This window comes from Plantactinospora sonchi (assembly GCF_036422035.1).
GTDB lineage: Bacteria > Actinomycetota > Actinomycetes > Mycobacteriales > Micromonosporaceae > Plantactinospora > Plantactinospora sonchi.
This window is the reverse complement of sequence record NZ_JAZGQK010000047.1, coordinates 1-55,662: the sequence shown is the minus strand read 5'-3', so window position 1 is coordinate 55,662 and position 55,662 is coordinate 1. Positions and strand designations below refer to the sequence as shown.

Sequence of the window (55,662 nt, the reverse complement as noted above, 5' to 3'; positions counted from 1 at the left end):
GGGACTGCGTAGATTTCCGTGTTTGACCTGGGTGTGGTCCGTTGGACAGGACGTTGATCCTGTCCAGAAAGGACCACGTCATGGCAGACAAGAAGAACGCTGCTCCACTTCCCCGGCCGACGGCGGCGGAGGTGGAGTTCGCCCAGCAGTTGGTGGAGCGGGGTCTCGTTGGTCGGGCCGGGTGGGCTCCTCGCGGGGATCACCCGGACCGTTCTTGAGTCAGCGCTCGGTGCGGAGTTGGATGCGCACCTCGACGAGGCCGGTGTCGACGAGGCCACCGGCCGGCGGGCCAACATCCGTAACGGGCACGGTGCGAAGACGGTGCAGACCGAGGTCGGCCCGGTGCGGATCCAGGTCCCGCGGGACCGGGCCGGCTCGTTCACCCCGCGGACCGTCCCGAAGCACGCCCGGCGGTTGGACGGGTTCAACGAGGCGATCCTGTCGCTGTACGCGAAAGGGTTGACGACCGGGGAGATCGCCGCGCATCTGGCGGACGTGTACGACGCCGACGTGTCCCGAGAGTTGATCAGCCGGGTCACCGACAGCGTGGTGGACGAGATGGAAGCGTGGCGGCAGCGGCCTCTGGACCGGATCTATCCGGTCGTGTTCATCGACGCACTGGTGATGAAGATTCGGCAGGGGCAGGTCGCGAACCGGCCCGTCTACGTCGTGGTCGGTATCAGTCTCGACAGGGAACGCGACGTCCTCGGCATGTGGGCCGGCACCGGCGGTGAGGGCGCCAAACAATGGGCCGGCTACCTCACCGAGCTGCGTAACCGCGGTGTCGAGGACGTGTTCATGGTCTGCTCCGACGGATTGAAGGGCATGACCGACGCGATCGAGCAGGTGTGGCCGCAGGCGGTGCACCAGCAGTGCGTCGTCCACCTCGTGCGGGCCTCCCTGCGCTATACGAATCGCAAGGACTGGCAGAAGATCACCCCCGTGTTGCGGGACATCTACACCGCCCCCACCGTCGCCGCGGCGGAGGCCCGCTTCGAGGCCTTCGCCGCGCAGTTCGGTGACCAGTACCCCGCCGTGATCCGGCTCTGGCGCACCTCCTGGCCGCAGTTCGTGCCGTTCCTCGACTACGACCACGAGGTCCGCAAAGTCCTCTACACCACCAACATCATCGAGAGCCTCAACGCCCGGTTCCGGCAGGCCGCCCGACGGCGCGGGCACTTCCCGACCGAGCAGGCCGCGATGAAGGTCCTCTACCTCGTCGTCCAGCAGAAACGCCGGGGCGGCGGGAGCATCACCGGCCGGGTCTACGGTTGGGCCAAGGCCCTCAACGCCCTGATCCTCGCCTACGGCGACCGGATCACCATCTAACAACCCCGATCACACCACAGGCCCAAACACGGAAATCGACACACTCCCCCTCAAAAGACCGCGACCTCGGCCGCGTCCCCGCGGCCACCCACCCCTAACTAGCTCCAGTTCTGCAAGGCTGGCGACTCGGTACTGCCGGCGGACACGCAACGGCAGGGGCTGGAGTCATACGTCTCGTTCAGGACCTCGGCCAGCAGCGAGGCAGCAGCGGAAACCCGCGTTGCCACACCTGAGAGAGGAACTTCTTGACCTGACGTCGTCACGCTGACCCCTTCGCTCCTCGTCATGATTGCTGGTCCGGCATTGGAATCGCGCCGTCGTACCAGGCGGCACCGTGGTGCAGTCCTAGCCGTCGGCGAGACCTGATGCTTGGTACCGACAGTGTCCCGACGCGTTGCACGGTACCGCCGACCACCGTCCACGCGAACTCGTCACCGAACTGCATCCCGTTGAGCAGCGGCCGAATCACTCCGCGCAGCGGCGCATCGACCGCCCTCCGCAGCAGTCGCACCTCTCGGCTATCGGGACTCACATCGAGTAGGAAACCCAGCGACGTGGTCCGAGGCCCGCAGAGATTTTGCCGAGTGTGACGGCATGCCCGTCTCGTCACGTGCGCGCTCATGTCACAGACGCCGAGGGCCCGTCAGTCCCCGTACGTTGTTGTGCGCCATGTCGGCAACGCCCGTACCGATGGGACTACGCCAGCCCGTACCCTTGCCACACCGACAGCTAGGCTGCTGTCCGGGAGATCAGCGACCGGAGCTATTACGCCGTGCGTTTCGAGGCGCGGATGGCGGCCTCCAACCGTAGGCCGGTGCCGACGAGAACGAGGAGCCAGGCGCCAGCGTGAATGGACGGTCGGTGCCCGTCTCAAGGGTGATCAGGGCGATGAGCAGTCCAATCACGATTGCCGCGGTGCCGACGTTTCGGAGGGTGATGGTGGTCAACCCGCGGCTGAGTGTGCCAGGGCACCTGACCATGCGTCATCCGAACGCAGTGATCTGCCCCAGTGTGCGGCGTGCTTCGTCTGCCCCCGGCTGCCTTCATCCGAGTTGGGCGTTACCGTGAGTATTCAGCGTGCAGTTCGGCGTACGGCCGGCGTTGGTCAGGGTGCCGGCGCGTTCTGCCCATGCCGATCTCGGCGCAGCAGTGCGTGTCCGGTGTGCGGGCACGATGAGCCGGACACTCCTCGGCCAGGACGCGGACCTGGTCGGCTTCCAACTCGAACGCCTCCCGGCTGCCGGTGAGCACCAACGTGTCGGCGGCTATATCCCACCGAAGATGATCACGGAACTCCCGATGCCACACTCGTCGATGGTCGGCGATCGACCGCGACGGCCACGCGTCACCAGGTAGGACGATCGTGTGCGGCCGGCCGGAGCCCAACCGGGAACGGACCTGCTTCCACCGTGACGGCGGAAACGCGAGACGGTGGTGCAACAGCACCAGGTCGAGCGGACGCCCCCAACCGTGATCGTCGACGAGTTCCGCGCGACGCAGTGGGAGATAGACGATCGTATGCGGCGACCGGGCCGCCAGACCCCATGCCTGGGCGAACATCACCGCCGTTTCCTTGTCGAGGCAGAACTGGGCTCCAAGACGGCCCTCGTAGAGACCGGCGAACCTCGGCGTTCTCGCCGGCCGCACAACCCGGTATTGCTGGCGGCCGAGCTGGACCGAACTGACCAGCACCGGCCACCTGCGTCCGCCCAACCGTTGCACCACTGCGGCAGCACCCCCGTCCTTCGTCGTCCCGCCCTTCCGGCGAGCATTGTCGCCGGACCCGGCACGACATGGCGACGAAGTTCCCGGACGCCTGACCCTGACCGTCCGGCCTGCAGAGGCCGACGGCGACCCACTCTGGCGGCGACTCGACTTCCCAGACCCTTGTCAAGATCAAGCGTGCTCATGTCGATGGAGCACAACCCGGTAGACAGACAAATTGCCGCAAATCGGGCTGGATGCATCGGTTGAAGGAGGACTATCGGAGACGAGCCACGCCCAAGTCGCCGACCTGCCCCGGATTCGCGCCAGCTACGAGGCGACCTACTACCAACGGCTGTTGGATATGACAGCGCTTGTCTTGGGTCCGCCTGACGACTTCGCTTCCTGGCACCCCTCACTGACGGCGCCCTGATCTGCCGCCGACAGGCCCCCCGGTCCGTGCCGGACCTCCACCCTCGCGTGGCGAGCCGCTTCGCGCGCCCGTCGCTACATCACGGCGATCGGATAACCGATGGCGGCAACGTCGTTCCTCAGGTCGACGACGGTCAGTCGAGGATTCACGTTCGGTACCACGGTGTCGGTGAGTGGCCCGCGGGCGAGTCGTCGCGCACGCCCGGCACGGTCGGCTCGACCTCGTTGCCGACGTCGCCGACGCGCTGCCCGGGCGCCTGACGCACCTGTTGAGCCATCCGCTGGTCAATCCGCCTCCGTACCTGATCGAGCAGGCGATCTGCGGCACCCTGCTGCTGGCCATAGCCATGGCGGACCTCGCGCGCGCCCGACGGACCGGTGAATCGGCCCTCGCGCGGTCGGCGGCCTGGATGATCGCGCTGGCCGAGCGGTTCCGGTTCCTGCGCAACTTCCAGCCGACGATGTCCGCGGCGTCGGCCCGCGCGGACGCCGAGCAGGCCGACCGGGCGGCGTACGAGGAGGCGGTGTCGTCCTACGCCGACCTGGACCGGGCCGGGATCCGCGCGGCGGCGCTGGGCCTGCTGCGCGAGCGCCCGACCAATAAGGAGACGACCGCCGACCGCCCGATCACTGAGCCCGGCCGTGCGAGCCGGGCCCGACGATGAAACCCAGGCCCGGCAAACCGCCGGGCCTGGGCCGTCAGGAGTGATCAGCGGGTGCGGTCGCGGTTGTAGAGCCGCTTCGCCCACACGTACCCGACCAGCGAGATCACGGCGCACCAGCCGAGCGCGATCACGACGCTGTTGCCGATCGGCGTGCCGAGAAGCAGGCCGCGCAGCGTCTCCATGATCGGGGTTGCCGCGAGACTGACCGCACGGGCGCTCCCTTGGGACGGCGACGCGGCCGCCGCCGGGCTGCTCGACACGGCGGCCGACCGGCCCACCGACACCCTGTTCTCACTGCCTCCCGGACCCGGCCCGGTGGTGCCGGCCGGCGGCGTCCTCCTCGGGGTACCCGAGGTCCGCACCGCCGTAGAGGAACGGCTCCGCCGCCGGCCGGTTCACCCGAAACACCGGCCGGCGACGGGGCAGCCGGCGCGGCCTGGATCGCCGCCCGGCACGTCACCGGGCACGACGCCCCGGAACTGCACGCCCGACTGCTTGAGACGTGAGGAAGGGCCCCCGCTTATCGTTTCCTGCACAAGCGGGGGCCCTACTAACCGTTCTACTTTGCGGTGAACTCCACCCAGTTCAGGTTGACCAGGCCGGTGGTGGGACCACCGGTGACCGGCTGGAAGACCAGGTGGAGCCGGCGGCCGCCGGCCGGATGGTCGACCGGCAGGCTCTGGCTGGACCAGTCGTTGTTGCCGGTCGTGGCGTTCAACGTGGCGGTGCCGACCAGTGGACCGGTTGGGGAGTCGAGCCGCAGTTCGACCGTCGCCCTCGGGGTGCCCGCGGTCGCGGTCGATCCGCCCGAGACCCGGAACGTGATCGCGCTGGCGTCACCCAGGTTGATCGGGTCGAACGCGATGTAGTCACCCGCGTCGATCCCGATGACGTGCTGGCCGCCACCGGTGTCGCTGGTGTTGGCGACCGTCACGTTCTGCCGCACCTGGGCGAACTCGGCCTGCTGCCGGGGCGTCTGCACAACGACTTGGTTCACCGTGGTCAGCGCTGGCTGCCCGCCACCGCCCAGATCCGTGTACGAGGCACTGATCCCGCCGTACAGGTAGCCGCCCGCGTGGTCGGCGCCGTCGGCCGGGGACTGCAACGTGCCGGTGCAGCCGGTGGTCGAGCCGTGCTCGTGGCCGTGCGTGTCGTGCCCGAGCACGAAGCTGACGGTCACCCGGGAGCAGTCGATGGTGCCGTCCTCCGGGTCGGTGACCGTCACCGTGTACGGGATCTGGTCCCCCCAGTTGAAGAAGGACCCGGCGACCGGGCTGGTCACCGTGACCGTCGGCGCGGTGTTGCCGACCGTGATGACCCGGGTCAGTACCCCGGTGTTGCCGCTGGAATCGGTGACCGTCAACCGTGCGGTGTAGGTCCCGTTCGCGGTGTACGTGTACGACGTGCTCGGGTCGGCCGAGTCGACCGTACCGTCGCTGGTGAAGTCCCAGGCGTACGAGATGGACTCGCCCGGGTCCGGGTCGTGCGAGCCGAGAGCCGAGAAGTTCACCGCCAACGGCGCCTGTCCGGAGGTTGGGCTGGCGTTCATCACCGCGACCGGCGACCGCTTTCCCTTGACGTAGCGGATCACCGAGAGTTGGGCGTCCGGGTTGGCCGTGAAGAAGCCGTCGCCGTACTCCAGCAGGTAGAGGCTGCCGTCCGGGCCGAACTCCATCTCCATCGGGTTGTCGAAGACGAATCCGGGCAGCAACTGCTCGACCCCGACCAGGCCGCCGCTGCCGTTGGTCCGCATCATGAAGATCTTGTCCCGGGTGAACTCACCGAACACCACGGCGTTGTGGTAGTACTCCGGGAACTTCGTCTCCGAGGTCGATGCCGGGTTGTAGGAGTAGATCGGGCCGCCGTGCGGGCCGACCCCGCCGGTGCCGATCACAGGCCACTTGAAGTCGCAGCTGGTCGGCGGTGACTCCAGGTACGACCCGGGGCACGGGGTACGGGCCTCGTAGGTGTACCAGAATTGCGGTTGCTGCACCGCCGGCAGCACCGTCAGACCTGTGTTCCGGGGCGAGTCGTTGACCGGGGCACCGCAGTTGAACGGCTCGCCGGAGGTGCGGGTGGCGAAGTCGTAGTCGACGTACGGCAACGCCGGCGAGTAGCAGTAGGGCCAGCCGTAGTTGCCAGCCTTGGTGGTCGAGAACCAGCGCCCGGTGCCCTCCGGTCCGCGCGCCGGGTTCGAGGTACGGCTGTCCGGGGAGTAGTCGCCGACGTAGACCCGACCGGAGGCGTCGACGTCGTACCGGAACGGGTTGCGCAGCCCCATCAGGAAGATCTCCGGACGGGTCTTGTCGTCGTGGTCCTGCGCCTCCGGGAAGAGATTCCCGGCCGGGACCGTGTACGTCCCGTTCGGCTTCACCCTGATCCTCAGCAGCTTGCCGCGCAGGTCGTTGGTGTTGCCCGAGGAGCGCTGCGCGTCGTAGCCCGGCCCCTGGGTCGGGGACTCGTTGATCGGGGTGAAGCCGTCCGAGCCGCCCGCGTTCGTGTCGTCACCGGTGATCAGGAAGAGGTTGCCCTTGCCGTCGAACTTGACCTTGCCGGCGACGTGGCAGCAGATGCCGCGGTCCACGTCGACCCGCAGAATCTGCTGCTCGGTGCTCATGTCCAGGTGCGGGGTCGGGGTCTGCACGAACTTGACCCGGGAGAGCTGGTTGTAGCCCTTGAACTTGTCCCAGACCGTCGGGTCGGTACTAATGGCCGGGGCGTCCCCCTCGTTGACGCCGGGTGTCGCCGGGTTGTCGACCGGGGTGTTCAGTGGCGGGGAGTAGAAGAGGTAGACCCACTGGTTGGTGGCGAAGTCGGGGTCGATCGCCACGGTCTGCAGACCGTCCTCGTCGTGGCTGTAGACCGGGATCGTCGCGATCACCGGGCTGGCCCCGCTGGCCGGGTCGTAGAGCCGGATCTGCCCGTTGCGGGTGTTGTGCAGCACCCGGTTGTCCGGCAGTACGGCCAGCGACATCGGCTCGCCCGGCTCGTCGTTGAGGGTGACCTTCTCGTAGTTGCCGGTCACCGTTGCCCCGCAGTCGCCCTCGACCACGCCGGCCGCCCACTGGATGCCGCCGAGCAGATGCTTGGTGAAGGCGCCCGTCCGGTAGGTCTCGGTGGAGTGGCCGAGCCCTGTGTACCACGAGCGTCCGCCCTGGTAGTCCTTGCACCAGGCGATCGGGTGGTCGAAGCCCATCCCGCCGCCGGCGAAGCTCCGCTCGTCGGCAGTGGCCAACACGTGCGCGTTGCCCCGGACGTTGGCGGAGAAGTTGTACCACTCCTCGGTCAGGGTCAGCGTGCGCGGCACCGTCTCGGTCGACGGATGCGCCCGGTCGGCGACGTCGATGTTGCCCGGTTCGACCGGGGAGACGCTTGTCGCCTTCGCGCCGAGCAGGCTCTGGTAGAACGGCCAGTCCGGCTCGGTCTCGGCCGCCGCGTGCACCCCGGCGTACCCGCCGCCGGCCTTGACGTACCGCTCGAACGCGGTTTCCTGGGCGGCGTTCAAGATGTTTCCGGTGGTGTTGAGAAAGATCACCGCGCGGTAGCGGACCAGGTTCGGTTCGGTGAACGTGCCGGAGTCCTGGGTGACAGTGACGGTGAAGCCATTCGCCCTGCCGAGATCGCGGATTGCCCGCACACCGTCCTGGATGGACGCGCGGCGGGCGCCGGCCGTCTTGGTGAAAACCAGGACGCCGTAGTCGCGGGGCGCCCGGGCGTCGGACCGGAGCGTGACCGGGCCGTTCTCCCGGGCCACGAGGGTCTCGGCCGGGCCGGAGGGCGGGCCGGGATCGGGTACGGCGGCGGCCGGGGCGGCGGCCGCCAAGGAAATGATCGTTACGGTTGCCGCCAGAACGGTCAGCCAGCGGCGCTGGATCGCATGCATCGGTTTCCTCCGTCATGGCACACAGTCGTGCGGGCAGGAACACGCTCGTGCCCGGCGCGGTGCCACGTCCGCCGGGGCTGCCCAGGGGGTGCGGTCGATAGTTCGCGGGAGGTGCATCGGGAGGGGACGGGGCGCGCGCCGCCGCGCCCCGTCCGGACGGGTCAGCGACGGTAAATGGTCAGCTCCGACATGTTGGTGTAGCTCAGCGCGGCGAAGTCCAGCGACTGGCCGGGGTTGGTGACGCCGCCCGGGGCCGTGTCCTGCTCCCAGTTGGCGTGCCGGAAGTCCGCGTCGCCGATGGTCTCGAAGAACTGCTGGAAGTTGATGTCACCCTCGCCCAGCGGGACCATCTCGTAGCCGTTGGCCAAGGCGCTGTTCCGGTTGCCGTCCTTGGCGTGGAACAGCGGGAAGCGCTTGCTCTGCGACACCACGTTGAGGATCGGGTCGAACAGGTCGGTCCGCTCCCTGCCGTACCGGTCGATGTACTTCCGGTGCTTGAACCGGGCAACGTAGGCCCAGTAGATGTCCAACTCGAAGAAGACGTACCTCGGGTCGGTCTTTCCGAAAAAGTACTCCAGCCGGCGGATGCCGGAGGAGCGGGTCGGCTTGCCGTTCACGTCCAGCGGCCCCGCGTCGAGCAGGAACGAGTACGCCGTGTCGTGGTTGTGCGTGTAGAGCCGCAGTCCACGCCGCCGGGCCTGCCGACCGAGCTCGTTCCAGACGTCCGCCGCCGTGTCCCAGTCCGCGGTGTACGCCGAGTTCGTCGGGTCGCTGCCGGTGCCGATGTTCTTCATCCCGAGGGTCTCGGCGATGTCCATCTGCTGCTCGAAGGTGGCCGGGTTGATTGAGGCGTGCGCGCCGTTGGCCGCCAGACCGTTGTCGTCGAGGATTTTCCGAATCTCGGCCGGGGTGATCTGCCGACCGAGGATCTCGGTGCTCTGGGTGTAGCCGGCGAACTCCACCTCCTGGTAGCCGAGTTCGGCGATCCGGGCGAGCACCCGCTCGAAGCCGTACGGCACACCGCTGTCGTCGGGGGCGGCGGAAATCCGGTCCCGGACACTGTAGAGAATGATCCCACGGTTCCGCTCCGGGATCAGCGGCTCGGCCCGCAGCTGCCCGTGCGCGATCGCCGGCTTGTCCGTCCCCACCACGTTGGCGCCGACCGCGCCGAGCGCGGCCGCCGCTCCCGCCGACGCGGCGAGGATGCTCCGCCGGGTCAGTAGTCGCCGGGCCGCTGGATCCATCGGCCGGTTTGTCCTGGTCATGTTCCGTGCCTTCCCGGGCGGCCGTGGCCGCCCCGATTCCGAGCGGCGGAGGCCACCCCAGTGTTGCTTCGGTTCGAAGCCTGCTCTCGGTGCGCACGACGGACCGGCTAACGCCACCATTGCGTTGCCGAACGGTCCTTCTAGGGCGCGAAACAACCTGACGGGAGCGCCGACGTGCCACCCGCCGCGCACGGAGAGGGGCGTTCCGGCTGTGGCGGCCAAGACGCCTTCGTAAACCCCGCCGGGTCGGTGCCCTAACGGAATATGACAATCAGCGTTCGTAGCTGTAACGGATAGACACACGCTAGAGGCTGCGTCCCGAGAAGAAAAGAGAAAAGCGCAGCAACTTTGGTCCGCGCTTGCAAAAGTTGGCCGCAACCCGCGGAAAGTTGCTCTCGCTCCCGACACTCTGGATCGTCGGCAGCCACCCACCACCGCTACTCGCCCACCGGCACGTAGTGGTCTGCCCCGACCTGTCGTGGTGACCGGCGACGGGCGGGGCGTGGTCGGTCACGCGGGTGCCCGGCTGCTCGCCGATCTCGCCGACGCGACCGGGCTGACCGGCGCGTTCAGTCAGGCCCTCACCGGTCTGCGGCACCAGCGGGGTGGCCACGATCCAGGCCGGATCGCCGTGGATCTGGCGGCGATGCTGGCCGACGGCGGCGAAGCGATTGCCGATCTCGCGGTGCTGCGGGATCAGGCCGGCCTGTCCGGGCTGGTCCCCTCTGATTCGACGGCGTGGCGGCTGCTGTCGCACCTGGACGAGTCCCTGCTGACCGGGTTGCGTGCGGCACGGGCTCAGGCGCGCGAGCTGGCCTGGGCCCAGCACGCCGAGGTTCACGACCACGCTTCTTCCGCAGGTCAGCTTGGCCGGCCAGCAGGTGGCGGGCCTGGTGCCGGACCTGGACGCCTCGATCGTTGCCTGCCACTCGGAGAAGGGAGCCGCGACCCGCACGTGGAGGAAGACGTTCGGGTATTCCCCGTTCTTCTGCCCCCTGGACAACACCGGCGGAGCGCTGTCCGGCCTGCTGCGCGAGGGCCGGGCCGGATCGAACGCCACCGCCGACCACATCACCGCGCTCGACCGGGCCTGACCCAGATTCCCGACGAGTATCGGCACGACACGCCGGTCCTGATCCGCTGCGACTCCGCCGGCTCCAGCCACGGCTTTCTCGCCCACCTACGCGGCCAGCACCTCGACGTCCGGTTCAGCGTCGGTGCCGCGATCACCGAAAACGTCCGTGAAGCGATCCGCGCCGCCACCGGCTGGGTTCCCGCCCTCGATACCAACGGCGACCCGTGGAGCACGCCGAGATCTGCGAGATCACCGGCCTGCTCGACGCCACCGGCTGGCCCGACGACGGAACCCGGTTCATCGTTCGCCGCGAACGCCCCACCCCGGCGCCCAACTATCGCTGCTCGACACCATCGAAGGCTGGCGCCACCAACTGATCGCTTGTACGGCGCCAATACCAATCGCACCTGCTGTGAGCTGGGGATTCGCGAGTTTGAGGCACCGTCGTGGTCATGGTGTTCCCACTGATCTATCTGGTCACGGTTCGCATGTTCGACGCGCTGCTGCGCACGGCCCGGGCCGACAAGGTCATGCTCGCGGAACTGCTGGCATTGCGCCATGAGGTCGCGGTTCTGCGCCGTCAGGTCCGTGGCCGGCCGCGGCTGTCCTGGCCGGACCGGGTGATCCTGTCCACGCTGTCCCGCCGCCTGCCTCGCGCGGTCCCGCGCCTATCGGATCGTGACCCCGGCGACCCTGCTGGCCTGGCACCGACGGCTGGTCCAACGCCGCTGGGCCTACCCCCACCGCGGTGGACGACCACCGATCAGCGATGAGATCCGTCAACTCATCCGCCGGATGGCACGTGACAACCCCCGCTGGGGCCACACGAGAATCCAAGGCGAGCTGCTCGGACTGGGGCACCGCGTCGGCCTCGGCACCATCCGCCGAATCCTGACCCAAGGCCGCCTCGGCCCCGCACCCCGCGACACCGACACCTCCTGGCGGACATTCCTACGCGCCCAGGCCACCGGCCTGCTGGCCGCCGACTTCTTCCACGTCGACACCGTGTGGCTACGCCGCCTGTACGTGCTGGTCGTCATGGAGATCGCCACCCGGCGGATCCACCTGCTCGGCGTGACCGATCACCCGACCCAGGCGTGGGTGACCCAGCAGGCCCGCAACCTGTTCATGAACCTCGGCGAGCGGGCCAGCGACTTCCGGTTCATGATCCGCGACCGAGACACCAAGTACGCCGCATCGTTCGACGCCGTCCTCGCCGACGAGGGCGTACAGGTGGTGAAGACACCACCGCGCACGCCGAGGGCGAACTGTTTCGTGGAGCGTTGGGGGCGCAGCATGCGCGAGGAGTGCACTGACCACGTCTTGGTCCACGGCCAGCGGCACGCCACGATAATGCTGACCGGGTACGTCCGACACTTCGATCACCACCGCCCTCACCAAGGCCGAGGGCAGGTACCGCCCAACCGTGAGCCGGGCATCGTGATGCCGATCGACGGCGTTGTCCGACGCCGACGACGGCTCGGCGGGGTCATCAACGAGTACCACCGCGCTGCGTGATGGATCTACGGACTCGCAGGTCAGCAACCGGAACTGAGTTTTGGCACCCTACAGGTGCACACACAGGCGTCCGGATACCCCGGATGAACGCGATCATGGAACGCTGGATACGGACCTGCCGACGTGAACTCCTCGACCGGACACTGATCTTCAACCAGCGACATCTACTACACGCGCTCCGCGAGTACGAGGTCTTCTACAACGAACACAGGCCTCATCAGGGCGTCGCCAACGCCCGACCACTCGCCCCGTTACCCGAACCGATCACCGCCCCGGACCGGATCGCCCGCCTGAACATCCACCGACGTGACCGCCTCGACGGCATCATCCACGAGTACGAACATGCCGTCTGACCTGCCTGGATGACATTTTCGGCAGGTACAGGGATAGCCCAGGCGCCAGACGATCGCACTCCTGGCTGTCCGCCATCCGTCCCGATGCCAGTGACAGAGCGTGTCGTCGCCACGACCATTCTGTCAGGAAGGCGACCACGGTCGTGCACCCCGACCAGGGTGGTTGCCGTGAACTCCGGTCCGGGAGTCGCTGGTCGACGTCGACGTCCGATGGGACTCCGGCCAGCGGCAAGGCACACAAAACGCCCGCCGGATGGCAGACGACCAGCGCGGATTGTGAGAAGGGCCATCGACAGGGTCCGCCCTTCACCCGGGCCTCTATCGTTCCTGCTTCCGAACCCTTACCCTCGTTGACCTGGGAAAAGGAGCTGAGAGAGCATGAACGGAAGCAGAACCCGAACACGCCGCCGGCGGCTGCTGGCCCTCGTGGTCGCCGGCGCGGCCACGGTGGCCGGACTGGCGGTCGCGTCGCCGACCTACGCCGCCGAGACGCCCGACAACACCTGCCCCCAAGTCGAGGTCATCGGCGCCCGGGGCAGCCTCCAACCTCCCGGCCTCGGCATAATCCTCACGCCGCTGGCCCAGCAGATCACGCAGCAGTTGCCGCAGACCGCCCATACCACCGCACTGAACTACCCGGCAACGTTGTACAACTACGTCGGCAGCGTCCGGCAGGGCGTCGCCGAAGTCCAGCGGGTCGTGGCAGCCACCGCCGCGCAGTGCGCCGACACCCGCTTCGTCCTGATGGGCTACTCGCAGGGCGCCCAGGTGATGGGCGATGCGCTGGCCGGAGGCGGTTTCGGTGGCGGTTCGGCACTCACCGCCGACCTCGCCTCCCGGATCTCCTCCGTGCTGCTCTTCGGTGACCCGACGTTCACCGCCGGTGAGTCGTTCAACGTCACCGATGGCCAGGCCTCCGGCATCTTCCCCCGCGGAGCGGGCCAGCTGAACGCACTCGCCGACCGGACCCAGTCCTACTGCAACGTCGACGACCGGTTCTGCCAGAACGGGACCAGCCTCGCCGCGCACCTGGACTATCGGAGCTACCTCGGCCAGGCCACCGAGTTCGCCACCGACCGGGCGGGCGCCGACTTCGGCGGCTGACCCTGCTGATGCTCCCGGTCTGGATGATGATCCACCGCCGGTACGTCGAGGTGGCCTCACCACATCCGGGTGGGACCACCGCGGCGCCCCGATCGCCGGCAACAATGGATCAAGTGAAGAAGTAGAGCTGGGTCAGCGGGAGGTGCCGGACCGGCGGCACGGTGGCGTGTACGTCGTCGACGGTGACCGCGAAGCTCTCCGGGTCCACCTCGATCCGGGGCAGCACGTCGTTGCGGGTGTACCGCGCCAGAACTCGCCGCACATGCTGTGATCTGGGATTTCTCGGCTCGGGTTGATGATCGTAGGCATGGTCGTACGGTTGCTGTACCTCGGAATGATCCACCTGTTCACCGGATTGGGGCTACTGATCCGGGGCGACAGAGCGCTGCTGGTCGAGGTTCTCGCGCTACGGCACGAGGTGGCGGTACTGCGCCGCCAGGTTCCGGTCCGGCCGCGGATGTCCTGGCCGGACCGGGCGATCCTGTCCGCCCTCGCCCACCTGCTGCCCCGCCGACTACGGGCACACCGGATCGTCAACCCGGCCACCGGTCAGCGACGACATCCGGGACCTGGTGCTGCGGCTGGCCCGTGACAACCCACGCTGGGGCCACCGCCGGATCCAGGGCGAACTACAGCGGCTCGGCCACCCCATCGGGGCCGGCACGATCCGACGAATCCTGGCCCACCGGCGTACCGGTCCACCGCCCCGCCAGCAGGACACCAGCTGGCGGACCTTCCTACGCAACCAGGCGGCTGTCCTGCTGGCCATCGACTTCTTCCACCTCGACACGATCCTGCTCCGACGCCTCTACGCGCTGGCCGTCATGGAGGTGGCCACTCGACGGGTCCACCTCCTAGGCATCACCACTCACCCCACCAGGCAATGGGTGACCCAGCAAGCGCGAAACCTCCTCATGGACCTGGACGAGCACGCCAACCCATTCCGGTTTCTCATCCGCGACCGCGACGCCAAGTACCCCACCGCCTTCGACGCGGTGTTCGCCACCGAAGGCATCACGGTGATCAAGACCCCGCCCCGCACCCCGAGGGCGAACTGCTTCATCGGACGCTGGGGCCGCAGCCTCCGCCAGGAGTGCACCGACCACATGCTGCTCTACAACGAACGGCACGCACGGACCGTGATCGACGAGTACGTCGACCACTTCAACAACCACCGACCACACCAAGGGCGACAGCAGCGCTCACCCAACCACGACCCGACCGTCATCATCCCCACGGACAAGCCCGTACGGCGCCGACAACGACTCGGCGGAGTGATCAACGAGTACCACCGAGCAGCCTGGACCGATCTTAAAAACACCAGGTCACAGCCGTTGAACGAGTTTTGGCACCGTACACGCCGCTGGATGGCCAAAAGGCGGGAGTCCCACCGGAGCAAACTCTCGACATGCTGCGGGCCGAGTACGCGCAGACGATCCTCGACGACGCCAGACGCGACCCTGCCTTGAACGCTGTGCTCGACGATGAGGTGGGCTACCTCGTCGGGGTGCTGACCAAGCACAACAGCAGGCCACCCACGGTTGACGACGTAACGCGGTTCGCCAACAGCTGGCTAGACCAGATGAGTGACCCTGACCGGCTACGGAAGCGACACATGTACGGCAGCTACTCGACGGAGATGCTGGTGTTGGCGGCGTGCCGGACAGCGGAGAGGCTGTAGCGAGCGGCACCGAGACGACGGAGCTCTGCCCCCGATGAGGTGCCGGGCTCTCGCGTGTCAGGGCTCAGTCGGGCTCGTCCCCGGCTTTTTTACGCAGGAATTCCTGCACCCGGCTTGGCCAGGTGAACGCTGATCCGAGGGTCCATCCGGTCAATGTAGCGAGTGGCGGTTGACCGGTCGCATAGAGCCGGGTCGCGACCTCGCTTGGCAGCGACGACGTGTTGCGGTGTTCGAGGAACAGGGCTTGGTCGGCGGGCGCGAGCGCGTCCCACCATGGGGTCGGATCCTTCATGTGATCAACGCTATCCACGAAAGATCGACGGCCGCCAGCCGCAACTAGGCTTCCTCGGCCCCACTCTCGCGGCGGTGGACGACGTAGTTCCGGCCGACGTGTGCCGTTCGAGAACTCGGTTTCGGCTAGGCGGCCTGCTCATACTCGTTGATCAACCTGTGGACCACCTTCCTGCGCCGTACTCGGACGGCACTCAGATCGGTCACCGGCGCTGGGGCCGTGTCTCGGTCAGGTGGACGTTGTCCGCGGCCCTGATGCGGCCGATGCCCGTAGTAGTACGTGAGGTAGGCGCCGAGCACGGCGAGCAGGTGTCGGGTGTTGTAGATCAGGATCCGGTCCAGGCATTCCCGCCGGAGCGGTGTCGAACCCGGCGGTGTACTTGGCGTCTCGGTCCCGGATAAGGAACCGGAACCGATCGGCCCGCTCGCCCAGGTCCAGCATGAGGTTGCGGGCCTGCTGCGCCACCCATTCACCGGTCGGGTTGGTCGTGGCTCCCAGCAGGTGTACCCGCCGGTTAGCGGTCTCCATGAGAAACAGGACGTAGACGCGGGTCAGACCGATGGTATCGACGTGCAGGAAGTCGCAGGACAGGACGCCTTTGGCCTGCGCGGTGAGGAACTCGGTCCAGGTCGGTCCCGCCCGCCGTGGTGCCGGACCTACACTGGCCTTGGTCAGGATCGCCCAGACCGTGCTGGCCGCAAGCCGGTAGCCCAGGTTGGCCAACTCGCCCTGAATGCGCCGGCATCCCCAGGCGGGGTTGTCCCGGGCCAGCCGCAGCACCAACTGGCGCACCTCCGCCGTGACCGGTGGGCGACCCCGCCGCCGTCTCGGGTAGGTCCACCGCCGCGCGATCAGGCTGCGGTGCCAGCGTAACAACGTGGCCGGAGTGACGAAGAACGCCGACCACCGCGCCCGCGGCAGCAGCCTCGACAGGCCGGCCAGCACCGCCCGGTCGGCCGGTTGGCCGGCACCCGGTGGGCGATCGAGGAGGCCTGACTCGCCCTTCGCGGCTTCTTACCGGCCGGGGAGCGCGGTGTCGATGTCGTACCAGGTGGCCGGATCGCCCCAGACCGCGAAGCTCATGCCGGCAACGACCTTCGCTATTTCGGCGCGCGGCACGGTCCCGCTGCCGACGTCGACGGTGAACTCGCCGAAGTCGACCGCGCACCGGTAGCCGTCGACGAGGTCGGTGCACTGTGCGGGGCGGCCGGCCATGGCGAGGTCGGCGCGCCAGCCGGTCCGCTTGCTCGGGGACCCGTCCAGGATGGCGATGTCCATGACACCCGCGTTTCCGCCCCGTGCCTGGAACTGCACGACGGTTCGGGCGGTGGGCGTGCCTTGCGCGACGTGGAACGGCGTGAACCCGGCGGGCAGGTAGCTGAGCCGGTAGGGCACCTTTGCCGGGTACGGCGTGGTGAACTGAACGGCTTGGGCCAGGCTAATCAAGGTCTGCTTGGGCATTGCCGATCCCGATGTGTTGATGACTGCCCAACCACCGGGCGCGTGTTCCCAGCGGATGGCGCTGTGGGCGTCCTGGACGGAGTACCAGGCCGGTGCCCCGTTCACCTGTACCCGCACCGGATCCCTGCTGAGGTCCCAGCCGGCACGGTGCTCTGTTCCCGGCCGGTACACGTACAGCTCGGCCCGGGTTTGTGTCTGGCCGGCCACGCGGATGGTGGCGATCTGCAGGTCGGGGTTGACCGCCGTCGGTTGGATCTCGAAGCCGGCGGTCGAGCTGGGACGGATCGTGAACGCGAAGGGTGGCCGGGGACGAGCCGGGGCCTGCCCGGCGGGCTGCGACGAGGCGGTGCTCGCGGCGGGCGCGGCCACGTCCGGGATCGTGGTGCCCTGGCCCGTGGGCCCTGACCCCAGGCGGGCCGCCACCGGCACAGCGGCCGCCACGACAATGGCGGCCGCCGCCGCTGCACCGGCGGTCCGTCGCCGGCGGCGCCGGGCCACGGCCTCCCGCGTCCCCTCCAGCACTTGACGCTGGTCCGGCGCGAGGTCCTCCCGGGCGGCGAACAGCGCTCGCAGGTCTTCTTCGGTACGCATCATTGATCCTTCCTAGCCAGGGCGGGTGTGTGGCGACGCAGATCGACCGGGTCCAGTTCGACGCGCAGGGTGGCCAGCGCCCGTGAGGCGTAAGCGCGCACGGTGCTCGACCGGCAACCCAGGACGTCCGCGATCTCGCTGTCGGACATCCCTTCGTAGAAGCGAAGGACGAGCACCGCCTGCTGGCGACGCGGCAGACGAGCCAGTTCGGACAGCAGCGCGTCGCGCTCCGCGTGGACGGCGGCAGTGTCCGGCTGCGCGGCCACCGACACCGGACGGTGTTCCTCCGTGAAGCGGCCGATGGGCACCAAACGGGTCCATCGCCCTCGCCGCCACGACAGGAACTCGTTCGTGATCATCCGACGTACGTATGCGTCCGGTATGTCCAGCCGTGCAATGCGGTGCCAGCGCCCGTGCACGCGCGCCAGCACCTCCTGCACGATGTCCTGGGCAAGGTCACGATCCCCGGTGAGCACAGCGGCGTACCTCAGCAACGCGGGCGACCGCAACGCGACGTACTCCTCGAAGCTCATCCCACCTCCCGTCCTGTCCGTCGTTCGCCAACGATCTCCACTCATATACACGCCGCCCGGGCCCGATCTGCTGTGCCCGACTTCGCGCGATCCGCAGCGCCGCTGTCTGCCAGCGATCGTTGGCGGACAGGACCATGCCGCCGGCGGACATCGACGCCGTGACGCCGCGCAACGCGGCAGGCCGTCGGTCCGGGGGTGGCACCCGCGCTGATCGCGACGCTCAACTTCTGACCGGTGAGCCCGTCCCGGTCCAGAACGTGGTCACGGGTGTTGACCTGCATGAGCGGTGACGGTAACGATCACTGTTCGTGGTTGTTGGACTGTTGTACCGCCTGCTGAACGTGCTGGTGTCCTGGCTCGTTCTGCTGTCCCGTTCCTCGGCGTCGAAGGACGCGGAGATCCTTGTGCTGAGGCACGAGGTTGCGGTGTTGGGCAGGGCGAATCCGAAACCACGGCTGGCATGGACGGATCGGGCGATCCTGGCCGCGCTGGCGCGGATCATGCCGAAGGCGCTGCGCGCCCATCGGATCGTCACCCCCGGCACGCTGCTGCGCTGGCACCGTCGGCTGCTGACCGCCAAGTGGCGCCAGCCCAGGCCAGCTGGCCGTCCGCCGATCGGCAAGGACTTGATCGCGCTGATCGTGCGGCTGGCCGCCGAGAACCGCACCTGGGGTGTCGTCCGTATCCAGGGCGAACTACGCCGCCTTGGACACCGCGTCGGCGCGTCCACGATCCGCCGGACCCTGCGTACCCACCACATCCCGCCACCAGCGCGACGCGACGAAACCTGGCGGACGTTCCTGCGCGCCCAAGCCGACACACTGCTGGCGATCGACTTCTTCCATGTCGACACCGTCACGCTCAAGCGGCTCGTCCTGGACCGCTACGTCGATCACTACAACGCCGGGCGCAGCCACCAAGGCCAGGGCGTAGGGCTACGCGCCCCCGATGACAACCCAAACGCGATCCCGTTACCGGTCCCCATCGGCCGGATCCGACGCCGCCGCGTCCTCGGCGGGCTGATCAACGAATACCAGACCGCAGTGTAAAAGTCCTGATCAAGCCAGCAACCTAGTTTTGGACCAGGACAGGCTGGCCGCCTGCACGAGCTGGCCATCGGTCCGCTGCACCTGCGCGCCCGCCACGTCCTGGAAGACTCGGGTTCGGTCGGCTGGAACGACAAGCGCGACGTCTATCAGGCCGCCGCTGCTGTCGCCGAGCTTTGTCCGGCGGTTTTCCGCGCCCTGCTCGGCAGCTATCACGCCGTCTACGGCAGCCTTGCCCCGGCCGAGGCCCTGGCCCTGCTGGACAGCCTGCACCTGCCCACCGACACCGAACACCTGCCACGGCTGCGCGCGGTCCTGCGCAAGGGGGTCGAGAACCACTACAAGGACCCCGCCGCCTGGCAGGCGTGACGCGTTGCACGGCCGACCTCCAACGCCCATAGACACGCTTTGTTAGAACATCCCAGCCATCCGGATCTGCCGCGAGGTGCGCATCCGACCGCTCGCCGGTGTCCGCTAAGCCCCGAAGTCGAACGCGAAGGTGCCCGCCTCGATGTGGTCGACGAGCTCGCCAACATCATCGGCTTGCCGGATAGCGCTGTCCCATCCGCTGCTGCTGATGTCAACCAACAGCACCGGTGCGGGGTCGCTGCGCAGGTCGAGCACGAGCTGTTCACGGGCTCCGCCACCACCGATGATCGCGATGCCGGGGTGGGAGTCGGTGCTCTCGTCCCATGCGTGGTGCAGCTCAAGCATCTCGCTGGGGGTGTTGAGCCACACATAGGCTCCGCTTGTCATCCACCCTCGCCGGAACCACGACGCACCCTGCAGGTAGGCCCGCCACTTGGCTGGTAGCGCTGTGCCCAGCGCGTGGTGTGCGTCGGTGAACTCCTGATCGCTCACGGGACCGCGGTAGTCAGCCTCTTCGGTGATCGCGCCGACGATGTGGGCGTTGAGATCGGCAAGCTCCACCGCAGGAATCCAGTACTCCAACACGTCGCGGCCGCCAACCTGATGAACCTCGTAACGGTCCAAGTGGGCACGCTGGACCTCAAACCGCGTCACGTACCCGACCCCACCAGCCGGGACGTTCCACTCGCGGGCGATCTTTGTGGCATACCAGCGGTTGAGTACCGGATAGAAGATCGGCTGGTCCGGCAGGCGTGGTGGCCAAGCACGCCACCCAGACGCCGCGACCAGATCGAGCTCGGCCTGCCCGGTGGGTCGCCACAGGCTGATCGTGTCGGAGGAGTCGATGGGTCTTGCTCCCTGCAACCATGGTTAGGGCCCAGTCGTGGCCAGCCACGCCTGCAACTCTGAAGCTGTCGACCCCGCACGTTACCGCGACCGTCACGCCGATACACATGGAGCCCGGCCGCACGAATCTGCCGCGATCCGTGCACTACCCCGGGTCACGTCGAGCTGGCTTGGATGCCATCCACGCCTGCCCTGAAAGGTTGGGTGTCACCGGAAGTCGTCCGACTCAGTCGGAAAACCTGCCCCGGCCTGGGTGCGATCGTGTAGCGCGCCCACGGACTAGGGTCGGCTCGTGTCTGTCCCCCTGCGCTGGCGCCTACTCGACGAGCGAAGCGGCGTCACCCTCACTGACTGCACGGACATCGACGGGTTGTTCGTCGACCGCGTGTTCCCGGTCGAGCCGTTGTACGAGCGCTACACCCTGGTGAGGTGCGCGCCGTCCGGACCGCTGCTCGCCGCGATCGACGGCACCGGGCCGGCCTGGTTCGGCAACCTTGTTGTCGAGGGCGCCCACATCCCCGGCCGGCCGGTGAGCGAACGCTGCGGGAACCAGTGCCGGGACTGCTACGAGATTAGCGAGGAACTGCTCGACGTTCGGGTCGTTGGCCACCGGCCCGCCGTGGACGACCCCGGCCTGCTCGACATCGAACTCGAAGGCCACCGCCGCGACGACGACAACAACCGCGGCGGCACGGTCCCGCCCGCCGTCTTCGGCTACCGGCTCATCGTGTGGCCGTCGATCAGCGGGGCGACGGAGGGAACGTCGGCCGGCGAGTGCCGTGACATCGCCGGTCTGTTCCACGAGCGCCCGGATACCTGGCCGCCCGGTCCGCCGCTGACCCTGCTGGGCTGCCGTCCGGGGCTCACCGGATCATTCGAGGCCGAGCTGGCCCACGTGCGCGTTGACGGTACGGCCCACCCGATGGGCTGGGGACAACGCGTGTTCGGACGCGTCGTGGCCACCCGTCCGTCCGCCCTCGGTGACGACCTCGTCGACGTCACCTTGGATGCGCGAATCCCGGAGCCGCTGGCCGCCAACGACCACCCGTTCTGGGACATGTGGCGTACGGGCGGACCCAGCGAGCCCAACCGGTGGGCGACGCTTGATCGCAGCGATCGTTACCTCTGGGTACGGGCCGCCGCAATCCACCGGAGCCACGTCCCCGACAAGCCCGCAGGCCGGGTCTACCACCTGGACGGACGCTATGTCACCGACTACGACGCCTTCTACTGCGCTATCGGCGAAGCGATCAACGGGCCTGGCGGCTGGTTCGGCGGCGACCTGTTCTGGCTACACGAGAACGCCGCCACCGGCGACGGCGGCGCCACCCCCGGCTTCCACCTCATCTGGCACAACTCCCAGATCGCCCGCACCCACCTGATACCCGGCTACGACCACAAACGCTGGCTGCCCGCCGTCACCTTCGACGACCTCGTCCGATGCCTCACCGAAGACGGCGTCAAACTCGAACTAAGCTGACGGAGAGCTGCGAAACAGCTATTCAATCACCGGGCCCCTCAACACGAATCAACTTGGGGCTAGCCTGTCGACGTGCCGGCGTCGATCGAGATCGTGTCTCTCATTCATGCTGACCCGGGCGTGGTGTTCGACCTGGAACTTGATGTGGACGTGCATGCTGCATCCCTGCCCGGCAGCCAGGAGACGGCCAAAACCAGCAGCGGTCGACGCCAACTCGCGCTCGGGGACGAGGTCACCTTCCGCGCCCGGCACTTCGGTGTGCGCTGGCGCATGACCAGCCGGATCACCGTCTACGAACGTCCGCACCGCTTCGTCGACGAACAGACACGGGGACCCTTCCGCGTTTTACGCCACGAGCACCACTTCGAGGACCTCGATGGCTCTGGAACGCAGATGACCGACCGCATGACCATCAGCGCCCCGATGGGCCCGTTGGGCGCGGCGGTGACCCGGGCACTGATCGCGCCGTACCTACGACGCCTGCTGAAGCGGCGGGCAGCCCACATCAAGTGCCTGGCGGAAGCCCGCCGCAGGGCGTGACGATCACGCGAGGCAACCGCACCTGCCACAGTCCGGGTGGGGTGGGGTCAGTCGACGGCCGTAGCCCGCCCGGCATCGCTGGCCGAATCGAACGTGCTGCACGTAGGCCATGGTGGCACCTCGGACTTCCCGCTCCAGGTCAGATGAACCAGTGCCCATCGGCCGCCGATCCTGAGCAGCACATCATCGCGGGCATCAGACCGCCCGACGACGGTGAATGCCATGCCGTACAGCACATGACCAGGTGAGACTTCGCGGAGCAGTTCCTGGGTGATCGCCTGGACCTGAAGTCGCTCGGCTCGCACACTAAGGTGGAAGATCAGGCTGGGCGCGCTTCATCCGCGATCCCACCGTCGCCCGTCCCGGTCAACGTCGCCGCGAACGCCGCGCCGAGATCGCCGGCACGCATCGCCGGCACGAGCCGTCGCAGGGCGTCGACGGTCATCGGCGTCGGGTTGTTCGCGCGCGGGTACTCCGTGACGCACCGCTGTGCGATCCGCTCGTCGGCGTCCTCGCCGATACCCAGCTCCGCGAGTGTGGTCGGCAGCTCCAGCCGGCCGAGCAGTGCCTGTACGGCGTTCGCCGCGTCGACGAGGTCGTCGCCGCGTCCCGAGGTGAGGGCCCGGGCGAGGGTACGGGCGCAGTCCGGCTCCAGCCCGCTCGCGTTGAAGGCAATGCAGTACGGCAGCGCCAGCCCCGACGACACACCGTGCGGTACGGATCGCTCGTGCGCGACACAGTAGGCGAGCGAGTGCCCCAGCAGCACACCCGCGTTGAGCGCCTGGCCCGACAGGTGCGACGCCCAGAGGCAGGCCGCGCGGGCCTCGACGTCACCGCGGGCGGCCGCCTCCAGGTTGCCGACCAGCAGGGCGATCGCCGTCCTGGCGTGGTGCACGGTCATCGGCGAGCGGTCGGTGGACATCAGCGCCTCGGCGGCATGTGACAACGCGTCCATTCCGGTGATCGCGACGGTCCGTCCGGGCAGCCCGTCGAGCAGGGCCGGATCGAGCACGACCGCCGTGGCGACGTACCCGGCGGTGGCCGAGATGCGTTTCGCCCCGGCCACCGTCACCATCGCCGCCCGGGTCGCCTCCGAGCCTGTGCCGCAGGTCGTGGGCACCATGACCAGCGGGGCGACGCCGCCGGGCGGCGCGACCGGGCCGAGCCAGTCGGCAGCGCCGCCGGCGTTCTCCAGCAGCAGCGCGATCATCTTGGCGGCGTCCATCACTGACCCACCACCGGCCCCGACGACGACATCCGCCCGGACCTCCCGGGCGCGTACCGCCGCCCGGTCGATGCGGTCGTCGTCCGGTTCGGCGCCGAACCCGCCGACGACCGTCACCCGGTACACCGCACTCAGCGCGTCGAGCATCGGCGCGAGTAGTCCGGCGCCCGCGACGGCGTCGTCGACCGCGACGAACACCGAGGCGCCATCGGGCAGGCGCAGCCGGGACGACAGCACCCGGGCGATCAGTCCGGCACTGCCCCGGCCACTGACCACCGTGGCCGGCGCGATGAACTCGGCCATCGTTCCGCTCGCCGGCAGGAACATCGTCTCCATCAGATCCCCTCCGCTTCCCCGGACCGGGCCGGCACGGCCCGCTCCGCCTCAGGCCGTACGCGGGATTCCGGCACCGGATCCGGCGGCGTGGAAGCCGTCGGGCGCGGCCGTCGGGCTCCCGAGTACAGGTCGCCGATGCTGTCCCGATCGATGCCGGTGGTCGGGCCGTGCCAGACGATCCGCCCGCCGTTCAACACGTGGATGTCCGAGCAGGTGCGCTCGACCACCGAGAAGTTCTGCTCCACCAGGAGGACGGTGATGCCGCGCTCGTTCAACGTGCGGATCGCCTCCACCAGTTCGGAGATCAGCTTCGGCGACAGGCCGGCCGTGGGTTCGTCGAGCAGCAGCACGTCACAGGTCGCCATGAGGCCGCGGGAGACCGCCAGCATCTGGCGTTGGCCGCCGGAGAGGTTTCCGGCCGGATCACCGAGCCGCCCGGCCAGGGCCGGGAAGATCTCCAGCACCGACGTCCGCGCCTCCTCGTACGGGGTGGCCCGCCGGCCGGTGAGCCAGGACAGCCGCAGGTTCTCGGCGACCGACAGCTCCAGCACGGCGGCCCGCTCCTGCGGCACCATCGCCAGGCCGAGCCGGCGCCGCCTGGCCGGGGAGAGCCGGTCGGCGACCTGCCCGCCGATCGACACCCCGCCCGTGGTCCGGACGAAGCCGGCCGCGGCCAGCAGCAGCGTCGACTTCCCGGCGCCGTTCGGGCCCAGCACACCCACCGCGCTGCCCCGCTCGACCCGGAGCGAGACGTCCTTCGCCGCCGCCACGGAACCGTGGTAGGCGGAGAACCCGGTCAACTCCAGTGCCGCCGGCAGCCGTGTCGGATCGTTCCTCATCACGCCACCTCACCCAGGTACCGTTCGCGGACCTCGTGCGAGTCCAGGACCGTGGCCGCGTCCCCACGGGCGAACTCCGCCCCCTGGTCCATCGCGACCACGGTGTCGGCCAGCGACCGGACCAGTTCGAGGTTGTGCTCCACCAGCAGCGCGGCGACCGAGGCCGCCCTCAGTTTGTCGATCTCGTCGGCGAGCCGCCGCTGCTCGACCGAGGACAGCCCGGCGAACGGCTCGTCGAGCAGCAGCACCCGGGCGCCGGAGACCATCGCGCGGGCGATCTCGACCAGACGCTGCTCCCCGAGACTGAGTTCGCCCGGGTTGTCCTGGGCGAGTCGGTCGAGCCCGAGCGCCGCGAGTGCCGTGACCGCGCGGTCCCGTCGGTCCCGCGCGCCCCGCGACAGCCCCGGCCCGCCGAGCATCTCGAACCACCGGCGGCGCACGTCGCCGGCGACCGAGCCCATGGCGACGTTCTGCCACACGGTCAGCTCCGGGATCAGCCGCGGTGTCTGGAAGGTACGCACGATGCCGAGCCGGCTGCGCTGCGGGGGCGACAGCGGGGCGAGGTCGACGACGTCGTCACCGAACCGCACGGACATCGTCGCCACCGTGACCGGCACGAACCCGGACAACCCGTTGATCGCGGTGCTCTTCCCCGCGCCGTTGGGCCCGATCAGGGCCACGATCTCGCCGCCGGTGACGTCGAGGCTGAGCTGTGCGACCGCGACGACGCCGCCGAACCGCACGGTCATCTCGCGTACGGAGAGCTGAACGGTACTCATCCGGTGCTTCCTCTCGCCGCGTGGATCCGCCCGCTGGCCCAGGTCACGATCTGGTTGAGCCCACGCGGCATGAACAGCGCCACGAAGGCGAGCGCGACGCCGTAGAACACCAGCCGGTACTCGGCGAGTGGCCGGAGCAGTTCGGGCAGGGTCACCACGACCACCGCACCGAGCACCGGTGCCCAGCGCCAACCCCGACCGCCGATGATGGCGATGGCGATCAGCCGGATGGAGGTCTCCATCGACATCTGGTCCGGCCCGATGTAGTGGACGAGTTGGGCGAGGAACGCTCCCGCGATCGTGACCGGCACCGAGCTGATCATGAAGGCGAGCAACCGTATCCAGGAGACCGACAGACCCAGCGACTGGGACGCCGGCACGTCGAACCGGGTGGCCAGCATCGCGGCGCCGAGCGGCGACTCCCGCAGGCTGCTCTGCAGGTAGTACGCCACGGCGAGCACCAGGCCGGACATCACCAGCACCTGCCCCGGCCCGGCGAACCCCGGCACGGCGATCTGCTGGATTCCGCTGATTCCGGCGTACCCGCCGGTGATCGGGGTTGCGTTCTGCACCAAGACCACCGAGAGGAGGCCGATGGCCAGGGTCGTGATGCCGAAGTAGTAGCCGACGACGCGGAGCGTGACCAGCACGATGAGCGCCGCCACCAGCAGCGAGACGAGGATCGGGAGCACCAGCGCCAACCCGACCCCGCCGGACTCGGTCAGCCTCGCCCAGCCGTACGCGCCGATGGCGAAGAAGACGACGTGGCCGAGCGAGACCAGTCCGGTGTACCCGACGAGGATGTTCAGTCCGACGCCGGCCAGCGCGAAGATCGCGGTCATCGCGGCGATCTGGGCCTCGTGCGGGCCCAGCACCGCCGCCAGCAGGATCGCTCCGAGGGCGATCGCCGCCGCCTCGCCGAGGTACACGCCCTGCCGGGTCACCCAGGGCACCCGGGGAGCACCCGGTGTCGTCGCCATCAGACCACCCTCGCCTTGACGCCGCGGCCGGCCAGGATGCCCTGCGGCAACACCAGCAGCACGGCCATGATGAGAAGCGGCGCGATCGCCTGCCGGGTGGCGGTGTTCAGGTACCCCGCCGCGTAGTTCTCGGCGAGACCGATGATCACCCCGCCCACGACCGCGCCGTACGGGTGCCGCAGCCCGCCGATCATCGCGGCGGCAAACCCGCTGATCGTCAATGCCACGCCCATGCTGGCGCTGACCAGCAGCACGGTGCCCAGCAGTACGCCGGCGAACACCCCGACGACGCCCGCGAACACCCAGCCGACCACCGTCAGCCGGGCGATCCGCACCCCCGACAGCCGCGCGGCGTCGACGTCGGCGGACATCGCCCGCATCTGTAGCCCGATGTCGGTCTTCTTGTAGAAGACGAAGAAGGCGGCCATCAGCAGGCCGGCGGCCAGCAGGATCGCGAGGTAGTCGAACGAGATGCTGAACGACTCCAGTCTGATCGCCTGCGCGGTGACCGGACTCGTCAACCGGTACGTCTCGGAGCCCAGCACGTTGTTCGCGAGGTTCGCCAGCACCGTCGAGACGCCGATGGTGCCGACAATGATCAGGTCGATGTCCCGGCGCCGGGCCAGCGCGGGCCGGACGAAGAGCAGGCCCAGCAGCACGCTGGCGACCAGGACGATCGCGACCGCCTCGAGGAACCCGGCGAGGTACCCGCCGCCAGCGGTGGTGCGGACGGCCACGAACAGCGCCGCGACCATGACCACGTCACCCTGGGCGAAGTTGAGCACGCCGGTACCGTTGAACAGCGTCGAGATGCCGAGTGCCACCAGCGCGTAGCCGCAGCCGATGCAGAGCCCGATGATCGTGAAATAAAGTAGCTCAGTCATCTCCGGGTGCGGTCAGACAGCGACCGTCTCTCCTGTCTTCCAGAGCCGGAACGCGAGGTCGTCGGCCTTGATCGGCGCCCGCTCGGTCAGGTTCCACGGCGACCTGCCGCAGGCGAGACCCTCGATCGCGGTGGCCTTCGACAGCCAGTCCTGCACGGCCTGCCGGCTGGTGCCGCCCTCTTTGAACGCCCGGATCAGCACCGTCATGGCGTCGTACGCGGTCGCGCCCTCGAAGGTCAGCGGGTCCTCCGGGTACGCCTTCGCCCAGTTCTCCGCGAGGGTACGGCTGGCCGGCGAGTCGTCGCCCAGCGGCGTCATGAAATAGAGCCCGTCGGCGTCCTTGCCGGCGATCTCGCCGACCGCGATGTCACCGGCGGCCACGTTGCCGACGATCGGCACCTTCCACCCGATCTCGGCCCTGCCCTTGACCACCGCCGCGTACGGGGTGCCGAAGCTGAACATCGCGACGAAGTCGGGGTTCTTGCGGCGCAGCGACACGAGCTGCGGGGTGAGGTTCGAGGCGTTCGGCTCGAACGTCTCGGACCCGACGATCTCCAGGTCGGACTCGCCGAGGATCGCGTCGAGCTGCTGCTTGGCCGAGGTGCCGTACGCACCGGTGTCGGTGAAGATGCCGACCCGGCGGAAGTTGTTGCGGGCGGCGAAGTTGATGACGTTCTTGATCTGCTCCGAGTCCCGGGCGTTCACCTGGTACTGGAAGGGGTTCTTGATCGAGTTGCTCGCCCCGAACACGAACTCGGGCAGCCCGGCCGCCTGGACGGCGTTCGCCTGGGCGAGCGCGACCGGCGACGAGTGGGCACCGAACATGGCGACCGCGCCGGCCTGGGCGAACCGGGTCACCAGCGGTACGGCCTCGCTCGGGTTGTTCGCGTCGTCCTGATAGTCGACCTTGACGGAGATGTCGCCGAGATCGCCCGACTCCTCGGCCTGCTTCAGGCGCAGTTCGATGCCCTTGCGGTACAGGTTGCCGGTCCGCGACACCGCACCGGAGAACGGCAGCGCCACGCCGACCAGGACCTCGCCGGACGCCGACTGGGCACCGGAGGCGGTGACGCTGCCGGAGTCGAGGGAGCAGGCCGTCAGTGCGGTGGCGGCGAGTACCAGGGCCAGGCTGGTACGCGTTGTCGCGGAAATCCATCGTGGAGGTCGGCTGCGGTGGAACACCAGGTCTCCTATTCCGGCCAGCCGGTATGGCGGCTGACCTCTACGCCCGAGCCGGGCGGGTGGTGGAACGCAATCTCCGTGCGGCACCTTGTGCGCGGTGCCGGCGCTCATCCCCAGGAGCCGGACGCCGTCATCGCTTGATCGCGATGGCCTTCGTCTCGACGTAGTCCTCGATGCCCTCGGTGCCGCCCTCCCGGCCCTGGCCGCTGTTCTTGAAGCCGCCGAAGGGCAGCTCCGGCCGGTTCGGCATGGCGTCGTTGACTCCGATGACGCCGAACTCGAGCCGCTCCATGGCGTCCCAGAGCCGGTTGAAGTCCGCGCCGAACACGTACGCGGCGAGGCCGTACGTCGTGTCGTTCGCCCGGGCGACCACGTCGTCGCCGTCGTCGAACGGGTAGACGGGGAGCACCGGCCCGAAGGTCTCCTCGTGCGCGATCTCCATCCCCTCGTGCACGTCGGTCAGCAGTGTCGGCTCGTGGAAGGCGCCCTTGAGCCGGGGGTCGTCCGGCGTCCAACGGTTGCCGCCGACAAGCACGGTCGCGCCCTTGGCGACCGCGTCCTCGACGTGCCGCCGCACCTTGGCGAGGCCGGCGAAGTCGATCAGCGGACCGGTCGTCACCCCGGTGTCGAGCCCGCGCCCGACGCGCAGCGCGGCGATCCGGTCGGCGAGCCGACCGGTCAGGTCGGCCAGCAGGGAGCGGTGTACGAACAGCCGGTTGATCGAGATGCAGCTCTGGCCCGCGTTGGGGAACTTCGCGATCATCAGGTTGTCGACCGTGCTGTCGAGGTCCGCGTCGGCGAAGACGATAGCCGGCGAGTGGCCGCCCATCTCCAGGGAGACGCGCCGCAGCACGGCACCGGGCCGGCGGGCCAGGCTCAGCCCCACCTCGGTGGAGCCGGTGAAACTCACCTTGCGGATCCGGGGATCGTCCATGACCGCGTTGACGACCTCGGCCGGGCGCGAGGTGGTGAGGACGTTCAGTACGCCGGGCGGAAGCTGCTCGTTGATCAGTTTGGTCACCGCGACCGCGATCAGCGGGGTCTGCTCCGCCGGCTTGGCCACCACGGGCGAGCCGGCCGACAGCGACAGCCCGATCTTGCGCATCAGCATGCTCGCCGGGAAGTTCCACGGGGTGATCAGCAGCGCCGGGCCGACCGGCGAGGTGAGGACGACACCGCGGCCGTGGGCCGAGGACGGGGTGACCCGCCCGTACGCCCGGCGCCCCTCCTCGACACCCCACTCCAGCATGGCGGCGCCCCGGAGGACCTCGCCGAGCGCCTCGGCGTACGGCTTGCCGTTCTCGACCGACAGCAGCCGGGCCAGTCCCTCGGCGTGCGCCCGGATGGCCTCCACGGCTGCCCGCAGCCGCGCGGCCCGGCCCTCGGCGGGCTCGGTACGCCACCCGTCGTACGCGGCCACCGCCGCCTCGGCCGCGGCGTGGGCCTCCGGCTCGCCGGCGTCGGCGGCCCGCCCGACGACCTCCAGCGTCGCCGGGTCGAGTACGTCGAACGTCGTCTCCGCCGTCGTCCACTTCCCGGCGATCAGCAGGGTCCGGCCGGGCTCGCCGGGCAGCAGGTCGACATCGAACTCGGTGGTGGTGGGTTGACCCACGACACTCACTCCTCTTCCTGTGTCTGAGAACGCGTCCGCGGACGCGGGCGGTCCGGGTCCGCCCCGGCCGCGATGGATGTCGGATCGGTCGACGCCGGTTCGAGCACGGCCGCGCCGACCGTGGAGACCGCGCCTGCCTGGGACTGCCCGTACAGGCGGAGCCGCGTTCCGCCGTCGCCCGCGCCGGCCGGCTCGGGTACGACCCACACCGTGAAGTCGTCCCTGACCAGGTCCATCCCGCGGTACGAGGCCGACAGCTCCCGCAGCACGCTGCCGCTGCCGCCGTACTCCAGTGCGCCACGGGCCAGCCAGGCCAGCTTCAACAGGCCGTGCACGATGGTCCCGGGCAGTCCGCTGGACCGCGCGTAGGACTCGTCGTAGTGCGCCTCGTAGAGGTCCTCGGTGGCGACCGCGTACCGGACGACGTCGCGCGGGGACACGGTGGTGGTGAAGACCCGGACCGCACCCACCGGCAGTTCCGCCCCGCCCGGCCGGCCGGTCGTGCCGGGCCGCGATCCGGTCGCCGTCGTTTCGGGCGGCGCGGTCGCCGGGTCCGGGAACCGCCGGATCGCGGTGTACCGGAGGGTCGCCACCCGGGCCCGGGAGTCGGTCCGCCGGTACACCGTCTCGATGGTGTACAGCTCCAGCCGCCCGGTCCGGCCGGTCTTGACCTCGGCGTCGACCACCGTGGAGTTGCGGTCGAGTGCGTCCCCGACCCGGACCTCGGTGTGCCAGTGGCACGCGTTTCCGCCGTTCAGCCGGGCGGGTGCGTCCGGGACACCCAGGGCGAAGGCGTCCACGTACTGCGCGCTCAGGAAGGACGGTGGAACCAGCTCCGCCCGGCCGTCCACCGGCAGATAGGGGTGCTGGGCGAGTCCGGACACCTCCCGGACCCGCTCGGCCCGCCAGCGCTCGCAGCGGAACGGCGCCCAACCGGTGCTGTTGCCGACGATCGCCGAGGGGTCATGCATCGGAGCCTCCCCGCGGGGCACGGTCCTCGGGCAGCCAACTCGCCTCGCGCAGCGCGTTGCGTACCTGCGGGGCGATCGGCTGTTCGAGTTCCTCGTTGATGTGTGCGAGCAGTCCGGCGGTGCGGCTGACGATCGCCATTCCGCGGTGCAGGTTCCAGGGGATGCCGACGCCGAGCAGGATCGCCGCCGCCGCTCCGGTGGCGTTCACCACGAGCCGGCGACCGGCCCGCCGCTCGATCGCGGCACCGACCGCGGCCAGCCAACCGGTCTCCTCGGCCGCGACGTCCAGCTCGGTGGCGACCTGGAGCAGCCGGATCGCCCGTGGATCACCGCCGCGGTGCAGCCCGTGCCCGAACCCGGGCACCCGGCGGCCGCCGTCGAGGATCCGCCCGACCGCCCGCTCGGCCGCGACCCGGGCATCGGTGCCGACCCCTACCTCGGCGCCGATGCCGGCCAGGAGCTTGCCGGTCTGCTCCATCGAGCCGAGCAGCGAACTGCCCGCGCCCAGCACGCCGGCGGCCAGCGCGCCCTGGAGCGCGTCCGGCGCCGCCGAGTAGGTCAGCCGGGCGGCCAGGGCACTCGGCTGCATCCCGTGGTCGACCAGGCTGACCAGGACGGCGTCCACGGCGCGGACCTGTGCGCCCGACGGCCGCCGGCCGGTCACGGTGAGCAGCAGGGTCTCGGTGTACGACGTGTGCCCGATCAGCTCGTCGACCAGGTCGTACCGGCGCAGCTCGATCCGCTGGGCGTTCGCGTGTCCGACGTTGGTGGAGATGCCGAGGCCAGGGCGGTGCCGCACCGGCTCGGACCCAGTCTCGCTCATCGGCCGGCCCCGGTGGTGAAGGCCAGCGCGTCGAGCACCACGGTCCCGCCGTCGACCACCCGGATCGGGTTGCACTCGATCTCCCCGATCCCGGCCGCGCCGTGCCGGACGACGGCGTCGAGCCGGGTCAGCACGGCGGCGATCTCCTCGGCCAGCCCCGGTACGTCGACCGACGGCTGGGACTCGAACCGGGCCGCCAGCTTGAGCCGCCGTACCTCGTGCGCGACGTACGCCGGGTCGTACGGCGGCACCAGGGTGCGTACGTCGTCGATCTCGTTCGCCCAGATCCCGCCGCTGCCGAGCACGGCGCGGCTGCCGAAGGTGGCGTCGGCGAGCACTCCGACGATCAGCTCCGGCCCGGCCGGGACCTGCTCGACGACGAGCGCCTTCGTCATGCCGAACTGCCCGGCCATCCGCTCGTACGCCGCCGCCAGCCGGTCCGGGCCGTCGAGCCCGACCTCGACCGCGCCCTGCCGCGCCCGGTGGGCCAGGAAGGGCTCGACGAGCTTGAGTACGCACGGGTAGCCGACCTGCTCGGCCGCCGCCAGCGCGTCCCGCACGCCGCTGACCTCGACCCGCCGCGGCGTGCGTACGCCCAGCCGGTCGAGCAGCTCCATCGCCCGCGCCTCGTCGAGGCCCTGCCGCTGGCCGGTCCCGAGCCCGGTCAGACCGGCGCCGATCGCCTCGTCGAGGTCGACCGCCGGCGCCGGGCCGGTCCGGCCCGGCGCCTGCCGCTGGCCCTGTTGGCCGGCCCGGACGAGTCCCATCCCGCGCAGTGCCCGGGCCGGGTCGGCGCCGACCACCAGGCCGGCCTGGGCGGCCGCCAGGCGAATCCGGTCGCTCACGCCGAGCCAGGACAGCACGAGGGGGTTACGCAGCTCGGCGCGCGTCCGGACGAGGATGTCGATCAGCTTCTCCCCGAGGTACTCCATGCTGCCGAGGAAGACCAGCAACGTGTCGACCGAGGGATCGCGGTCGAGGATCCGCAGGGTGTTCGCCATCAGGTCGACGTCGTTGATCACCTGGGCGGTGAAGTCGATCGGGTTCGTCAGCCCGGCGAACGCCGGCAGTGCCGCCCGCAGGTCCCGCATCGTGTCGTCGGAGAGGTCGGTCAGCGGTACGCCGAACCGGTCGCACGCGTCCGACAGGTACGCGGCGGCGCCGCCGGAGTTGGTCGCCACCGCCAGCCCGTCGACCGGCGTGTCGATGGTCAGGGCACGGGCGACGTCGACCGCGTCGTCCATGCCGCGCAGCCGGACCGCGCCGAACCGGTCGAAGACGGCGTCGAAGGCACTGTCCACACCGGAAAACTGCGCGGTGTGCGACGCTACCGACCTGCTCCCCCGCTCGGAGGCGCCGGACTTCAGCAGGAAGACCGGCTTGCCCGCTGACTGCAACTCGCCGAGGGCGACCGCCAGCTGCTCGCCGCTCGCGACGCCCTCGACGTACCCGATCACGGATGAGGTCGCGGGATCGGTGGCGAGGTAGCGAAGGTAGTCGGGGAACGTCACGCCCGCCTCGTTGCCGGTGGCGATGACGTGTGAGAAGCGGCCGCCCGCCCAGTACGCCTCGGTCAACAGGTTGAAGGCGGTGCCGCCGCTCTGCGAGACGAGGGCCACCCCGCCCGCCTCGATCGCCGGCATGGTCTCCAGGGTCGTCGCGAACGTCGCGAAGGAGGAGTGTGCGAACGACGCGAGCCCCAGACTGTTCGGCCCGGCGAGCGCGATTCCGGCCGATTCGGCGATCCACGACAACCGCTCCTGGAGTGCCTTTCCGTCGGCGCCGGTCTCGGCGAATCCGCCGCCGAACACCACGGCCGCCCGCGCGCCACGCCCGGCCGCCTCTTCCAGCGCGGCAACCGCCGCCTCGGCCGGAATGCAGATGATGAACAGCTCGACGTCCGCCGGCAGCGAGGCGATGTCCGGATAGCAGCGCAGGCCCTGCACCGACTCGTACTTCGGGTTGACCGGGTAGATCGACCCGTGGTAGCCACGGTCGGCGAGTATGCGCAGCGGGCGGCCCCCGATCCGGTCCGGACGGTCCGACGCGCCGACGACAGCGATGCTCGACGGCCGCAACAGGTAGCGGATCGACTCGTACCGCAGAGTCTGCATGGGTTCTCCGTTCCGAGAGCGCACCGCCCGCAGCCAGGACGAACGGGGCCACGGCCGATGTTGATGATCGCCGAGTATGGATACCGGGTGTTGTGATTGTCAACAGTCTGACCCCAGGTCGGTCATCGGCGGGTCGGCAGCGACAATGGTGCGAGCCACCCGCGATCCCCGAGAGATCGATCCGGCCACCCCGCGCCGGCGCCACGGACATCGACCTGGACCCCGGCTCGGCGCCGGGCACGACCGGCCCGGGGTGGCCCGGATCCGGCGTGGCAAACTGGCGCGCATGGTGGAAGCGACCGCGGGCGGGGAGACGCTAGCGACGGATATGGTGATAACCGAGTTGCTCTCATTTCGGCTACACCGGGTGGTCAACGCATTCGAGCGCAGCGCGGCCCTGCTCTTCCGTCGGGAATTCGACGTCAGCCTGGGTGAATGGCGAGCCCTGGCGCTACTCGGCGGCGGAGTGGCGAGCACCACGAATCGCATCGCGCGACTCGCCGGCATCGACCCCGCTCAAATGAGCCGTATCGTCACAAAGCTCGTTGACCGCGGTTTCGTCGTCCGCTCCAGCGGCCCCGGCAACAGTTCGCCCATCTCCCTGACGCCGGCCGGCCAGCGCACGTACCGAGGTCTGATCGCGGCGGCGCGGACCCGGAACACCGCGTTTCTCTCCGCCCTCACCGAGGACGAGATCGTCCACCTCAACAGCGCGCTGGAAAAACTGGCGACCCTCGCGATCGCCATGGAACGGACCGGATCCGACCGCGAGGGCGGCACGAGCGCGGACATCACCCGGTGATTCCGGCGCCGCCGGAGCGCTCCGCGATCGGTCGGAGAAGGCGCGCCGGTGACGAGCGGGCCGGCCGGGCCTCCTGCCAGGCGGTCCGGGCGACTACCGCCCATCGGTCGCGCCGCTGTTCCATCAGGACGTGGGCGGCACGAGGTCTCCGGTAGTTACGGGTCCCGTTGGGACGACGAACCCGCTACCGGAGACCTCGTGGCGTGGAGGTCGCCCAGCCCTGGCCCATCAGTGCCTTCATCGTCTTGCCCTTGGTCCGGACCTGGTACGACGAGGTCAGGTCCGAGCCCGGGTACTGGTCGGTGTAGGGCAGGTTGTGGAAGGCGAAGGCGGTGCCACAGGGGCATAATTCGATAACCACGTTGCGGTTCGCCTCGTGCGCGGCCTCGTACACCGCCTTCCAGAACCGCGCGAAGCCCTCGGTCGACTCCTCGGGCCGGTCGTGCCCGTGCGGCGGCGCTCGACGACCTGGCCGAGAAGTGGGGCGACCGCTACCCAGCCGTGATCCGGCTCTGGGACAACGCCTGGTCCGAGTTCATCCCGTTCCTCGACTACGACCTCGAGGTCCGGAAGGTCATCTGCTCGACGGATGAAATCGTCAAGTCTCCGCCCGGGTTTTCGCGGGATTGTGTTTGCCAGTGCGCGACGAAGACCTCGTAGGCGCGTTCGGCTTGTTCGAGCACACTACCGCAGGCACGGGGTTACAACGATTTCTATCGATTTGTCATTCGAGCGGAGATGGCGCCTACATCCGGCTCAGTCCCAACAGGTTGGTGCCAGTCCCCCGACGTCCGAGCACCCACGGAGCACCCAGCGAGCTCCACCCCGACGGCCAAGGTCGTGCTACCGGGCACCAACTGGCCACAGATGGTCGGCGCGCGAACCACAATCCATGGCACGAACTCCGGCAACCCGCAATTCGCGTCACCGATGCCCTCACAGGCCCGACCAGGTAAGACCGTCGTACTAGTTTTGGCTCGCTACAGGCGTTTTGACGTGTTGATTTGTCCACTGAACGATGGTAAATGGCGATATGCCCCCTGTCATGAATCGACGCGGCCGGCCGGGCTGTTGGGTGTGGGACCGGTGAGTTGGGCCTGCGCGTACCTGCGGAAGGCGGCGACCAGGTGACTGCGGTCGTCCGCGCGGGTGGCGAGCGCGACGTGGGCGGGTTCGACGCCGTGCAGCGGAATCGAGGTGAGGTCGGGGCGGAGGCCCTTGATGTTGAGGCCGGCGGAGATGGCCACCGCCTGCCCGGCGGCGACGAGCTCGAATTTGTCCTCGGGGGCGTCGATGGTGGGCCCGTCGGGCGCGCGGCGCCCGTCCGGACGTGGATCGATGCGCCAGAAGGCGCTCCACTCCGGGCCGGCTTCGCGTAGTCGGGGTACCGGCTCGTCGGCGATGTCCTCGAGGGTGACCTGTTCCTTGCCGGCCAGCCGGTGGCCCAGTGGCACGATCACCACGCGCGGCTCGTCGTAGAGGATCGTGACGTGCAGTCGGTCGGTGGGGAACGGCAGCCGGCTGACCACCGCGTCGACCTGATGCTCCAGCAGCGCGGCGTGGATGTCGTGCCAGCCCAGATGCCGGGCGTGCACAGCGACGTCGGGATGCCGGTGACGCATCTCGCGTACGACCGGTGTGATGATGATGCCGGTGGTGTAGCCGACGGTGATGCGGCTGGGCTGGGCGGCGGCCTTGGTGCGCGCGACGGCCTGGGCCGCGGTGCGTAGTAGCGCTCTCGCCTGCGGCAGGAACACCTCGCCGGCCTCGGTCAGACGGCTGCCCTGCGGGGTGCGGTGCAGCAGCCGGGCGCCGAGTTGCTGTTCCAGGCGGTGGATCTGCCGGCTCATGGACGGTTGGGTGAGGTGCAGCGCCTCGGCGGCGCGGCCGAAGTGCCCGTGTTCGGCGATGACCGTGAAGCAGTGCACCAGCCGCAAATCGAGGTCCACCGGGGATGGCGGCGGTTCGGACATGTTCGAACGGTAGTCCTCGCGCCCGCGACCCGGCAATAGCGGTTCGACCGCTGCGAGCTGCGGTGATTCGCGATCTGTATCGCGCGATACGGAAGTGTCATTGGACCCGAGACCTCGTCCGACGGCAGGGTGGAGATACCGGCCGGCACCTTCTGATGTGCCCCGCCGAAGCCGGTCCGAATTCGAAGGAGTGCCACCGGCGTGCGCGTGTTCGCCATCGGTGTGCCTGGCCGGACTCGTCGACGACCACGCGCGTGGCACGAAGACATCCGTTGGAGGTTTGTCGTGACGATCCACCCACGAACCGGCCCGCCGCTCGCCGTGCGGAGGCGATGGTCGGCGCGTCGGACGCTGATTCCACTACTGGTCAACACACTGCTCGCCACCGCTGCCGTTGTCTCCACCCCGGTGTCCGCCGTCGCCTCCGACACCGGCTGTGCCCGGTTCGGCTCCTCCTTCGATCCGGAGCCGATCGAGGGTAGGTCCCTGAGTCAGGCTATTACGCGGCGGGTCCTGGGGGACAGCATCGGGGTCTGGCAGGCCAAGTGGTGGACCCAGGGCAACATCCCGGGCACCGGGCCGGACGCCGACCACGAGCCGTGGAAGCTGATCGGCCCGGCCAACTGACCCACCAGGGATCGGGGCGCCCTGCTGTCGTCCTCCACCGGAGAACCCGGCCGCGAGTCGACACCAACGAAACGGAGACGCAGTTGCTCACCTCACGACCAAGACACGCCTGGGCGACGGTCACCGCCGTCGCCGTCGCCACAACCGGTCTCGTCGCCATCGGTGGCGGATCGGCGTACGCCATGGATCCGATCGACGTCACGGACGTGCCCGGGGCGTTGACCGCCGAGTGGAACGACTGGGCCGGCGAGGAAGCCGACAAGTCCATCGACAACACTCCGTACTCGAAGTACTTCACCCTCCACTCCACGACCTGGCTGCAGTACCTGGCCGCAAATCCGACGACCGTGACCGGTTACCGGATCACCTCGGCCAACGACTTCCCCGATCGCGATCCGCGGAGCTGGGTCTTCGAGGCGTCACCGAACGGAACGACGTGGGTGACGCTGGACAGCCGCAGCGATCAGAGGTTCGTCGCGCGTCACTCGCGCAAGTCGTACACGTTTCCCAACACCACCGCGTACCACTACTACCGGCTACGAATCACCGCCAACGCCGGTGCGGCGGGCACCCAGCTCGCCGAATGGCAGATCCTCGGGACGACAACCGCGACGACCCCACCGCCGTCGGCGCCGAGCGGGCTGACCGCCCAGGTGGTCTCCGGCGACCAGATCGTCCTCAGCTGGCAGGACAACACCCGGTGGGAGACCCGCTACCGTATCGAGCGGTCGATCGACGGGACCAACTGGGACTGGTCACGCGACCTACCGGTCGGCACCACCCGGTTCCATGGCCTGGGGCTCGCCGGCAACACCCGGTACCACTACCGCGTCCGGGCGGAGAACGGCACCGGCCGCTCCGGGTACGCGACGGTAGACGCCACCACGGGGGATCCGAACCTCCCCGCGACCTGGCAGGAGCACTGGAACGAACACGTCCAGCCGCTGACGCGGACGACGTACAACGACGACGTCGGGGTCTACCTCGACCCGGACGTGGATCCGGCGCAGGCCGGCTGGCTCGACACCTTCACCACCGCCATGTGGCGGTACACCAGGCAGACCTACGGTTCGTTCAGCAACCCCCGGCTCGCCGCCATCTTCCACGAGGGCCGGTACGGCGGTGGGCATCCGGCCAATGTCTTCGACGGGCACCACGACCATCGCAACGTCATCGACATCGGCGTCGACAACTGGGACCAGGCGACCGACTGGCATCGGGACATCATCGTTCACGAGATCGGGCATATCGTCGAGGGCTCCTCCCTGGGAGTCCGCAACTCGCCGGCTTTTCCCATTTGGAATGACAGCGCCTGGTGCGAGATCTACGGGTACGACATGTACGTCAACCTCGGGATGACCGCCGATGCGGACCGCGCGTACCACCACCTCGTCACCGCCACCTACGACAATCCGCGCACCGACACGTACTGGTTCCGGGACTGGTTCTATCCGATCTGGCGGGACCACGGTAGAACCGCTCCGCTGACCAATTTCTTCGAACTGTTGGCCGCGAACTTCCACCAGCACAACGGGGCGTACGCCCGCGACCTCAACTGGGGCGAGTTCGTGCACTTCTGGAGCGGCGCGGCTGGCGTGAACCTAAAACCGCTGGCGACCACGGCATTCGGCTGGCCGGCCGAGTGGGAGCACCAGTTCGTCCAGGCGCAGCACGACTTCCCCGGTGTGACCTACCCGCAAGGCTGAGCTCGCGAGGAGCAAACGCTATAAGGAACGCATGCCCTGACTCGTGACCAGTACGTCTTGATCACACGACCGCAGGCGCCCGGAGGGGCTGCTGGTTGGCACGCGGTGGGATGGACCTGGCCGCGACGGGAGCGAAGGAGGGGAGTCATCCCCTCCTTCGGGAGCATCTGTTACCGCAAGGGCCACACGGCAGCGATGATGGCATGACCGCATCACAGACCAGTTCAGGCAGCGCCCAGCGCCTCGCCGTCGTCACGGGCGGTCTGCAAAGGAACGGCCGCCGTGCCGCCGCCCAGCGCCCTGGTGAACAACAGACCTCGTAATCGGCGGCGCCGGCGGCGTCGGTCCGGTCCCGCTACGAAAGGCGAAGCATGGAAACCTCCAGTGACGAGAACGCCTCAGCCGTAACAGACGGGGAAGTCGACCCCGATAACGGGGACCTCAGCCGCCGCACGTTTCTCATGTCCGTTACGGCGGCCGCAGCGGGTATGGCGGGGGCAACAGTAGGACCCGTCGCAAGTCCGGCTGTCGCCGGACCCTCGCACGCCACGGCCGCCCGGGCGTACACCGTCGCCGCCGGCGCGGCGGCCGAGATCACCCTGTCGGTCAACGGGCAGCGCCATGCGGTCACAGTGGAGCCGAGGGTGACCCTGCTGGACGCGCTGCGTGAACGCCTCCACATGACCGGCACGAAAAAGGGCTGCGACCGGGGCGAGTGCGGCGCGTGCACGGTGCTGTTGAACGGTGAGCGAATCAAGTCCTGCCTGACCCTGGCGGTCATGACGCAGGACGCCGAGGTCACCACCGTGGAAGGACTGGCGCGAGGCAATGACCTGCACCCTGTACAGGAGGCGTTCATCCGTCATGACGCGTTTCAGTGCGGCGCGTGCACGCCCGGTCAGATCATGTCCGCCGTGGCCTGTATCGACGAAGGTCACACGAGCTCCGAGGCCGAGATCCGAGAGTGGATGAGCGGAAACCTGTGCCGGTGCGCGGCTTACCAGAACATCGTCGCGGCTGTAGCCGACGCGGCAGAGGAGATCGGGCGGTGAGGGCGTTCGGGTACACAGTCGCGAAAGATCCGGCCGACGCGGTACGGATCGCCGCCAGGACACCGAACTCGACGTTCATCGCCGGCGGAACCGATCTGCTCAATCTCATGCGGGACGGAGCGGAGGTTCACGACCACTTGGTGGATCTGAGCCACCTGAACATCAACCGGATCGCTCTCGACTCCCGGTGGCTGCGCGTTGGTGGCCTGACCCGGATGCGGGAGGTCGCCGAGCACTCCGGGCTGAGGGGAGCGTTCCCGGTGTTGTCGGAGGCGCTGCTGGCCTCGGCTTCCCCACAGGTACGCAACATGGCCACGATCGGTGGGAACCTGTTGCAACGCACCAGGTGCGGGTACTTCCGTGACCCGGCCTCACCGTGCAACAAGCGCGCTCCCGGCAGTGGCTGCCCGGCGATCAACGGGAACAACCGCGGGCATGCGATTCTCGGTTGCAGTGACCACTGTATCGCTACGCATCCCTCCGACCTGGCGGTGGCGCTGACGGCGCTGGACGCATGGGTGCGTCTGCTCGGCCCTGACGGAGCCCGGGCCGTCCCCATGTCCGACTTCTACCTCCTACCCCGGTCGACCCCGGCGAAGGAGACGGTGATACGCAGCGGAGACCTCATCACCGGGGTGGACGTTCCACGCACGTCCCTGGCCACCCACTCGCGCTACCTGAAACTGCGCGACCGGGCGACCTTCGAGTTCGCTGTGGTGTCCGTGGCGGCCGCGCTCCAGTTGAGAGGCGGTGTCGTGCAGGACGTGCGACTGGCGTTCGGCGGGATAGGCACACGTCCGTGGCGGGACCCGCGCGTCGAGGCCTCGCTACGAGGCCGTCCGCTCACGGAGGCGGCGATCGACAACGCGGGCCGGGCCCTCGTCCGGGAGGCCACGCCGTACGAGGACAACAGGTTCAAGGTCCAACTCGTTCAGCGGGCGCTGGCGAGCGTCCTCGGCGATCTCGGAGGCATGCGATGACCGAGCTGGTCGGTCAGGGTGTGGAGCGGGTGGACGGCCGGGTGAAGGTCACCGGCGCGGCCCGGTACGCCGCGGACAACGAGTTGACCGACGCGCTGCACGGTTTCATGGTGATGAGCACGATCGCCCGGGGAGAGATCCTCGAGATCGACACCCGTGCGGCGCTGGCCCACCCCGGAGTCGTGGCGGTCTACACCCACCGCGACATGCGGAGGTTCACGATGCCGGCATTCCCGTACACCAAGGGCTTCGTGCCGATGCAGGATACCCGTATCCACCACAACGGGCAGCCGGTCGCCTACGTGGTGGCCGAAACCCTGGAGCAGGCACAGGAGGCCGCCAACCTCGTGCGCGTGCGCTACCGCGCCGAGGAGGCCGTCGTACGGCTGGCAGACGCGATGGACGAAGCGTTCCTGCCGCCCGCGTTCCGTGAAAGGGAGAACGAGTACGTCTGCGGTGACGCCGAGGCAGCTTTCGGGCAGGCACCGGTCCGGATCGAGCGGTCCTACAGCAGCCCGATGCAGCATCACAATCCGATCGAGCCCCATACCACCACCGCCGTTTGGAAGGACGACGAGCTGACTCTCTACGAGAGCGCACAGGGCGTCGTCTTCACCCGCATGATCGTGTCTCAGGCGTTCAACATCACCGATCTGACCAAGGTCCGGGTGGTCTCGCCCTACCTCGGCGGAGGCTTCGGCGCCAAGGGGCCCGTCTATCCCCACACTCTGCTCACCGCGGAGGTGGCGAGGCTCGTCGGACGGCCGGTAAAGCTGGTGCTGTCCCGGGCGCAGATGTACACCTCGAACGGCCACCGTTCCGAGTTCAGGCGCCGGCTGCAGGTGGGCGCGACCCGGCAGGGCGTGCTGACCGCGATCGTCGACACCTCGACGCAGCAGCTGAGCCGTACCGAGAACGGGGTCTACAACTTCAGCGATTCTACGATCAAACTTTACACCTGCCCGAACGTGCACGTTCGGCAGATGGGCGTCAAGCTGGATCTGCACACGTCCAGCTACATGCGCTCACCCGAGACGACTGCTCACTTCGCTCTTGAGACCGCCTTGGACGAGCTCAGCTACGAGGTCGGCATCGACCCCGTGGAGGTGCGGGTACGCAACCACACCACGATCGACCCGAGCGACCACCTGCTGGAGTGCTACCGGATGGGGACCAAGGCGTTCGGCTGGGAGCGGCGCGATCCCCGGCCGGGGTCCATGAGGGTTGGCGACGAGTACGTGGGCTGGGGCATGGCCACCGAGTTCCACAGCTTCAACTCGATCGAGTCCTTCGCCTCGCTCACCGTCGGGCTGGACGGGCGGGCGACCCTGCGGACCGCGAGCCAGGAGATCGGCACCGGCACCTACACCGTGCTGACTCAGGTCGCTGCCGATGGGCTCGGCGTACCGCTCGGCCACGTCACGACGCTGCTCGGCGACACCGAGTTTCCCCGTGCGTCGATCTCGGCGGGTTCGTCCACGATGCCGAGCGTGGTCGGTCCGGTGGATCAGGCGGCGAGGACCGCGAGAGACACCGTGGTACGTCGCGCTGTCGCCGACCCCCATTCCGATCTGTATGGCGTGCCGGCCGAGGACGTCGTCGTGGAGGACGGTCGGCTGTACGCCCGAGGCGACCGCCGTCGCCGTGACACCTTCCGTGGCGTCATGCGTCGCCGTGGCAGCGTGCTCGAGGTGCAGGGCGAAAGGCGGAACGTACCCGGACACACGTCTGGAGCAGTGTTCGTGGAGGTCCGGATACGGCCACGGGTCGGCGCGTTGCGGGTGAGCCGCGTCGTGGCCGTCTACGACGTAGGGCGGGTGCTCAACCGCCGGACCGCGCGCGGACAGGTGATCGGCGGCGTGACCTGGGGCCTGGGCTTCGCGCTGATGGAGCACACGATGGTGGATCCTCACACGGCCCGGGTCGTCAACCCCAACCTGTCCGCCTATCTGGTCCCGGTCTGCGCCGATGTCCCGTCGGTGGAAGCCCTGTTCGTCGATCGCGCGGACGACAACCACAAACCCTCACTTGGCGCACGCGGCTTTGGTGAGACACCCGGAACAGGGGTGCCCGCGGCGATCGGCAACGCGATCTACCACGCCACCGGCCTCCGCCTCCGGGATGTCCCGTTCACCCAGGACAAACTCTTGTGACCGACCCTCATATCAACGGAGTGGCCATGTCTCCCGGTTTTACGCCGATCCTTTCCTGCCCGGATCCTGGCATGGGGCCTGGTGCTGGAACGAGGTCGTCGCCTATCTCGTGCCGAATGGCCGCCCGGCGCTGGCGGTTGACATGGCCGGACACGGGCTGCGTGCCCGCCGGCCTGATTGCCTGACCATGCGTCCGTTCGACCCGGCGGCGCTGGCCACCGAAGTCTCGCCGGTGGCCGCTGTGGACCTCGACCACGCGGCCGATCTGCTGGGTTCTCAGATGGTCCGTGCCGGTTCGGATCGCTGAGACGGATGCTGTGCGGGGGTGTGGGTGACAAGTCCAGACCGCCTGGTGGGGCGCGACCAGGAGCTCGGATTGCTGGCCGCCGCCGCCGAGGAGCTGGCGCTCGGGCGGGGTTCGGCGTTCTGGGTCGAGGGCGAGCCAGGCGTCGGCAAGTCCGCACTCGTCGAGGCTGGGATCGCCGCGGCACGTGCCCTGGGTTGCGAGGTGTTGTGGGGTACGGCGGACCAGTTGTCGCAGCGTTCGCCGCTCGGGGTCATGCTGAGCTGCCTGGGCGTCCGGGTGCGCTCACCCGACCGGCGGCGCGCCGAGATCGCGGAGTTCCTGCTCGGGCGGGGCCCGGGGCTCTTCCGCGACTTCGACGTCGCGTACGCCACGGCGGCCGAGATGCTGGTCGCGTTGGTGGACGAGCTGTGTACGGCGGCGCCCACCGTACTGGTGATCGACGATCTGCAGTGGGCGGACCCGGCGTCGGTGACGGTGTGGCAGCGCCTCTGCCTGGCCGTGGAGCAGACGCCGTTGATGCTGGTGGGGGTGTGCGGTCCGATCCTGCGCCGGCCCGAGGTGGTCAACGTCCGGACCGTGTTCAGCCTGCGCGACCAGACCCTGATCGCCCTCGAACCACTGACTGACGCCGACACGGCCACGCTGGTGGACATGCTGGCCGGGGGGCGGCCAGGCCCCAACCTCGCCCGCTGGGTGGCCGCCGCGATGGGCAACCCGCTGCACCTGCGGGAGCTGGTCGAAGCGCTACTGCGGGAGCGGATGATCCGGGTACGCGACGGCGTCGCCGATCTGCCCGACGACCAGGCCGACCGGGTGCCGGTGTCGCTGGCCGACGCGCTGAGTGGCCGGTTGAGTTTCGTGCCCGACGTGGCGGTTCAGGCCCTCGACACCGCCGCGATGCTCGGTCATGAGTTCTCCGTGACCGAGCTGGCCACGCTCGTGCGGAGGCCGGTGCGGATGCTGTCCAACGGCCTGGGCGACGCGGTCGCGGCCGGGATCCTGGTGCGGTCGGGTTCGAGAATGGCGTTCCGCCATCCGCTGATCCGGCAGGCGCTGTACGAACGCATCCCGGTGCCCGTACGCGCGGCTCTGCATCTGGACGCCGCGCGCGTGCTCGCTGACGCCGGCGGTGACCCGCTGACGGTGGCGCAGCAGTTGCTCGCCGCCGATCAGCTGGGCGACCGGTGGGTCCGCGGCTGGTTGCTGGCGGCGGCGCCCGCGGTGGCCGCGCGCGCCCCCGATGTCGCGGCGGCGCTGCTGCGGCGGGAGCTCGGCCGACTGTCGGCGGCCGCTGCCGACCAGGCGCCGGTGCTGACCGCGCTGGCCAGGATCCTGCTCGGGATGGGCCGTCACGAGGAGGCCGCGTCGCACGCCCGGCGGGCGATAGCGGTGCTGACCGAGCCGGAGGAGCGGGGCGAGATGTACTGGGTCCTCACCCGCGCGCTGGTCTGTGGCGGCCACACCGACGAGGCCCTCGACGCGCTGCGGGAGGATGCCTTCGCGCAGCCGGGCAAGCTGGGCTCGTGGCGTCCCCGGCTGCTGGCGTCGGCGGCGATGGCTGTGCGCGCCAGCCGGGGCGACCTGGTGACGGCCGACGCCAAGGCGGCCGAGGCGCTGCGCGAGGCTGAGCTGTCCGGCGACGCGTACGCCATGGGGTACGCGCTGACCGACCTGTGGATGACCGAATCGGTCCGGCGGCGGCATCGGTCCGCGCTGGATCTGGTGGACCGGGCGCTGCGGGTGCTCGGCGACGAACCTGACCACGCCGATGTTCGGATGTTCGCGCTGCACGCGCGGGTCTTCACGCTGCAGAACCTGTGCCGGTGGGCCGACGCCGAGGCGGCAGTGCGGCAGGCCAGCCAGGTGGCTCGGGCGCCGGGCAACGCGGTGGGTGCGGCGACCGGGGTGACCGCCGCGGTCCTGCTGTACTGGACGGGACGGTGGGACGACGCGATCGCGGAGCTGAGCTCGGTCGACGAGGATGGGCCTGGAATCACCTACGCCGGGCTGCGCGAGCGGGGGCCGACGATGCTGCGGCACGGCGTGGCCGCGCTGCTGGCGGTCCGGCGCGAAGACCGGGCGGGCGCGGCGGAGCATTTCGCGGCCGGTTCGGCGTTGCCGGTGGAGACCCCCGCCGACCGCGAGAACCGGGATTTCCTGCAGGCCGCTCGGGCGTTGGCCGCCGAGCGGGACGGCGCGCTCCAGCTCGCGGTGTCCACGTTCGGCGAGATCCTGGACCGGCGGCCGGGTGAGATGACGCTGATCCACCAGTGGCTGCCGGACCTGGTGCGGGTCTCGCTGGCCGCCGGTGACCGCGACGCGGCCAGCGGCGCGGTGGAGGCGAGCCGGCGCGAGGCCGCCAGGGAGGCCGAGCCGTGGCGGGCCGAGGCCGCCCGGCTGCGCTGCGAGGGACTGTTCGGCGACGATCCGGCCCCGCTGCGGGCGGCGGTGGCCCACTACCGCGCGGTTGGTCCCGCCGTGGATCTGGCGGGCGCGCTGGAGGATCTCGCGGTGGTGCTCGCCGGTCGGGAGACCGCCGCGTGCCGCGCCGCGCTGAACGAGGCGGTCGAGTTGTACGCCGGATTCGGCGCGACCTGCGACATCCGCCGCACCGACGCCCGGCTGCGGCGGCGGGGCGTGCGCCGTGGCGTCCCCGGCGCCCGGACGCCACGCGCCGCCACCGGCTGGACGGCGTTGACCGACACTGAGCGCCGCGTCGCCCTGCTGATCGCCGAGGGCCGGTCCACGCCGGACATCGCGTCGACCCTGTTCCTGTCCCGGCGTACGGTGCAGACGCACGTTTCCCGCGTACTGGCCAAGCTGGAGCTGCACAGCCGGGTGGAGATCGCGCGGGAAGTCTACGCATCGACAAATGCAAATGGATAAAGCGACGTCTCTTGCCTGATGTCCCCCGCCGCCAGGCCGGGGACGCTGTCACCATGGCGATCAATATCAACCGCAACGCCCCGCCCGTCGCCGGACGGGGACTTCCACGATCTCTGATCGTGGGGCTCGTCCTTGCCCTGCTGGCTGTGTCCGGAGCCGTCGCCGCGCCCAGTCCCGCCGCGGCCAACCCGATTCCGTCCACCGCGGCGCAGCGCGCCGAACTCGCCCAGTGGTGGGCGCCGGTGCACTTCCAGGACGTCGACACCAGCGGCGACACGTCGTTCGGCGGCGAATCCGACTACCTCACGTCGTACGACTTCGACGGCGACCTCAACGGCCGCAACAACTGGGAGAACGCCAGCGAGCACCCGTTGCGGGCCTACATGTACTACTCGGTGGTCCAGACGCGGACCTTCTCCTACCTGCTGTACGTGTTCTTCCACCCGCGCGACTGGGCTGACGGCTCGCTCGACGACTCCCTCGAGGACGTCAGCGAGCACGAGAACGACACCGAAGCCGCCCTGATGGTGGTGGCCAACGACGACACCCCGCACGGCACGCTCAAGGCCGTCATCACCGTGTCGCACAGCGACTTCCACTCCTGGGTGCCCGAAGGCAGTGACTTCACCAGCGGGGACGAAACCGTCGAGGATTCGATCGGGTTGATGAGCAGCCCGCACGACGACGGTCATCAGCGCCCATGGACGGGCCAGCAGACCGGCAGTCACGCCGCGTGGGCCATGGGTCCCGATTACACGCCCTCCAACGAACTGCGGGCGGAGTACGACAACGGTGACGGGATTCTCTACTACCCCGGCTCCACCGCCGAGGTGCCCGAGGGGCCCGACGACCGGGACGTGCGGTACGCCCTGACCGACATCTTCGCCCCCGGCGGCATGTGGGCCAACCGCAACCTGACGACGTTGTTCGCCACGGTGACCAACTTCGCCGGCGACGACGGCGACAACCCGAACGGCGCCAGGTGCGGCTCCGGCACGGTGTTCGACGTCTGCCATACCGACAGCGCCAGCGCGCCGTGGGCGTTGGACGACGCCAACGACGGCCCGGGCAAGGGGTACCTGGCCACCAACCCGGGTGAGCTGGTGCACAACTACTTCAACTGGCCTGGCAAGCCCGACTCGGCCGACCTGGAGTACACCTGGAACGAGTACAACGGGGTGACCCCGCCCGACCCGGAGGACCCGGCCTCCCCCGATCCGGCCGCCAACGGCGGGGCGGGCGACCCGACGGAGAGGCACCCCGGTGGCGACGACGGCGGCGCCAAGCCGCCCACCGGCGCCCATCACACCTGCCGACCGGACGGCATGCCGCCCACGGCGGACTTGGACACCCCGTACTGCCTGGTCTACGACTCCGAGGGCCGGGAGTGGCTCGGCGAGGGCCGGCCCCGCCGCGTGATCGGCTACTTCAACGGGGGCCGCACCGGCTCGGACGGCACCCCGCACTACCTGGTCAAGAACATTCCATGGTCGAAGGTGACGCACATCAACTACGCCTTCGCCCACGTCCAGGACAACGAGATATCCATAGGCGACACCGGTGACGAGGACAACCCCAACCCGGCCGTCGAACAGACCTGGCCCGGCGTAGCGGGCGCGGAGATGGATCCCGAACCGGACTACCAGGGGCACTTCAACCTGCTGACCAAGTACAAGAAGCTGCACCCGAGGGTCAAGACGCTGATCTCGGTAGGCGGCTGGGCCGCCTCAGGCGGCTTCTACACGATGACCACCGACGCCGACGGCGGTGTCAACGAGGACGGCATCAAGACCTTCGCCGGCTCCGTGGTGGACTTCCTGCGCACCTACGACTTCGACGGGGTGGACATCGACTACGAGTACCCGACCATGCTGGATGACACCGGCAACCCCGACGACTGGGACCTGGCGCGGTCCCGGCGGCCGGGACTGCCCGACAGCTACACCGCGCTGATGAAGACGCTGCGGGAGAAGCTGGACCAGGCCGCGACCGAGGACAACAAGTACTACCTGTTGACATCGGCGTCGTCGGCGTCGGGCTACCTGGTGCGCGGCATGGCCAACCAGCAGGCGCTGCGGTACCAGGACTTCACCAACCTGATGTCATACGACTTCCACGGCACGTGGAACGACGTGGTCGGACCCAACGCCCCGCTCTACGACGACGGCAACGACGTGGAACTGGAGGAACTCTACGAAACGCCGGAGTACGACGGCATCGGCTACTTCAACACCGACTGGGCGTTCCACTATCTACGTGGCGCGATGCAGGCGGGCCGGATCAACATCGGAATCCCGTACTACACCAGGGGCTGGCGCAGTGTCGACGGTGGCGAGTCCGGGCTGTGGGGGATCTCGACGGGGACCGACTGCCCACCCGGCACCGGCCAGGTCCGGCCGTGCGGCAACGGCGCCGTCGGCATCGACAACATCTGGCACGACAAGACCGCCGACGGTGAGGAGCTGGGTGCCGGCGTCAGTCCCATGTGGCACGCCAAGAACCTGGAGAACAACGTCATGCCCAGGTACGCGGACAATGTGGGCCTGACTCCGGAGCGCGACCCGTCCGACGAGATCCAGGGACAGTACGCGCGGCACTGGGACGACACCACCAAGACGTCCTGGCTGTGGAACGACCACAAGGACGTGTTCCTGTCGACCATGGACGAGCAGGGTCTCGACGCGGTAGCCGACTATGTGATCGACAAGGGCGCCGGTGGCGTGATGATGTGGGAGCTGGGCGGCGACTACGAATGCCCGGAGAGCGTGACCGGCCTGAATCCGTGCCGCATGGGCTACACGATGACCACCAAGCTGCACGAACGGATGGGGGAGGCGGGTCCGTACGGCGCCAGCCGCAACACGGGCAGCTCGGTGACGATGCCGTCGGCAGCGATCGACGTCACGGTCGAGTTGGTGGAGTACGGGTCCACGGTTACGGACCTGTGGCCGATGCAGCCCACGGTCCGGGTCACCAACAACACCGACGTCACGATCGGCGGCGGCAAGGACGTCGAACTGCGCTTCGACCTTCCCACCTCCACGCCACCCCTGATCAAGGATGCCAACTGGCAGACCGGGGCGCAGGGCGGCAAGTGGCGGGTGGAGGCCGGGCACACCGGCCCGAACGCCGGCGATGGGCTCAGCGGCGACTTCCACCGGGTCGGCGTCACGCTCGACTACTGCCAGATCATCCCGCCGGGGCGGAGCATCGACATCCCGATCATCTACTACCTGCCCGCCACCGGACCGGTGAACACCACGCTGCGGGTGGGCACCGAGCGGTTCGCGCTCCACTCGGAACACAACCGCGGGGCGTCTCTGACGCCCCCACCCGCGGGCGGCTGCCCCGCACCGACCTGGGACACCAACAAGATCTACGACCCGGCGACGCAGCCGGTGGAGGAGATCACGGTGAAGTACGGCGGCAGCGTGTGGCAGGCCAAGTGGTGGACCCAGGGCAATATCCCGGGCACCGGACCTGACGCCGACCATGAGCCGTGGAGGCTGATCGGTCCGGCAAGCTGACCGACCGGAGATCGGGGCGTCCCCACGTCGTCGGGGCGCCCCGATCTGGGTGCGCGCTCGCAGGCCCCGGATCCCGTCCCAACAAAGATCAAAGCCGCATAGCGCTATGGCTATACAGCCTGCTCAGGAGTGGTGCGCCGCCAGGGACTCGAACCCCGAACCCGCAGATTAAGAGTACGAACAGCACGATACCGCCCAGTACGGGGCAATCGCGGTATGTTTCGATTTCTGGCTGGTTAACGCTGGCGGATCCGCTGTCCGAGCACCCGATCGTGCCGGGCGGTGTCAGCCGCTACCGAAACCGTCGATCACACATCCGTCCCCCGCCGACAACGCCAGCGTGGTGCCTGCCGGCGCCCTAGTGTCCTGAGTCCGTAGTTTCCTGTTAGTTCTGGTATGGGTGATGGTCGCGGGCCGAAGTTGGCCCTGCTGGAGTTGACGGACGCCGAGCGGGACGCGTTGGAGGCGTTGACGCGTCGGCGTACGACGGCGCAGGCCTCGCGATGCGGGCGAGGATCATCCTGGCCTGTGCCCGGGGTTTGTCGAACAGCGAGGTGTCACGACTGGTCGGTGTGTCGTTGCCGACGGTCGGTACGTGGCGGTCGCGGTTCGTGGTCCATCGGGTTGACGGGTTGTATGACGAGCCTGTGCCGTTCGAGAACTCGGTTCCAGCTACGCGGCCTGCTCATACTCGTTGATCAACCCGTGGACCACCCTCCTGCGCCGTACTCGGACAGCACCCAGATCGGTCACCAGCGCTGGGACCGTGTCACGGTCAGGTGGACGTTGTCCACGTCCCTGATGCGGCCGATGCCCGTTATAGTGCGCCAGGTATTCGCCGAGCACGGCGAGCAGGTGTCGGGTGTTGTAGATCAGGATTCGGTCCAGGCATTCTCGCCGTGCCGTGCGTACCCAGCGTTCCGCGAACGCGTTCGCCCTGGGCGCCTGCGGTGGGGTCCGGAGCACCTTGATGCCCTCGGCCCGGAACACGGTGTCGAACATCGTGGTGTACTTGGCGTCCCGGTCCCGGATCAGGAACCGGAACCGGTTGGTCCGCTCGCCCAGGTCCAGCATCAGGTTGCGGGCCTGCTGCGCCACCCACTCACCGGTCGGATTCGTGGTGGCGCCCAGCAGGTGTACCCGCCGGGTGGCGACCTCCATCAGGAACAGTAGATAGATGCGGGTCAGGCCGATGGTGTCGACGTGCAGGAAGTCGCAGGCCAGGACGCCTTTGACCTGCGCGGTGAGGAACTCGGTCCAGGTCGGTCCCGCCCGTCGTGGTGCCGGGCCGGCACCGGCCCTGGTCAGGATCGCCCAGATCGTGCTGGCCGCGAGTCGGTAGCCCAGGCCGGCCAACTCGCCCTAAATGCGCCGACATCCCCAGGTCGGGTTGTCCTGGGCCATCCGCAGCACCAACTGGCGCACCTCGGCCGTGACCGGTGGGCGACCCGGCCGACGCCCCGAGTAGGTCCACCGCCGCGCGATCAGGCTGCGGTGCCAGCGCAACAACGTGGCCGGGGTGACGAAGAACGCCGACCACCGCGCCAGCGGCAGCAGCCTCGACAGCCCGGCCAGCACCGCCCGGTCGGCCGGTTCCAGATCCAGTCGGCGTACCTGCCGACGCAGCACAACGACCTGGTGCCGCAACACGAGCACCTCAACCGCGTTGGCGTGCCCACCACGAGCCAACAGGATGACCAACCGCAGTGCCTGACGAAGAATCAGGTAACCGAACGACAGAATCATGACCAGCAGCATGCCGCCACTCATCGATCCCACGGCGGACAAAGTCGCACGTCAGCGCCATGCGGCCGAATTTCCGAACGGTACAGGCCCGGAACCTGGTGATGGACCTTGAGGACGCCGGATCCCGAGTGAGGTACCTGATCCGGGATCGGGACGGAAAATACCCGGCCCTGTTCGACCCGATCCTCGCCGACGCGGGGATCGCGGTCGTGCTCAGCGGGGTACGGACGCCGCGCATGAACTCGATCATGGAGAGGTGGATCCAGTCCTGCCGCCATGAACTGCTCGACCGGACACTGATCTGGGACCAGTCGCACCTGTTGCACGCCCTGCGCGAGTACGAACGGCACCACAACCAGCATCGTCCTCACCGCGGCATCGCGAACGCCCGACCCCTACATCCGCTGCCCGAACCGATCACCGATCCCGCAGCGCTGACACGTCTGCACGTCCATCGGCACGACCGGCTCGGCGGACTCCTACACGAATACGAGAAAGCCGCTTGACCAGCACGGACGGGATTTTCGGCACCCGCACCGTTCTGTCCCATGAAGATGCAACGCTGACCACGCCACTGCGCTACGCCCAAGCGGCGTTCGACAATAGGAGACCCGGAACGATCATGAAGCGGCCGGGCGCCGTATCGTCAACTGCCGATGACAGCGCGGTCGGGCAGCTGGCCGCGTCTGAGGTGGAGATCAGATTTCGGGCGGGGATAGGACCCAGACCAGGCGGGTTGAGATGTCTTCGCTGGGGTTGCGCCAGGAGTAGCGGTCGGTACCGGTGAACGTTATGGACTGACCTGGCGACAAGCAGTACAGCTGATCGTTGACGATGAGTTCGAAAGTCCCGTCGAGGACGAGCACGAAGTGGCTGCCGTTCGGGTCGCTACGCCCGCCGCGCGGGCTGTACCCGCCGGGTTCGACAGTGGCGTGCAGCACCTGGAACCCGGGGAAGTCGGGCGGGGTTAGCAGGCGGTCCAGGGCGCCGGTGCCGCCGAAGGACAACTCTTGGGCGTCGTCGATCGCGACTGGCCCTGGTCGGGGTGCCTCCAACACGGCGCTCACGGGTATGTCTATCGCTGCGCAGATGCGCCGCAGGGAGGCGACGGAGGCCTTGCTCAAGCCGCGCTCCAGCTGCGACAAGAACCCCTTGGTGAGGTCGGCTGCCTGTGCCACCTCCTCCAGTGTCATCCCTTTTGTGCGGCGAGCTGCACGCAGACGTTCCCCCAACGCCTGATCCGGAATGGGGGCCGGGCCGTCGGTTGCGTGTGTCACACCGTCAGGCTACCGGGGCTTGATCGGACACAAGTTTACCTATACTAAACAATATGCTCGCCCCCCAACTGGTCAACCGAACGCCGCCCCTGCTGCGCCAGCGCACTTTCGCCCGTTTCTGGACGGCCCAGACCGTCTCCTACCTGGGCGACCAGGTCACCATGGTCGCTCTGCCGCTGATGGCGATCTTGATTCTGGGCGCGTCGCCGGCTCAGCTTGGGTACCTGGCGGCGGCCGCGTCCCTGCCGTACCTGCTGCTGGGAGTGCACGCCGGGGCGTTGGTCGACCGAGTCGAAGATCGGAAGCGCGTCCTCGTCGCTGCGGACCTATTTCGGGCACTACTACTACTCAGTGTCCCGGCGGCCTTCTGGATGACCGGGCTGACCATGGTTCATCTGTACGCCGTCGCGTTCCTCACCGGCAGCCTGGGAGTGCTGTTCAACGTGAGCGCGTCCAGCCTGTTCCCGGTCCTGATGCCGCGCACCCAGTTCGTCGAAGGCAACTCCCTGTTACGCGGAAGTTTCTCGTTCTCCTGGGTCGCCGGACCCGGCATCGGCGGGTTCATCGTGCAGGCCGCGTCCGCACCCATCGCGCTCGTCCTGGATGCCATCTCCTTCCTCGGCTCGGCGCTGCTGCTCGGCAGTATTCGCCCGGCCGAGCCAGCCCGTGACCATAACCGTGCCAAGGTGCGCGTCATCGCCGGACTGAGCTACCTCCTGACCCATCCCGTGCTACGGCCGCGGGTTCTGTCCACCACCGCCTTGAACTTCTGCTACACGATGTACTCCACCGTGCTGTTGCTCTTCGCAGCGCGGGAGCTGCGCCTATCGCCCGTGATGATCGGCCTGGCGATCGGCGCAGGAGCCGTAGGTGCCCTCGTCGGTTCCGTCCTCACCGCCCGAGTCTCCCGACGAATCGGCATCGGACCGGCGCTGATCCTCGGGTCAATCGTCTACCCTGGCGTTCTGCTGCTCATCCCGGCCGCGCCGGACTCCAACCAGTGGATCGCGGCCGCGATTATCGCGGCCGCCGAATTCCTCTCTGGCATGGGCCTCATGCTGCTGGACATCACCGGAACATCCCTCCAGCAAGCCATCACACCCGAGCACATGCTCGCCCGGATCACCGGAGCCAGCATGGCCCTCATCTCCGGCGCCCGACCACTCGCGGCACTCGTCGCAGGAGGCCTGGGCACCTGGCTCGGCCTGGGAAACACCATTTCCCTCGCCGCCGCCCTCGGAATCCTGAGCACCGTCATCCTCATCGCCTCACCCATTCGCACCCTCCGTGAACTCCCCGACACCCAGCCATAACCTCAGATCCGACCACCAGAGCAAGGGAGTGTGTCGATTTCCGTGTTTGGGCCTGTGGTGTGATCGGGGTTGTTAGATGGTGATCCGGTCGCCGTAGGCGAGGATCAGGGCGTTGAGGGCCTTGGCCCAACCGTAGACCCGGCCGGTGATGCTCCCGCCGCCCCGGCGTTTCTGCTGGACGACGAGGTAGAGGACCTTCATCGCGGCCTGCTCGGTCGGGAAGTGCCCGCGCCGTCGGGCGGCCTGCCGGAACCGGGCGTTGAGGCTCTCGATGATGTTGGTGGTGTAGAGGACTTTGCGGACCTCGTGGTCGTAGTCGAGGAACGGCACGAACTGCGGCCAGGAGGTGCGCCAGAGCCGGATCACGGCGGGGTACTGGTCACCGAACTGCGCGGCGAAGGCCTCGAAGCGGGCCTCCGCCGCGGCGACGGTGGGGGCGGTGTAGATGTCCCGCAACACGGGGGTGATCTTCTGCCAGTCCTTGCGATTCGTATAGCGCAGGGAGGCCCGCACGAGGTGGACGACGCACTGCTGGTGCACCGCCTGCGGCCACACCTGCTCGATCGCGTCGGTCATGCCCTTCAATCCGTCGGAGCAGACCATGAACACGTCCTCGACACCGCGGTTACGCAGCTCGGTGAGGTAGCCGGCCCATTGTTTGGCGCCCTCACCGCCGGTGCCGGCCCACATGCCGAGGACGTCGCGTTCCCTGTCGAGACTGATACCGACCACGACGTAGACGGGCCGGTTCGCGACCTGCCCCTGCCGAATCTTCATCACCAGTGCGTCGATGAACACGACCGGATAGATCCGGTCCAGAGGCCGCTGCCGCCACGCTTCCATCTCGTCCACCACGCTGTCGGTGACCCGGCTGATCAACTCTCGGGACACGTCGGCGTCGTACACGTCCGCCAGATGCGCGGCGATCTCCCCGGTCGTCAACCCTTTCGCGTACAGCGACAGGATCGCCTCGTTGAACCCGTCCAACCGCCGGGCGTGCTTCGGGACGGTCCGCGGGGTGAACGAGCCGGCCCGGTCCCGCGGGACCTGGATCCGCACCGGGCCGACCTCGGTCTGCACCGTCTTCGCACCGTGCCCGTTACGGATGTTGGCCCGCCGGCCGGTGGCCTCGTCGACACCGGCCTCGTCGAGGTGCGCATCCAACTCCGCACCGAGCGCTGACTCAAGAACGGTCCGGGTGATCCCCGCGAGGAGCCCACCCGGCCCGACCAACGAGACCCCGCTCCACCAACTGCTGGGCGAACTCCACCTCCGCCGCCGTCGGCCGGGGAAGTGGAGCAGCGTTCTTCTTGTCTGCCATGACGTGGTCCTTTCTGGACAGGATCAACGTCCTGTCCAACGGACCACACCCAGGTCAAACACGGAAATCTACGCAGTCCC

Annotated in this window: 49 protein-coding genes and 3 pseudogenes; 25 read left to right on the top strand and 27 right to left on the bottom strand. The window is 68.8% G+C overall.

Annotated features, from left to right (window positions below):
* The first annotated feature begins 168 nt into the window (after positions 1-168).
* The gene (locus tag V1633_RS36490; RefSeq protein ID WP_407952133.1) at positions 169-1,329 is read left to right on the top strand and encodes an IS256 family transposase; all 1,161 of its coding nucleotides are present in this window, start codon (positions 169-171) and stop codon (positions 1,327-1,329) included.
* A 1,059-nt stretch (positions 1,330-2,388) separates the two neighbouring features.
* Here V1633_RS36490 and V1633_RS36485 read toward each other — a convergent pair.
* A complete protein-coding gene (locus V1633_RS36485) occupies positions 2,389-3,042 on the bottom strand; it encodes a hypothetical protein (RefSeq protein ID WP_331218753.1) in 654 nt (217 codons plus the stop codon).
* Positions 3,043-3,638: 596 nt separating this feature from the next.
* Here V1633_RS36485 and V1633_RS36480 point away from each other — a divergent pair.
* On the top strand, positions 3,639-4,130 hold the full coding sequence (locus V1633_RS36480; protein WP_331218752.1) for a hypothetical protein: 492 nt from the start codon (positions 3,639-3,641) through the stop codon (positions 4,128-4,130).
* 44 nt (positions 4,131-4,174) lie between these two features.
* Here V1633_RS36480 and V1633_RS36475 read toward each other — a convergent pair whose 3' ends face one another.
* The 3 genes from V1633_RS36475 to V1633_RS36465 all read right to left on the bottom strand — a co-directional run bounded on the left by V1633_RS36475 (position 4,175) and on the right by V1633_RS36465 (position 9,278).
* Positions 4,175-4,390, bottom strand: a complete 216-nt coding sequence (locus V1633_RS36475; RefSeq protein WP_331218751.1) for a hypothetical protein — start codon at positions 4,388-4,390, stop codon at positions 4,175-4,177.
* A 299-nt stretch (positions 4,391-4,689) separates the two neighbouring features.
* A complete protein-coding gene (locus V1633_RS36470; RefSeq protein WP_331218750.1) occupies positions 4,690-8,013 on the bottom strand; it encodes a ThuA domain-containing protein in 3,324 nt (1,107 codons plus the stop codon).
* A 161-nt stretch (positions 8,014-8,174) separates the two neighbouring features.
* On the bottom strand, positions 8,175-9,278 hold the full coding sequence (locus V1633_RS36465; RefSeq protein WP_331218749.1) for a sugar phosphate isomerase/epimerase family protein: 1,104 nt from the start codon (positions 9,276-9,278) through the stop codon (positions 8,175-8,177).
* 409 nt (positions 9,279-9,687) lie between these two features.
* On the opposite strand from V1633_RS36465, the pseudogene V1633_RS36460 reads away from it, so the two are divergent.
* The 5 genes and pseudogenes from V1633_RS36460 to V1633_RS36440 all read left to right on the top strand — a co-directional run.
* Positions 9,688-10,798 (top strand): annotated as a pseudogene (locus V1633_RS36460) (transposase); the annotation flags it as partial.
* Positions 10,799-10,805: 7 nt separating this feature from the next.
* Positions 10,806-11,126, top strand: a complete 321-nt coding sequence (locus V1633_RS36455; protein ID WP_331218755.1) for a hypothetical protein — start codon at positions 10,806-10,808, stop codon at positions 11,124-11,126.
* A 22-nt stretch (positions 11,127-11,148) separates the two neighbouring features.
* Complete coding sequence (locus V1633_RS36450) at positions 11,149-11,871, top strand: integrase core domain-containing protein (protein ID WP_331218748.1); 723 nt, start codon at positions 11,149-11,151, stop codon at positions 11,869-11,871.
* 83 nt (positions 11,872-11,954) lie between these two features.
* The gene (locus tag V1633_RS36445) at positions 11,955-12,224 is read left to right on the top strand and encodes an integrase core domain-containing protein (protein WP_331218747.1); all 270 of its coding nucleotides are present in this window, start codon (positions 11,955-11,957) and stop codon (positions 12,222-12,224) included.
* Positions 12,225-12,602: 378 nt separating this feature from the next.
* Positions 12,603-13,328 (top strand): cutinase family protein, encoded by a 726-nt coding sequence (locus V1633_RS36440; RefSeq protein ID WP_331218746.1) that lies wholly within the window; start codon positions 12,603-12,605, stop codon positions 13,326-13,328.
* Between the two features lie 109 nt (positions 13,329-13,437).
* Here V1633_RS36440 and V1633_RS36435 read toward each other — a convergent pair whose 3' ends face one another.
* Positions 13,438-13,590: a hypothetical protein gene (locus V1633_RS36435; RefSeq protein WP_331218745.1), complete on the bottom strand. Its 153-nt coding sequence runs from the start codon at positions 13,588-13,590 to the stop codon at positions 13,438-13,440.
* A gap of 45 nt (positions 13,591-13,635) precedes the next feature.
* Here V1633_RS36435 and V1633_RS36430 point away from each other — a divergent pair, with 45 nt between their 5' ends.
* From V1633_RS36430 to V1633_RS36420, 3 genes are read left to right on the top strand one after another with little or no spacing between them, the layout of a single operon-like run.
* Positions 13,636-13,920, top strand: coding sequence for a hypothetical protein (locus V1633_RS36430; RefSeq protein ID WP_331218744.1), 285 nt, complete (start codon positions 13,636-13,638; stop codon positions 13,918-13,920).
* Complete coding sequence (locus V1633_RS36425) at positions 13,901-14,797, top strand: integrase core domain-containing protein (RefSeq protein WP_331218743.1); 897 nt, start codon at positions 13,901-13,903, stop codon at positions 14,795-14,797. The genes V1633_RS36430 and V1633_RS36425 overlap by 20 nt, the downstream gene beginning before the upstream one ends.
* A 5-nt stretch (positions 14,798-14,802) precedes the next feature.
* On the top strand, positions 14,803-15,009 hold the full coding sequence (locus tag V1633_RS36420; protein WP_331218742.1) for a hypothetical protein: 207 nt from the start codon (positions 14,803-14,805) through the stop codon (positions 15,007-15,009).
* A gap of 64 nt (positions 15,010-15,073) precedes the next feature.
* Here the strand turns inward: V1633_RS36420 and V1633_RS36415 are convergent, their stop codons facing one another.
* The 4 genes from V1633_RS36415 to V1633_RS36400 all read right to left on the bottom strand — a co-directional run bounded on the left by V1633_RS36415 (position 15,074) and on the right by V1633_RS36400 (position 17,886).
* Entirely contained in the window at positions 15,074-15,301 is a 228-nt protein-coding gene (locus V1633_RS36415) for a hypothetical protein (protein WP_331218741.1), read from the bottom strand.
* A gap of 228 nt (positions 15,302-15,529) precedes the next feature.
* Complete coding sequence (locus tag V1633_RS36410; protein WP_331218740.1) at positions 15,530-16,246, bottom strand: helix-turn-helix domain-containing protein; 717 nt, start codon at positions 16,244-16,246, stop codon at positions 15,530-15,532.
* 69 nt (positions 16,247-16,315) lie between these two features.
* Positions 16,316-17,353, bottom strand: a complete 1,038-nt coding sequence (locus V1633_RS36405; protein ID WP_331218739.1) for a hypothetical protein — start codon at positions 17,351-17,353, stop codon at positions 16,316-16,318.
* Positions 17,353-17,886, bottom strand: a complete 534-nt coding sequence (locus V1633_RS36400) for a SigE family RNA polymerase sigma factor (protein ID WP_331218738.1) — start codon at positions 17,884-17,886, stop codon at positions 17,353-17,355. The genes V1633_RS36405 and V1633_RS36400 overlap by 1 nt, the downstream gene beginning before the upstream one ends.
* A 308-nt stretch (positions 17,887-18,194) precedes the next feature.
* On the opposite strand from V1633_RS36400, the gene V1633_RS36395 reads away from it, so the two are divergent.
* On the top strand, positions 18,195-18,935 hold the full coding sequence (locus V1633_RS36395) for a helix-turn-helix domain-containing protein (protein ID WP_331218737.1): 741 nt from the start codon (positions 18,195-18,197) through the stop codon (positions 18,933-18,935).
* 9 nt (positions 18,936-18,944) lie between these two features.
* On the opposite strand, the gene V1633_RS36390 is transcribed toward V1633_RS36395, so the two are convergent.
* Both V1633_RS36390 and V1633_RS36385 read right to left on the bottom strand, forming a co-directional pair.
* Complete coding sequence (locus V1633_RS36390) at positions 18,945-19,271, bottom strand: hypothetical protein (protein ID WP_331218736.1); 327 nt, start codon at positions 19,269-19,271, stop codon at positions 18,945-18,947.
* Positions 19,272-19,799: 528 nt separating this feature from the next.
* Positions 19,800-20,147, bottom strand: a pseudogene (locus tag V1633_RS36385) (ADP-ribosylation/crystallin J1); the annotation flags it as partial.
* Between the two features lie 292 nt (positions 20,148-20,439).
* Here V1633_RS36385 and V1633_RS36380 point away from each other — a divergent pair.
* Both V1633_RS36380 and V1633_RS36375 read left to right on the top strand, forming a co-directional pair.
* Positions 20,440-21,627 carry a hypothetical protein gene (locus V1633_RS36380; protein WP_331218735.1) on the top strand — a complete coding sequence of 396 codons (1,188 nt, stop codon included), beginning with the start codon at positions 20,440-20,442 and terminating at the stop codon, positions 21,625-21,627.
* A gap of 72 nt (positions 21,628-21,699) precedes the next feature.
* Positions 21,700-22,167 (top strand): SRPBCC family protein, encoded by a 468-nt coding sequence (locus tag V1633_RS36375; protein WP_331218734.1) that lies wholly within the window; start codon positions 21,700-21,702, stop codon positions 22,165-22,167.
* Between the two features lie 319 nt (positions 22,168-22,486).
* On the opposite strand, the gene V1633_RS36370 is transcribed toward V1633_RS36375, so the two are convergent.
* The 10 genes from V1633_RS36370 to V1633_RS36325 form a co-directional block, all read right to left on the bottom strand.
* Positions 22,487-23,728, bottom strand: a complete 1,242-nt coding sequence (locus V1633_RS36370; RefSeq protein WP_331218733.1) for an iron-containing alcohol dehydrogenase family protein — start codon at positions 23,726-23,728, stop codon at positions 22,487-22,489.
* Positions 23,728-24,567, bottom strand: a complete 840-nt coding sequence (locus tag V1633_RS36365) for an ABC transporter ATP-binding protein (RefSeq protein ID WP_331218732.1) — start codon at positions 24,565-24,567, stop codon at positions 23,728-23,730. Before V1633_RS36365 ends, V1633_RS36370 begins: the two co-directional genes overlap by 1 nt.
* The gene (locus V1633_RS36360; protein ID WP_331218731.1) at positions 24,567-25,346 is read right to left on the bottom strand and encodes an ABC transporter ATP-binding protein; all 780 of its coding nucleotides are present in this window, start codon (positions 25,344-25,346) and stop codon (positions 24,567-24,569) included. Before V1633_RS36360 ends, V1633_RS36365 begins: the two co-directional genes overlap by 1 nt.
* Positions 25,343-26,326: a branched-chain amino acid ABC transporter permease gene (locus V1633_RS36355; protein WP_331218730.1), complete on the bottom strand. Its 984-nt coding sequence runs from the start codon at positions 26,324-26,326 to the stop codon at positions 25,343-25,345. The genes V1633_RS36360 and V1633_RS36355 overlap by 4 nt, the downstream gene beginning before the upstream one ends.
* The gene (locus V1633_RS36350; RefSeq protein WP_331218729.1) at positions 26,326-27,210 is read right to left on the bottom strand and encodes a branched-chain amino acid ABC transporter permease; all 885 of its coding nucleotides are present in this window, start codon (positions 27,208-27,210) and stop codon (positions 26,326-26,328) included. The genes V1633_RS36355 and V1633_RS36350 overlap by 1 nt, the downstream gene beginning before the upstream one ends.
* A 12-nt stretch (positions 27,211-27,222) precedes the next feature.
* On the bottom strand, positions 27,223-28,392 hold the full coding sequence (locus V1633_RS36345) for an ABC transporter substrate-binding protein (protein WP_331218728.1): 1,170 nt from the start codon (positions 28,390-28,392) through the stop codon (positions 27,223-27,225).
* Positions 28,393-28,522: 130 nt separating this feature from the next.
* Complete coding sequence (locus tag V1633_RS36340) at positions 28,523-30,004, bottom strand: NAD-dependent succinate-semialdehyde dehydrogenase (RefSeq protein ID WP_331218727.1); 1,482 nt, start codon at positions 30,002-30,004, stop codon at positions 28,523-28,525.
* A gap of 5 nt (positions 30,005-30,009) precedes the next feature.
* The gene (locus V1633_RS36335) at positions 30,010-30,975 is read right to left on the bottom strand and encodes a MaoC family dehydratase (protein WP_331218726.1); all 966 of its coding nucleotides are present in this window, start codon (positions 30,973-30,975) and stop codon (positions 30,010-30,012) included.
* The gene (locus V1633_RS36330) at positions 30,968-31,798 is read right to left on the bottom strand and encodes a citryl-CoA lyase (RefSeq protein ID WP_331218725.1); all 831 of its coding nucleotides are present in this window, start codon (positions 31,796-31,798) and stop codon (positions 30,968-30,970) included. Before V1633_RS36330 ends, V1633_RS36335 begins: the two co-directional genes overlap by 8 nt.
* Positions 31,795-33,912 (bottom strand): acetate--CoA ligase family protein, encoded by a 2,118-nt coding sequence (locus tag V1633_RS36325; RefSeq protein WP_331218724.1) that lies wholly within the window; start codon positions 33,910-33,912, stop codon positions 31,795-31,797. The genes V1633_RS36330 and V1633_RS36325 overlap by 4 nt, the downstream gene beginning before the upstream one ends.
* A gap of 286 nt (positions 33,913-34,198) precedes the next feature.
* Between V1633_RS36325 and V1633_RS36320 the strand changes: the two genes are divergently transcribed.
* Positions 34,199-34,714, top strand: coding sequence for a MarR family winged helix-turn-helix transcriptional regulator (locus V1633_RS36320; RefSeq protein WP_331218723.1), 516 nt, complete (start codon positions 34,199-34,201; stop codon positions 34,712-34,714).
* A gap of 184 nt (positions 34,715-34,898) precedes the next feature.
* Here V1633_RS36320 and V1633_RS36315 read toward each other — a convergent pair whose 3' ends face one another.
* Entirely contained in the window at positions 34,899-35,108 is a 210-nt protein-coding gene (locus V1633_RS36315; protein WP_331218722.1) for a hypothetical protein, read from the bottom strand.
* A 41-nt stretch (positions 35,109-35,149) separates the two neighbouring features.
* Between V1633_RS36315 and V1633_RS36310 the strand changes: the two are divergent.
* Positions 35,150-35,311, top strand: a pseudogene (locus V1633_RS36310) (transposase); the annotation flags it as partial.
* A 446-nt stretch (positions 35,312-35,757) separates the two neighbouring features.
* Here the strand turns inward: V1633_RS36310 and V1633_RS36305 are convergent.
* Positions 35,758-36,687: a LysR family transcriptional regulator gene (locus V1633_RS36305; protein ID WP_331218721.1), complete on the bottom strand. Its 930-nt coding sequence runs from the start codon at positions 36,685-36,687 to the stop codon at positions 35,758-35,760.
* A gap of 285 nt (positions 36,688-36,972) precedes the next feature.
* Between V1633_RS36305 and V1633_RS36300 the strand changes: the two genes are divergently transcribed.
* The 8 genes from V1633_RS36300 (at position 36,973) to V1633_RS37125 (ending at position 50,623) form a co-directional block, all read left to right on the top strand.
* On the top strand, positions 36,973-37,314 hold the full coding sequence (locus tag V1633_RS36300) for a hypothetical protein (RefSeq protein WP_331218720.1): 342 nt from the start codon (positions 36,973-36,975) through the stop codon (positions 37,312-37,314).
* Between the two features lie 83 nt (positions 37,315-37,397).
* Positions 37,398-39,020 carry a fibronectin type III domain-containing protein gene (locus V1633_RS36295; protein WP_331218719.1) on the top strand — a complete coding sequence of 541 codons (1,623 nt, stop codon included), beginning with the start codon at positions 37,398-37,400 and terminating at the stop codon, positions 39,018-39,020.
* Between the two features lie 593 nt (positions 39,021-39,613).
* Positions 39,614-40,072, top strand: coding sequence for a (2Fe-2S)-binding protein (locus V1633_RS36290; RefSeq protein WP_331218754.1), 459 nt, complete (start codon positions 39,614-39,616; stop codon positions 40,070-40,072).
* On the top strand, positions 40,069-41,052 hold the full coding sequence (locus V1633_RS36285; RefSeq protein ID WP_331218718.1) for an FAD binding domain-containing protein: 984 nt from the start codon (positions 40,069-40,071) through the stop codon (positions 41,050-41,052). The genes V1633_RS36290 and V1633_RS36285 overlap by 4 nt, the downstream gene beginning before the upstream one ends.
* On the top strand, positions 41,049-43,205 hold the full coding sequence (locus V1633_RS36280; protein ID WP_331218717.1) for a xanthine dehydrogenase family protein molybdopterin-binding subunit: 2,157 nt from the start codon (positions 41,049-41,051) through the stop codon (positions 43,203-43,205). Before V1633_RS36285 ends, V1633_RS36280 begins: the two co-directional genes overlap by 4 nt.
* A gap of 331 nt (positions 43,206-43,536) precedes the next feature.
* A complete protein-coding gene (locus V1633_RS36275) occupies positions 43,537-46,398 on the top strand; it encodes an ATP-binding protein (protein WP_331218716.1) in 2,862 nt (953 codons plus the stop codon).
* Positions 46,399-46,517: 119 nt separating this feature from the next.
* The gene (locus tag V1633_RS36270) at positions 46,518-49,925 is read left to right on the top strand and encodes a glycosyl hydrolase family 18 protein (protein WP_331218715.1); all 3,408 of its coding nucleotides are present in this window, start codon (positions 46,518-46,520) and stop codon (positions 49,923-49,925) included.
* A 503-nt stretch (positions 49,926-50,428) separates the two neighbouring features.
* Positions 50,429-50,623 carry a helix-turn-helix domain-containing protein gene (locus V1633_RS37125; protein ID WP_407952167.1) on the top strand — a complete coding sequence of 65 codons (195 nt, stop codon included), beginning with the start codon at positions 50,429-50,431 and terminating at the stop codon, positions 50,621-50,623.
* On the opposite strand, the gene V1633_RS36265 is transcribed toward V1633_RS37125, so the two are convergent.
* Entirely contained in the window at positions 50,598-51,281 is a 684-nt protein-coding gene (locus V1633_RS36265; RefSeq protein WP_331218714.1) for an integrase core domain-containing protein, read from the bottom strand. The two genes, V1633_RS37125 and V1633_RS36265, sit on opposite strands and share 26 nt — an antisense overlap.
* Positions 51,282-51,287: 6 nt before the next feature.
* Entirely contained in the window at positions 51,288-51,671 is a 384-nt protein-coding gene (locus V1633_RS36260) for a hypothetical protein (RefSeq protein WP_331218713.1), read from the bottom strand.
* A gap of 128 nt (positions 51,672-51,799) precedes the next feature.
* Here V1633_RS36260 and V1633_RS36255 point away from each other — a divergent pair, with 128 nt between their 5' ends.
* A complete protein-coding gene (locus V1633_RS36255; protein ID WP_331218712.1) occupies positions 51,800-52,177 on the top strand; it encodes an integrase core domain-containing protein in 378 nt (125 codons plus the stop codon).
* A 192-nt stretch (positions 52,178-52,369) separates the two neighbouring features.
* Here the strand turns inward: V1633_RS36255 and V1633_RS36250 are convergent, their stop codons facing one another.
* On the bottom strand, positions 52,370-52,948 hold the full coding sequence (locus V1633_RS36250; RefSeq protein WP_331218711.1) for a helix-turn-helix domain-containing protein: 579 nt from the start codon (positions 52,946-52,948) through the stop codon (positions 52,370-52,372).
* Between the two features lie 53 nt (positions 52,949-53,001).
* Between V1633_RS36250 and V1633_RS36245 the strand changes: the two genes are divergently transcribed.
* Positions 53,002-54,261 (top strand): MFS transporter, encoded by a 1,260-nt coding sequence (locus V1633_RS36245; RefSeq protein ID WP_331218710.1) that lies wholly within the window; start codon positions 53,002-53,004, stop codon positions 54,259-54,261.
* 72 nt (positions 54,262-54,333) lie between these two features.
* Here the strand turns inward: V1633_RS36245 and V1633_RS36240 are convergent, their stop codons facing one another.
* A complete protein-coding gene (locus V1633_RS36240; RefSeq protein WP_407952133.1) occupies positions 54,334-55,494 on the bottom strand; it encodes an IS256 family transposase in 1,161 nt (386 codons plus the stop codon).
* Positions 55,495-55,662 lie beyond the last annotated feature (168 nt).

What these genes read in the sequence shown, in the direction of transcription:
- V1633_RS36415 (WP_331218741.1), bottom strand. Translation starts at nt 15,301, where the DNA reads ATGAAGGATCCGACCCCATGGTGGGACGCGCTCGCGCCCGCCGACCAA.
- V1633_RS36440 (WP_331218746.1), top strand. Translation starts at nt 12,603, where the DNA reads ATGAACGGAAGCAGAACCCGAACACGCCGCCGGCGGCTGCTGGCCCTC.
- V1633_RS36350 (WP_331218729.1), bottom strand. Translation starts at nt 27,210, where the DNA reads ATGACTGAGCTACTTTATTTCACGATCATCGGGCTCTGCATCGGCTGC.
- V1633_RS36335 (WP_331218726.1), bottom strand. Translation starts at nt 30,975, where the DNA reads ATGCATGACCCCTCGGCGATCGTCGGCAACAGCACCGGTTGGGCGCCG.
- V1633_RS36245 (WP_331218710.1), top strand. Translation starts at nt 53,002, where the DNA reads ATGCTCGCCCCCCAACTGGTCAACCGAACGCCGCCCCTGCTGCGCCAG.
- V1633_RS36405 (WP_331218739.1), bottom strand. Translation starts at nt 17,353, where the DNA reads ATGCGTACCGAAGAAGACCTGCGAGCGCTGTTCGCCGCCCGGGAGGAC.
- V1633_RS36325 (WP_331218724.1), bottom strand. Translation starts at nt 33,912, where the DNA reads ATGCAGACTCTGCGGTACGAGTCGATCCGCTACCTGTTGCGGCCGTCG.
- V1633_RS36360 (WP_331218731.1), bottom strand. Translation starts at nt 25,346, where the DNA reads ATGAGTACCGTTCAGCTCTCCGTACGCGAGATGACCGTGCGGTTCGGC.
- V1633_RS36470 (WP_331218750.1), bottom strand. Translation starts at nt 8,013, where the DNA reads ATGCATGCGATCCAGCGCCGCTGGCTGACCGTTCTGGCGGCAACCGTA.
- V1633_RS36280 (WP_331218717.1), top strand. Translation starts at nt 41,049, where the DNA reads ATGACCGAGCTGGTCGGTCAGGGTGTGGAGCGGGTGGACGGCCGGGTG.
- V1633_RS36330 (WP_331218725.1), bottom strand. Translation starts at nt 31,798, where the DNA reads ATGAGCGAGACTGGGTCCGAGCCGGTGCGGCACCGCCCTGGCCTCGGC.
- V1633_RS36305 (WP_331218721.1), bottom strand. Translation starts at nt 36,687, where the DNA reads ATGTCCGAACCGCCGCCATCCCCGGTGGACCTCGATTTGCGGCTGGTG.
- V1633_RS36370 (WP_331218733.1), bottom strand. Translation starts at nt 23,728, where the DNA reads ATGGAGACGATGTTCCTGCCGGCGAGCGGAACGATGGCCGAGTTCATC.
- V1633_RS36465 (WP_331218749.1), bottom strand. Translation starts at nt 9,278, where the DNA reads ATGACCAGGACAAACCGGCCGATGGATCCAGCGGCCCGGCGACTACTG.
- V1633_RS36400 (WP_331218738.1), bottom strand. Translation starts at nt 17,886, where the DNA reads ATGAGCTTCGAGGAGTACGTCGCGTTGCGGTCGCCCGCGTTGCTGAGG.
- V1633_RS36450 (WP_331218748.1), top strand. Translation starts at nt 11,149, where the DNA reads ATGGCACGTGACAACCCCCGCTGGGGCCACACGAGAATCCAAGGCGAG.
- V1633_RS36455 (WP_331218755.1), top strand. Translation starts at nt 10,806, where the DNA reads ATGGTGTTCCCACTGATCTATCTGGTCACGGTTCGCATGTTCGACGCG.
- V1633_RS36355 (WP_331218730.1), bottom strand. Translation starts at nt 26,326, where the DNA reads ATGGCGACGACACCGGGTGCTCCCCGGGTGCCCTGGGTGACCCGGCAG.
- V1633_RS36445 (WP_331218747.1), top strand. Translation starts at nt 11,955, where the DNA reads ATGAACGCGATCATGGAACGCTGGATACGGACCTGCCGACGTGAACTC.
- V1633_RS37125 (WP_407952167.1), top strand. Translation starts at nt 50,429, where the DNA reads ATGCGGGCGAGGATCATCCTGGCCTGTGCCCGGGGTTTGTCGAACAGC.
- V1633_RS36365 (WP_331218732.1), bottom strand. Translation starts at nt 24,567, where the DNA reads ATGAGGAACGATCCGACACGGCTGCCGGCGGCACTGGAGTTGACCGGG.
- V1633_RS36260 (WP_331218713.1), bottom strand. Translation starts at nt 51,671, where the DNA reads ATGATTCTGTCGTTCGGTTACCTGATTCTTCGTCAGGCACTGCGGTTG.
- V1633_RS36320 (WP_331218723.1), top strand. Translation starts at nt 34,199, where the DNA reads ATGGTGGAAGCGACCGCGGGCGGGGAGACGCTAGCGACGGATATGGTG.
- V1633_RS36430 (WP_331218744.1), top strand. Translation starts at nt 13,636, where the DNA reads ATGGTCGTACGGTTGCTGTACCTCGGAATGATCCACCTGTTCACCGGA.